At 75.0% G+C, this 57,496-nt stretch carries 47 protein-coding genes and 2 pseudogenes (1 of these 49 cut by a window edge); 27 read left to right on the forward strand and 22 right to left on the reverse strand.

Features of this window, described 5'->3' with window-relative positions; genetic code table 11:
• Window positions 1–224 precede the first annotated feature (224 nt).
• On the forward strand, window positions 225–440 hold the full coding sequence (locus IE225_RS28260) for a hypothetical protein (protein WP_190060471.1): 216 nt from the start codon (window positions 225–227) through the stop codon (window positions 438–440).
• 56 nt (window positions 441–496) lie between these two features.
• On the opposite strand, the gene tgmB is transcribed toward IE225_RS28260, so the two are convergent.
• The 3 genes from tgmB to IE225_RS28275 all read right to left on the reverse strand — a co-directional run bounded on the left by tgmB (window position 497) and on the right by IE225_RS28275 (window position 2,198).
• Window positions 497–1,480, reverse strand: a complete 984-nt coding sequence (gene tgmB, locus IE225_RS28265) for an ATP-grasp ribosomal peptide maturase (RefSeq protein WP_190060472.1) — start codon at window positions 1,478–1,480, stop codon at window positions 497–499.
• A 16-nt stretch (window positions 1,481–1,496) separates the two neighbouring features.
• Window positions 1,497–1,688 (reverse strand): putative ATP-grasp-modified RiPP, encoded by a 192-nt coding sequence (gene tgmA / locus IE225_RS28270; protein WP_190060473.1) that lies wholly within the window; start codon window positions 1,686–1,688, stop codon window positions 1,497–1,499.
• Between the two features lie 195 nt (window positions 1,689–1,883).
• Window positions 1,884–2,198 (reverse strand): YkvA family protein, encoded by a 315-nt coding sequence (locus IE225_RS28275; protein WP_190060474.1) that lies wholly within the window; start codon window positions 2,196–2,198, stop codon window positions 1,884–1,886.
• Between the two features lie 445 nt (window positions 2,199–2,643).
• On the opposite strand from IE225_RS28275, the gene IE225_RS28280 reads away from it, so the two are divergent.
• Window positions 2,644–3,330 (forward strand): maleylpyruvate isomerase N-terminal domain-containing protein, encoded by a 687-nt coding sequence (locus IE225_RS28280; RefSeq protein ID WP_190060475.1) that lies wholly within the window; start codon window positions 2,644–2,646, stop codon window positions 3,328–3,330.
• A gap of 38 nt (window positions 3,331–3,368) precedes the next feature.
• Here the strand turns inward: IE225_RS28280 and IE225_RS28285 are convergent, their stop codons facing one another.
• From IE225_RS28285 to IE225_RS28295, 3 genes are all read right to left on the reverse strand, one after another.
• Window positions 3,369–4,589 carry a hypothetical protein gene (locus tag IE225_RS28285; RefSeq protein ID WP_229880137.1) on the reverse strand — a complete coding sequence of 407 codons (1,221 nt, stop codon included), beginning with the start codon at window positions 4,587–4,589 and terminating at the stop codon, window positions 3,369–3,371.
• A gap of 130 nt (window positions 4,590–4,719) precedes the next feature.
• Complete coding sequence (locus IE225_RS28290) at window positions 4,720–5,073, reverse strand: hypothetical protein (RefSeq protein WP_190060476.1); 354 nt, start codon at window positions 5,071–5,073, stop codon at window positions 4,720–4,722.
• Window positions 5,074–5,153: 80 nt separating this feature from the next.
• Complete coding sequence (locus tag IE225_RS28295) at window positions 5,154–5,756, reverse strand: hypothetical protein (protein ID WP_373303285.1); 603 nt, start codon at window positions 5,754–5,756, stop codon at window positions 5,154–5,156.
• Between the two features lie 135 nt (window positions 5,757–5,891).
• Between IE225_RS28295 and IE225_RS28300 the strand changes: the two genes are divergently transcribed.
• The gene (locus IE225_RS28300; RefSeq protein WP_190060478.1) at window positions 5,892–6,671 is read left to right on the forward strand and encodes a DUF4097 family beta strand repeat-containing protein; all 780 of its coding nucleotides are present in this window, start codon (window positions 5,892–5,894) and stop codon (window positions 6,669–6,671) included.
• A 61-nt stretch (window positions 6,672–6,732) separates the two neighbouring features.
• Here IE225_RS28300 and IE225_RS28305 read toward each other — a convergent pair.
• A pseudogene (locus IE225_RS28305) lies at window positions 6,733–8,098 on the reverse strand (FAD-dependent oxidoreductase).
• A gap of 395 nt (window positions 8,099–8,493) precedes the next feature.
• Here IE225_RS28305 and IE225_RS28310 point away from each other — a divergent pair.
• Window positions 8,494–10,002, forward strand: a complete 1,509-nt coding sequence (locus IE225_RS28310; protein ID WP_190060479.1) for an MFS transporter — start codon at window positions 8,494–8,496, stop codon at window positions 10,000–10,002.
• A gap of 272 nt (window positions 10,003–10,274) precedes the next feature.
• On the opposite strand, the gene IE225_RS28315 is transcribed toward IE225_RS28310, so the two are convergent.
• Entirely contained in the window at window positions 10,275–10,421 is a 147-nt protein-coding gene (locus IE225_RS28315; RefSeq protein WP_190060480.1) for a hypothetical protein, read from the reverse strand.
• Window positions 10,422–10,651: 230 nt separating this feature from the next.
• On the opposite strand from IE225_RS28315, the gene IE225_RS28320 reads away from it, so the two are divergent.
• Both IE225_RS28320 and IE225_RS28325 read left to right on the forward strand, forming a co-directional pair.
• A complete protein-coding gene (locus IE225_RS28320) occupies window positions 10,652–12,310 on the forward strand; it encodes a catalase (protein ID WP_190060481.1) in 1,659 nt (552 codons plus the stop codon).
• Between the two features lie 210 nt (window positions 12,311–12,520).
• Window positions 12,521–12,694 (forward strand): CsbD family protein, encoded by a 174-nt coding sequence (locus IE225_RS28325; protein WP_190060482.1) that lies wholly within the window; start codon window positions 12,521–12,523, stop codon window positions 12,692–12,694.
• 138 nt (window positions 12,695–12,832) lie between these two features.
• Here IE225_RS28325 and IE225_RS28330 read toward each other — a convergent pair whose 3' ends face one another.
• From IE225_RS28330 to IE225_RS28345, 4 genes are all read right to left on the reverse strand, one after another.
• Window positions 12,833–13,366 (reverse strand): DoxX family membrane protein, encoded by a 534-nt coding sequence (locus IE225_RS28330; RefSeq protein WP_190060483.1) that lies wholly within the window; start codon window positions 13,364–13,366, stop codon window positions 12,833–12,835.
• A gap of 165 nt (window positions 13,367–13,531) precedes the next feature.
• Window positions 13,532–14,398, reverse strand: coding sequence for a fructosamine kinase family protein (locus IE225_RS28335; protein ID WP_190060484.1), 867 nt, complete (start codon window positions 14,396–14,398; stop codon window positions 13,532–13,534).
• Window positions 14,395–14,859 (reverse strand): low molecular weight protein-tyrosine-phosphatase, encoded by a 465-nt coding sequence (locus IE225_RS28340; RefSeq protein WP_190060485.1) that lies wholly within the window; start codon window positions 14,857–14,859, stop codon window positions 14,395–14,397. Before IE225_RS28340 ends, IE225_RS28335 begins: the two co-directional genes overlap by 4 nt.
• 335 nt (window positions 14,860–15,194) lie before the next feature.
• Window positions 15,195–16,337, reverse strand: coding sequence for a serine hydrolase domain-containing protein (locus tag IE225_RS28345; protein ID WP_190060486.1), 1,143 nt, complete (start codon window positions 16,335–16,337; stop codon window positions 15,195–15,197).
• 245 nt (window positions 16,338–16,582) lie between these two features.
• Here IE225_RS28345 and IE225_RS28350 point away from each other — a divergent pair, with 245 nt between their 5' ends.
• From IE225_RS28350 to IE225_RS28370, 5 genes are all read left to right on the forward strand, one after another.
• Entirely contained in the window at window positions 16,583–19,693 is a 3,111-nt protein-coding gene (locus tag IE225_RS28350; protein WP_190060487.1) for an FAD-binding and (Fe-S)-binding domain-containing protein, read from the forward strand.
• Window positions 19,694–19,812: 119 nt separating this feature from the next.
• Window positions 19,813–20,937 (forward strand): enolase C-terminal domain-like protein, encoded by a 1,125-nt coding sequence (locus IE225_RS28355; protein ID WP_190060528.1) that lies wholly within the window; start codon window positions 19,813–19,815, stop codon window positions 20,935–20,937.
• A gap of 17 nt (window positions 20,938–20,954) precedes the next feature.
• Entirely contained in the window at window positions 20,955–22,799 is a 1,845-nt protein-coding gene (locus IE225_RS28360) for a glycoside hydrolase family 15 protein (protein WP_190060488.1), read from the forward strand.
• Window positions 22,800–22,801: 2 nt separating this feature from the next.
• Window positions 22,802–23,803, forward strand: coding sequence for an SDR family oxidoreductase (locus IE225_RS28365; RefSeq protein WP_190060489.1), 1,002 nt, complete (start codon window positions 22,802–22,804; stop codon window positions 23,801–23,803).
• Window positions 23,804–23,876: 73 nt separating this feature from the next.
• A complete protein-coding gene (locus tag IE225_RS28370) occupies window positions 23,877–24,446 on the forward strand; it encodes a MarR family winged helix-turn-helix transcriptional regulator (protein ID WP_190060490.1) in 570 nt (189 codons plus the stop codon).
• A gap of 87 nt (window positions 24,447–24,533) precedes the next feature.
• Here the strand turns inward: IE225_RS28370 and IE225_RS28375 are convergent, their stop codons facing one another.
• Window positions 24,534–25,364: a M55 family metallopeptidase gene (locus tag IE225_RS28375; protein WP_190060491.1), complete on the reverse strand. Its 831-nt coding sequence runs from the start codon at window positions 25,362–25,364 to the stop codon at window positions 24,534–24,536.
• A gap of 411 nt (window positions 25,365–25,775) precedes the next feature.
• On the opposite strand from IE225_RS28375, the gene xynA reads away from it, so the two are divergent.
• The 4 genes and pseudogenes from xynA to IE225_RS33825 all read left to right on the forward strand — a co-directional run.
• Window positions 25,776–26,468 (forward strand): endo-1,4-beta-xylanase XynA, encoded by a 693-nt coding sequence (gene xynA / locus IE225_RS28380; RefSeq protein ID WP_190060492.1) that lies wholly within the window; start codon window positions 25,776–25,778, stop codon window positions 26,466–26,468.
• A gap of 329 nt (window positions 26,469–26,797) precedes the next feature.
• Window positions 26,798–27,811, forward strand: coding sequence for a 2-hydroxyacid dehydrogenase (locus IE225_RS28385; RefSeq protein WP_190060493.1), 1,014 nt, complete (start codon window positions 26,798–26,800; stop codon window positions 27,809–27,811).
• Window positions 27,812–28,147: 336 nt separating this feature from the next.
• Complete coding sequence (locus IE225_RS28390) at window positions 28,148–28,894, forward strand: NAD(P)/FAD-dependent oxidoreductase (protein ID WP_229880138.1); 747 nt, start codon at window positions 28,148–28,150, stop codon at window positions 28,892–28,894.
• Between the two features lie 116 nt (window positions 28,895–29,010).
• Window positions 29,011–29,397 (forward strand): annotated as a pseudogene (locus IE225_RS33825) (multicopper oxidase domain-containing protein); the annotation flags it as partial.
• 344 nt (window positions 29,398–29,741) lie between these two features.
• Here the strand turns inward: IE225_RS33825 and IE225_RS28400 are convergent.
• Complete coding sequence (locus IE225_RS28400; protein WP_190060495.1) at window positions 29,742–30,755, reverse strand: zinc-binding dehydrogenase; 1,014 nt, start codon at window positions 30,753–30,755, stop codon at window positions 29,742–29,744.
• Window positions 30,756–30,942: 187 nt separating this feature from the next.
• On the opposite strand from IE225_RS28400, the gene IE225_RS28405 reads away from it, so the two are divergent.
• From IE225_RS28405 to nrfD, 4 genes are all read left to right on the forward strand, one after another.
• Window positions 30,943–31,485, forward strand: a complete 543-nt coding sequence (locus IE225_RS28405; RefSeq protein ID WP_190060529.1) for a TetR-like C-terminal domain-containing protein — start codon at window positions 30,943–30,945, stop codon at window positions 31,483–31,485.
• A gap of 336 nt (window positions 31,486–31,821) precedes the next feature.
• A complete protein-coding gene (gene fdh / locus IE225_RS28415) occupies window positions 31,822–35,118 on the forward strand; it encodes a formate dehydrogenase (RefSeq protein ID WP_229880139.1) in 3,297 nt (1,098 codons plus the stop codon).
• Entirely contained in the window at window positions 35,115–36,236 is a 1,122-nt protein-coding gene (locus IE225_RS28420) for a 4Fe-4S dicluster domain-containing protein (protein WP_190060497.1), read from the forward strand. Before fdh ends, IE225_RS28420 begins: the two co-directional genes overlap by 4 nt.
• Window positions 36,233–37,330, forward strand: a complete 1,098-nt coding sequence (gene nrfD / locus IE225_RS28425; protein WP_190060498.1) for an NrfD/PsrC family molybdoenzyme membrane anchor subunit — start codon at window positions 36,233–36,235, stop codon at window positions 37,328–37,330. The genes IE225_RS28420 and nrfD overlap by 4 nt, the downstream gene beginning before the upstream one ends.
• A 126-nt stretch (window positions 37,331–37,456) precedes the next feature.
• Here the strand turns inward: nrfD and IE225_RS28430 are convergent, their stop codons facing one another.
• The 5 genes from IE225_RS28430 to IE225_RS28450 all read right to left on the reverse strand — a co-directional run bounded on the left by IE225_RS28430 (window position 37,457) and on the right by IE225_RS28450 (window position 45,838).
• On the reverse strand, window positions 37,457–38,236 hold the full coding sequence (locus tag IE225_RS28430) for a D-Ala-D-Ala carboxypeptidase family metallohydrolase (RefSeq protein ID WP_190060499.1): 780 nt from the start codon (window positions 38,234–38,236) through the stop codon (window positions 37,457–37,459).
• A 78-nt stretch (window positions 38,237–38,314) separates the two neighbouring features.
• Window positions 38,315–39,628: a GH25 family lysozyme gene (locus IE225_RS28435; protein ID WP_190060500.1), complete on the reverse strand. Its 1,314-nt coding sequence runs from the start codon at window positions 39,626–39,628 to the stop codon at window positions 38,315–38,317.
• Window positions 39,629–40,155: 527 nt separating this feature from the next.
• A complete protein-coding gene (locus IE225_RS28440) occupies window positions 40,156–41,517 on the reverse strand; it encodes a phosphoinositide-specific phospholipase C-related protein (RefSeq protein ID WP_373303286.1) in 1,362 nt (453 codons plus the stop codon).
• Window positions 41,518–41,864: 347 nt separating this feature from the next.
• Complete coding sequence (locus IE225_RS28445; protein WP_190060501.1) at window positions 41,865–44,147, reverse strand: catalase; 2,283 nt, start codon at window positions 44,145–44,147, stop codon at window positions 41,865–41,867.
• A 722-nt stretch (window positions 44,148–44,869) separates the two neighbouring features.
• Window positions 44,870–45,838 (reverse strand): alpha/beta hydrolase, encoded by a 969-nt coding sequence (locus tag IE225_RS28450; RefSeq protein WP_190060502.1) that lies wholly within the window; start codon window positions 45,836–45,838, stop codon window positions 44,870–44,872.
• A 222-nt stretch (window positions 45,839–46,060) separates the two neighbouring features.
• Here IE225_RS28450 and IE225_RS28455 point away from each other — a divergent pair, with 222 nt between their 5' ends.
• Complete coding sequence (locus IE225_RS28455; protein WP_190060532.1) at window positions 46,061–46,621, forward strand: DUF2180 family protein; 561 nt, start codon at window positions 46,061–46,063, stop codon at window positions 46,619–46,621.
• Window positions 46,618–47,757 carry a site-2 protease family protein gene (locus IE225_RS28460; RefSeq protein ID WP_190060503.1) on the forward strand — a complete coding sequence of 380 codons (1,140 nt, stop codon included), beginning with the start codon at window positions 46,618–46,620 and terminating at the stop codon, window positions 47,755–47,757. Before IE225_RS28455 ends, IE225_RS28460 begins: the two co-directional genes overlap by 4 nt.
• A gap of 64 nt (window positions 47,758–47,821) precedes the next feature.
• Here the strand turns inward: IE225_RS28460 and IE225_RS28465 are convergent, their stop codons facing one another.
• Together IE225_RS28465 and IE225_RS28470 are read right to left on the reverse strand one after the other, a co-directional pair.
• The gene (locus tag IE225_RS28465; RefSeq protein ID WP_190060504.1) at window positions 47,822–48,061 is read right to left on the reverse strand and encodes a hypothetical protein; all 240 of its coding nucleotides are present in this window, start codon (window positions 48,059–48,061) and stop codon (window positions 47,822–47,824) included.
• Window positions 48,062–48,460: 399 nt separating this feature from the next.
• Window positions 48,461–49,033 (reverse strand): hypothetical protein, encoded by a 573-nt coding sequence (locus IE225_RS28470; RefSeq protein WP_190060505.1) that lies wholly within the window; start codon window positions 49,031–49,033, stop codon window positions 48,461–48,463.
• Between the two features lie 250 nt (window positions 49,034–49,283).
• Between IE225_RS28470 and IE225_RS28475 the strand changes: the two genes are divergently transcribed.
• Both IE225_RS28475 and IE225_RS28480 read left to right on the forward strand, forming a co-directional pair.
• The gene (locus tag IE225_RS28475; protein ID WP_190060506.1) at window positions 49,284–49,739 is read left to right on the forward strand and encodes a hypothetical protein; all 456 of its coding nucleotides are present in this window, start codon (window positions 49,284–49,286) and stop codon (window positions 49,737–49,739) included.
• Window positions 49,718–50,218, forward strand: a complete 501-nt coding sequence (locus IE225_RS28480; protein WP_190060507.1) for a hypothetical protein — start codon at window positions 49,718–49,720, stop codon at window positions 50,216–50,218. Before IE225_RS28475 ends, IE225_RS28480 begins: the two co-directional genes overlap by 22 nt.
• Before the next feature lie 84 nt (window positions 50,219–50,302).
• On the opposite strand, the gene IE225_RS28485 is transcribed toward IE225_RS28480, so the two are convergent.
• Window positions 50,303–51,820, reverse strand: coding sequence for an MFS transporter (locus tag IE225_RS28485; protein ID WP_190060508.1), 1,518 nt, complete (start codon window positions 51,818–51,820; stop codon window positions 50,303–50,305).
• 1,034 nt (window positions 51,821–52,854) lie between these two features.
• Here IE225_RS28485 and IE225_RS28490 point away from each other — a divergent pair.
• The 4 genes from IE225_RS28490 to IE225_RS28505 form a co-directional block, all read left to right on the forward strand.
• A complete protein-coding gene (locus IE225_RS28490) occupies window positions 52,855–53,436 on the forward strand; it encodes a TMEM165/GDT1 family protein (protein ID WP_190060509.1) in 582 nt (193 codons plus the stop codon).
• A 516-nt stretch (window positions 53,437–53,952) separates the two neighbouring features.
• The gene (locus IE225_RS28495) at window positions 53,953–54,993 is read left to right on the forward strand and encodes a tetratricopeptide repeat protein (protein ID WP_190060510.1); all 1,041 of its coding nucleotides are present in this window, start codon (window positions 53,953–53,955) and stop codon (window positions 54,991–54,993) included.
• Window positions 54,990–56,045: a polyprenyl synthetase family protein gene (locus IE225_RS28500; protein WP_190060511.1), complete on the forward strand. Its 1,056-nt coding sequence runs from the start codon at window positions 54,990–54,992 to the stop codon at window positions 56,043–56,045. The genes IE225_RS28495 and IE225_RS28500 overlap by 4 nt, the downstream gene beginning before the upstream one ends.
• Before the next feature lie 627 nt (window positions 56,046–56,672).
• Window positions 56,673–57,496: the 5' portion of a PP2C family protein-serine/threonine phosphatase gene (locus IE225_RS28505; RefSeq protein WP_190060512.1), read on the forward strand. Its footprint extends 451 nt past the window's final position; the window shows 824 of its 1,275 coding nt (coding positions 1–824); it begins with the start codon at window positions 56,673–56,675; its stop codon lies beyond the right edge, outside the window.

The following is a 57,496-nucleotide window of genomic DNA, read 5'->3' on the forward strand; positions in this document are numbered from 1 at the left end:
CCGGGCCGCCCTGCCGCACCCGCCGCGCACCGCTCGGAGGGATCCGCCGCGCACCACCCGGAGATGTGCGCCGCGCGCCGCCCGGACCCGGAGGCGGTCACCGTGCGTCGCCCGGTCGTGCGCCCGGTACCGGGAATCCGCGTGGCGGCCCGTGCCCACCCCCTAGACTCGGCAGCCGTGCCGCCGTACGGGCACGCACGAGCTGACGAAAGGCGCGTTCACGGGTGTTCCAGGATTCCCCCATCTACGACCGACTGATCGCGGAGTGCGGTGACGTGCCCGCGCAGGTGCGCAGCGAGGCCGAGCGGCTCAGCAGGGAGCTGGAAGTCGTCCTGCGGCCCACCCGGCCGCTCGGATACCCGCACGTCCCCGAGCGGCCCCCGTCCCCGGGAGCGGGCTGGCAGCGCACGGGCGTGCTGCCCGGCCCCCGCCCGCACTGACGCGCCCGCGGCGTCCTGACGGGCCACCGGCCGGTCGGGAGCCGGCCGACGGCCCGTCAGGACGCCGCGCTGCGCGCTTCGCCGACGCCGGCCTCCTGCCCGGCGGCCGGCCGGGCCAGCCACTCCGCGATGGTGCGGGCGATCGGCTGCCCGGTGTCCACCTCGACGAACCCGAACTGGCCCGACTGGTTGCACTCCAGGAACCACCACGTGCCGTCCGCGTCCTCCACGAAGTCGAAGGCTCCGTAGGCCAGTTCCGCCTCCCGCAGGAAGCCGCGGACCCCTGCGGCCAGGCGCGGCGGGACCTCGCACGGGCGCCACGGAGTGCCGGAGGTGTCGAAGCGGACGTCGACCGGCCCGCCCGCCGCGTCCGGGGCGGCCGCCCGGCGGGCCGCCAGCAGCCGGTCGCCGACGGCGGTGAGACGGATGTCGGCCCGTTTGGCGATCCGCCGCTGCAGCAGCGTCGGCCCGGAGGCGACCGCGGCGAAGTCCGCGTCCGGCGCGACCCGGCTGGTCGGCACCGCGCGGGGCGGGTCCTGCGGATGCGTCCCGGAGACCGACTTGACCACCAGGTCCGGGTAGCGCTCCGCGAACGCCCGCGCCGCCTGCGGGAACGTCGTGATGAGAGTGGCCGGCACGGGCAGCCCGCAGCGCTGGGCCAGATGGAGCTGCCAGGGCTTGTGCCGGGCGCGCTGCGCGGCGTCGGGATGGTTCATCCAGCGCGCCCGCGAACCGCGGAGCATCCCGTAGAGGGCCTGCGAGGACTCCTCGGTCAGCCACGCGGACGGCTCGGCCGTCCGCGTGGCCGGCCTGCCCGGCCGACGCACCCACACCGAGCGCAGCCCGTCCACGCTCACCAGCCGGCCCGCCGAGGACAGGTGGCCGCGGAAGGAGCCGTGCACGTACTCCCCGGAGAGCGCCACGCCGCCGGGCAGGTCGGCGGGATCGAGCCGGACCACGGGGACGCCGGCGGTGTTCAGATGCACCACCACCATGTCCGCCGTGACGTCCTCCTCGCAGGTCAGGATGAGCACCGTCATCGCTGTCGGCTCGGTGTCAGTCGTCGAAGTGCGTCTTGGAGCCCGCGGTGGAGGTCGTCGTCCCCAGCTCGCGCAGCAGACCGTGGTCGCAGGCGGCGATCCGGCCGTCGAAGAGCACGTTCAGCTGCAGTCCGGAGTCGTACGCGTACGGAGTGGCGACGTCCGACTCCACCGCGGGGCGTGCGTAGTTGAGCGCGAACGGTTGCATGTCTCTCCCTCGTGATGCTGCCGTGAACGAGCGGTGCCGTGCCGCAGCGCCACCCGGCCCGCTGCCGTGCTTCGGCCCTCCAGACACTTATACGAATCGAACGGGTGAATGGTTTCCTTACTCTCCGTAATTCAGGAGGATTTAAGACGGCCATTCAGGAGGATTTAAGACGGACCGTCAGGTCGCGGGCGGGGGTCAGGAGGAGGCGGAGGGCGGCAGCACCGGGGCGTCGCCGTCCCGCCGCGCGGCGCCGAGCGCGCGGTGCAGCGTGCGCAGGGCGAGCAGGAGGACGCCGACGTCGTCGAGGTACACGGGGTCCGGCAGCAGGTCCGTGGGCAGCACGAAGTACAGCACCGCGCCCCAGAAGACCCACCGCGGCCCGGTCGGCAGGCCGGCGCGCCGCAGCCCGCGCCGGGTCCGCACCAGCCGCACCAGCAGCGCGACGGCCCCGGCGAGGGCCGCCGCCGCCACGGCCGCGGCTCCGACGATGAGTGCCGTGGTCGAATCCACGCGTCCTCCCTGTCGCGCAGTGCCGCCCGCGTCCTGCCGCGGCCGGCGTCCTACCCCCGGTTTCCCCGCTTCCGCGCCGATCGAGCATCCGGCGGGGCCGGGTGCGCGGGGCACGCGGCACCGGCCGCGCGCTCCCGCGCGCGGGGTGGATGCGGCGCGCGCCGGTGTCACGTCCACCCCGCGCGCGTCGTCCGTCCCCGCGGCGCACTCCCGCGACGCACCCCCGTGGTGCCCCGGGCGGCGAGGGGCCGCAGGGCTGCCCCGCGCACAGCCCGCCCGGCCCGGCGGGCGCCCCCGCGCACCGCCCGGCGACCGCCCGCAGGCAGGATGGGACACGGCCCGCGGACGGCCGCCGCAGCGGCCCCGGCCGGCCCTCGCGTCCCGTCGGCCCGTCAACGTGCCGTCCCACCGCCGAGTTGACGCGGCGCGCCTCTACGCTGACGCCATGAGCGGAGACCACACGGACCCCACGCGCCCGGCCCGGGCGGTGCGCGCGGCCTACGAGGCGCTCGCCGCGGTGGTGGAGCCCCTCGGGGACGAGGAGTCGTGGCTGCCCAGCGGCTGCACCGGCTGGGCGGTGCGCGACCTGATGTTCCACTGCCTGGCGGACGCGCAGCGCGCCCTGGTCGCCTTCCACACCCCGGCCGCGCGGGAGGCCGACCGGGACGCCGTCACCTACTGGCAGGACTGGCGGCCCGGGACCACCGGTGCCGCGAACGGCCGGCGCTGGTCGCGGGTGTGCGCGAGCATGTTCCTCGACTTCGGCCAGTTGCGCGGCCTGTTCCTGGAGACCCTGGCCGCCGCCGCGCACGCGGCCGGGGCCGCCGACCCCGGGCAGCGCCTGGCCACCCAGGGACACGTGCTGACCGCGGGCGACCTCATGCTCACCCTCGCCGTCGAGGCCACCGTCCACCATCTCGACATGACCGTGTCGCTGCCGGACGCGCCCGGGCCCTCACCGGCCGGCCTGGCCGCCGTGCGCTCCACCCTGGACGGCCTGCTCGGCCGCCCGGTGCCGCTGGACTGGAGCGACGCGCACTACGCGCGGGCCGCCACCGGCCGCGCCCCGCTCACCGAGGCCGAGCGGCGGGCGCTCGGCCCCGACGCCGACCGCCTGCCCCTGCTCGGCTGACGTGGCGCTCCTGCCCCTTGCTCGGCTGAGGCGGCGCCTCACACCTCCTGCCGCTCCGCCGCCACCACGCGGTCCGCGGCGGCCGGCCCGCCGCCGGACCCGGCGGTGAGCCCGTTCGTCCCGGACCCGGCGGTGAGCCCGTTCGTCCCGGCGCCGCCATCGGCCGCGGGCCGCGGCAGCCTGGCGGCGTCCTTCAGGCCCTTGAGGCGCTCCAGCGTCCGCGTGAGCTGCTGCAGCGGCGACCCGGCCCGCCCCGGCCGGGCGGCCGCGGGCCCGGCACCGGACGCGCGGAACTCCGCCAGCGCCTCGTACGCCCGCTCCGCGGCCTCCTTGTACAGGTCCCGGGAGCGCGTCATGGCCTCCAGGGCCTCGGCGTACATGGCGACGAGCCGGCGCTCGCGCTCCAGCTGCTCCTCCAGCGTCAGCAGCTGCCACTCCTCGCGCAGTGCGGTGAGCGGGGCGTCGGCCTCCTCCGGCAGCGGCCGCTGCAGCGCGGCGAAGCGCGTCACGGCGTCGATCAGCTCCACCGGTTCGGAGCCGTCCAGGAAGACGGCCCGGACGGAGAAGTCCCGGGGGTCGTAGCCGGGCGGGGCCGGGGTGCCGGGCAGCACGACGGCCCCGCCCCGGGGAACCTCCACGCCGAAGTCGCGCAGCGCCCAGTTGACCACCCGCAGCTGCTGCGGCGCGGCCCGGTGCTCGACCACGCGGTGGCGCAGGCCCGGCGGCAGCTGCGGGGCCAGCGGGCGCCTGCCGCGCTCGTCCGGGGTCATCGCCTCGTGCACGACGACGTTGATGCTCCACGAGCCGCGCCCCGCGTGGCGCAGCACCCGCCGCAGCTCCTTCTCGTCCGCGGGCAGCGGGTTGATGTCGGTCAGGCGCAGGCCCGCGCCCGCCTCGTGGTCCCATCCCGCGTCGGGGGAGTCGGGCCAGAACAGGGTCGCCGGGGACGGCCAGGCCAGGTTCCAGGGGCGCTCGGCCTCCGCGACCAGGACCCACTCCCGGCCGGTCCGCGCGGGCTCGGCGAGGGTGAGGCGGGCCCGCACGGTCACCTCTCCGGGCGCCTGCCAGCGGGCCTCGAAGATCCGCTCGCGGGCGCCGGCGGCCGGGGGCAACTCCCGGTAGTCCTGGACGGCCCCTTCGTTGCTGAGCCGCAGCAGATTGGCGCGGAGCAGATCCTCCGCGGCGGGCCCGGTCTGGCGGCCGCGGGCCAGCCACACCGTGGGAGGGATCGGGCGACGGACGGTGGAGGAGGTCGGCATGAGTCCATGTAGGGGCGGGGACAGCGTGCTTCCTTCCAGTATCGTCACCGCACGTCACCCGGGTGCGGGCGGGGTCCCGCCGATGCCGGTCCCGTGTCGTGGACGCCGTCGGTCACTGCGTGTCGCCCGGTCACTGCGTGTCGCCGTCCCGGCCGGGACGGGGCTGCCGGTCGGAGCGGGGTTCCCGCCCGGTGACGATCTCGGTCACGCCGGCCTCCTCGTCGGGCGTTTCCCGGCCCGGGAGAGGGGTGCCGCGGCCGCCGGGTTGGCCGCCGCCGGTCGTGCCGTAGCCGCCCGGCACGCCGGGGACGCTCTCGGCGTCGGCCTGCTCCCGGCTGATGTGGCGGGTGGCGCGGACGTCCGCATGCCGCTCCGGATACCGGTAGCTGAAGGGACGCGCGGCGGCCCGCTCCTCCTCCGATGCCTCCCGGCCCTGCGCACGGCGGTCCGGCTCGGGTGTTTCGGGTGTCCTGTGCTCAGTCATGCGGTCCGCGTACCCGTGGGGGGCGAGGGCATGTCGCCGCCCGGGCGCGGGCGGTCGCGCAGGTGCCGCCGTACGGCGGATCAGCCCCTCCCGGCGCCCTCCGCCCGGTACCGTACGCGCCGCCGCGCCCGCTCGCGCGGAGCCGCGGGTGCCGCCTCCGCCGCGGTGAGCGGTGCACTGAACCCGCCCGGGACGGCCCGGGGCGGCGCCGCCGCGCGGGACCGCGCGGACTCCGGCTCCACCGCCGGGGCGGGCGCCGCCGCGGCCACCGGACGGGCGGGCGCCGCCGCACGGGCGACCACGCGGGCGTGCGACATGAGCGGGGCGCAGGCCGAGCAGACCTCGGTGAGCGTCCACACCTGTCCCACCGCGGGATCGTGCCGCAGCACCAGCACGACCGGGCCCGCACAGGCGACGCGGGTGCCCTCGTGGGCGGCGCACTGCTGCCGCCGGCATGCGCAGGCGGCGTCGGCGCGCACGGTGACCGCCTTGGCGTGGGCGGCGGCATGGGCCTCGGCGAACCGGCGCAGCGCCGCCACGTCCCGCGAGCGGGGCGGCATGGCGCAGGCCGAGGAACAGCTGACCGAGGCGGTACGGTCGCGGTGGCCCGTCACCCGGATCGTCCAGGAGCGTCCGGGGCGGCGGGCCGACGGTGCGTCAGGGTACGCGAGAGCCAAGACCATTCGTCCTTCGTCTCAGGGAGGGCGCCACAGCGGCGCTGAAGGAGATCTACCCGGCGTGAGCCCGTTCACAGCATCGGGGACGCGCCGGGCCGCGGGTTCGTCATGGACACGCGGTGCGGGGGGAACAGACCGGGCATGAAGGCCACGCCGTCCCCACCGCCGCGGCGCCCCGCCGCCACCGCGCCCGTGCTCGCCGCCGCGGCCCTTCTCGCCGTGCTCACCGCGGGCTGCGGCTCGGGCCGCGGCGCAGGCGGCACCGGGACACCGTCGTCCGAGGCGTCCTCCCTCGTGCCGTCGCCGGCCCGCCTGGTCGTCACCACCGACGGCGGACTGCGCCTGCGCCCCGCCGCCGGTGACGAGGTCGAGGTGGACCGGCGCGTCGGCCGGCACTGGTCCCGGCACGCCGGCACCTGGGTGCTGGACCTGTCGTGCCCGCCTCCCTCCGGCGGCCCCTGCCCGCGGATGCCGGAGGTGGACGTCCCCGCCGACACGGCCGTCACCGTCTCGGCCCGCAACGCCGGCGTCGACGCGGCGGGCGTGCGGGGCACGCTGACTCTCGCCACCGTCAACGGCGACGTTACGGTGACCCGTTCCGGCGGCGACGCCGCCGCCGTGCGCCTGGAGACCCGCAACGGCTCCGTGCGGGCGACGGACGTCCGCGCGCGCGTCCTGCACGCCGAGACCGTCAACGGCGACGTCACCCTGGACTGCGCCGGCGCCCCCGTCGGCATCACCGCGACCACCACCAACGGCTCGGTCCGCGCCATCGTCCCGCACGACGCCCCCGCCTACCGGGTCACCGGGACCACGGTCAACGGCCGCGCCACGGCCGCCCCGCCGACCCGCGCGGGCGGCGACGGCCCCGCCATGACGCTCGGCAGCGTCAACGGCGACGTCACCGCCGGACGGGACTGAGCGCGGCCGGGCGGCCGCACGACGCCGGCCCGCGTCCGACCGCGGCCGGGTGGTCGGGCGGTCAGGCGCCGCTCGCCCGCAGCATGTCCTCGCGCTCGACGATCTTCACCCGCTTGCGCCCCTGCGGCTCGCCCAGCGCCCGCTCGGCGGCGTCGAGCCGGTACCAGCCCTCCCACGTGGTGAAGCGGACCCCGCGCTCGGCGAGGGAAGGCGTCCACCGCACCGGGAGCCGGGAAGGCGGGCGTGTGCAGGCGGCCGGCGGCGAAGTCGTCGAGGAGACCGGCCACCGTCTCGTTGGCGTCGCCCTTGGTGTGGCCGATCAGCCCCACCGGGCCGCGCCGGATCCAGCCGGTGACGTATGTGGATTGCAGGTGCCGGCCGGATTCCTCGAGCACGCGCCCGCCTGCGTTCGGGACCGTGCCGCTGTCCGGGTCCCAGGGCAGCTTCGGCAGGTGCTCCGACAGGTAGCCGACGGCCCGGTAGACGGCGGTGACGTCCCAGTCGCGCAGGACGCCCGTGCCCCTGACGTTGCCGGTGCCGTCCAGCGCCGTGCGCTCGGTGCGCAGGCCGGTCACCCTCCCGCCGGCGCCGAGGATCTCCACCGGCGACTCGAAGAAGTGCAGGAACAGCTTGTGCGGGCGGTCGCCGACGTCGCGGATCGCCCAGTTCTCCAGCGTCTTGGCGACCATGTCGGTCTGCTTGCCGGCCCGCCGGGCGGCGAGCGAACCCTTGTCGTAGTCGATGTCCCGCGGGTCGACGATCACCTCGATGCTGGGGGAGTGGTCCAGCTCCCGCAGCTCCATCGGGCTGAACCTGGCCTGCGCCGGGCCGCGGCGGCCGAAGACGTGGATCTCGCGGGCCCGGTTGGCCTTCAGTCCGTCGTACACGTTCGGCGGGATCTCGGTGGGCAGCAGCTCGTCGGCCGTCTTGGCCAGGATGCGGGCGACGTCCAGGGCGACGTTGCCGACGCCGAGCACCGCGACCTTCTCCGCCGTCAGCGGCCAGGTGCGCGGCACGTCCGGGTGGCCGTCGTACCAGGAGACGAAGTCGGCGGCGCCGTAGGAGCCGTCCAGGCCGATGCCGGGGACCGGCAGCTCGCGGTCGGCCGCGGCGCCGGTGGCGAAGACCACGGCGTCGTAGAAGGCGCGCAGGTCGTCCAGGGTGAGGTCGGCGGGGTAGTCCACGTTGCCGAACAGGCGGACCTGCGGCTTGTCCAGCACCTGGTGCAGCGCCGTGACGATGCCCTTGATGCGGGGGTGGTCGGGGGCGACGCCGTAGCGGATCAGGCCGAACGGCGCCGGCATGCGCTCGAAGAGGTCCACGGACACGCCCGGGTCGGCGGCGGCGTCGGACTTGAGCAGGGCGTCGGCGGCGTAGATGCCGGCGGGGCCGGCTCCGACGACGGCTACCCGCAGCGGGCGGGGCATGGGCGGCTTCCCTTCGGGCGGGGACGGTGATCTCGCCGGGGAGCCTGGGCCGGGGCGTGCCCGAGCCGGTACGCGGGCCGCATGTATGACCTCATAAGGAAGCTTTATGTCTGCGAGTGCGTCCGCGAGGGGGTGAGGGTCCCGGGGGAGTCGTGGAGCGGCCGCGGACGAGACGTGAGGAAAGTTCCACCGCCCCGCGAGTTTCGTTTGCGTCCGGCACGACTGAGCAGGTGCTCGTCCGGAGTGCGTGCCGTACGTGCTCCCCGCCGGGCACACCGAACGAGCCGGGCAGGCCGGACGGACCGGACCGGCCTGCCCGGCCCGACAAGCAGACAGGCCCGACAAGCAGACAGGCAGACACGCCGGACAGGCCGGAAGGAAAGGACCGCCCCTTCATGACGGACACCGAGCCCGCCCCCGTCCATCCCGCCGCCGACCCGCAGGCGGTGAAACGGCACCGCACCCTGTTCCGGGCCGTCAGACGGCGCCGGAACCCGCCGCTGCGGCGCACCGACATCACCGTGATCGACGAGACGGCCGTCAAACGGGCCGTGAAGGCGGCGTCGCTCGGCAACGCGATGGAGTGGTTCGACTTCGGCGTCTACAGCTACCTCGCCGTCACCCTCGGGCACGTCTTCTTCCCGTCCGGGAACGACACCGCGCAACTGCTGTCGTCGTTCGCGACGTTCGCGGTGTCCTTCCTGGTCCGCCCGCTCGGCGGCGCGGTCTTCGGGCCCATGGGCGACAGGATCGGCCGCAAACGGGTCCTCGCCCTCACCATGATCATGATGGCGGTGGGCACCTTCGCCATCGGCCTGATCCCCTCCTACGCCACCATCGGGTTCTGGGCCCCGGCCCTGCTCATCCTCTTCCGCCTCGTCCAGGGCTTCTCCACCGGCGGCGAGTACGGCGGTGCCTCCACCTTCATCGCCGAGTACGCGCCCGACCGGCGGCGCGGCTTCTTCGGCAGCTTCCTCGAACTGGGCACGCTCGCCGGATACGTCGGCGCGGCCGGCCTCGTCACCGCCCTGACCGCGGCCCTGGGCGACGCCGGCATGCGGGACTGGGGCTGGCGGGTGCCGTTCCTGGTCGCCGGGCCCATCGGCCTCATCGGCCTCTACCTGCGGCTCAGGCTGGACGAGACGCCGGCCTTCCGCAGGCTCGGGGACGACTCCGCGCACCGGGCGCCCCAGGCCGCGACGACGACGGAGGCCACGGCGACCGGCGAGATGGCGAGGATCTTCCGCGACCACTGGCCGGCCCTGGTGCTGTGCGTCTGCCTGGTGGCGGGCTACAACATCTGCGACTACATGGTGCTGTCGTACCTGCCGACGTACCTGTCGGACGAGATGGGCTACAGCCAGACGCACGGTCTGCTGCTCCTGATCGGCACCATGATCGTGCTGATGCTGCTCATCAACCGGGTCGGCCGGCTCTCCGACCGGCTGGGCCGCAAACCGCTGCTGATGGGCGGCATGCTCGGCTTCTGCTTTCTGTCCCTGCCGGCGTTCCTGCTGGTCGGGCAGGGCAACCTGCTCGCGGTCACGGCCGGCATGCTGATGCTGGGCCTGTCCCTGGTGTGCCTGCTGGGCACGATGTCCGCCGCGCTGCCGGCCCTGTTCCCCACCCAGGTCCGCTACGGCTCGCTGTCCATCGGCTACAACGTCTCGACGTCCCTGTTCGGCGGCACCACCCCCCTGGTGGTCACCGCCTTGATCTCCGCCGCCGGCACGGACCTGATGCCCGCCTACTACGCCATGGCGGCGGGCGCCGTCGGCGCGATCGCGGTGGCCTGCATGAAGGAGACGGCGCGCAGGCCGCTGGAGGGCTCCCCGCCGTCGGTGGAAACGCCCCAGGAGGCGGCCAGGCTGGTGGAGAGCCGGGCCCCGGTGCCGAGGTTCTGACCCCGTAGCGCCGCGTTCGGCGGGTCCCCGGCCCCGCCGCGTCCCGGCGAGCTCCCGGCTCCGCCGTGCCGGGCGGGCGTGTGCCGCGTCGGCGGCGCCATGGCTCCTGTCCGAACCACGGCGCCTGGCGAGCACCGATGCCGCGGCACCGGCCTCGCGTGCTGACTGGGTACCCCCTTCCACCCCCTTCCACCGCCGTCGATCCGCCGCCGGCCGTGTCCGCCGGCTTTCGGCGGAGCCGCCGCCGGCGGCGGATCGACGACGCCCGGCGGTCACCGGCGGGTGCGCAGTTTCCGCAGCAGACGCTGGGCCTGCTCGCGCCGCCGCGGATCGGCGGCCGCCCGCCGCACCTGCTCCGCCGTGCGCCGCCCCTCGGGACTCCGGGCGAACCGCTTGATGCGTTCCATCACACCTGCCACGGTCTTCCTCCAGTCGTGTCCAGTCGTTTCCGGTCGTCTCGGGTCGTCGCCGGTCGTTCTCCGGCGACGTGCCTCACCGCTCCGACTACCCGCGGGCGGTGCGTACAGCCGGGCGAACTTCCCGGCGGCGTCCGGGGGAATACCGCACACCTCCGGCGTCCCGGCACCGCCGTCCGGGGTACCCACACGGCTCGACCGCGACGGCAGGAAGAGGCGAAGGAACCCGCGACATGACGGACGTATCGAGCACCGGATCCATCCCGGGTGACGACCGCCCGGTCCTCACCAACCGGCAGGGCCACCCCGTCCACGACAACCAGAACCAGCGCACCGTGGGCGCCCGCGGGCCCGCGACGCTGGAGAACTACCAGTTCCTGGAGAAGATCAGCCACTTCGACCGCGAACGCATCCCCGAGCGCGTCGTGCACGCCCGCGGCGTGACCGCCTACGGCTTCTTCGAGGCGTACGGCGCCTGGGGCGAGGAGCCGATCAGCCGCTACACCCGCGCCAAGCTGTTCCAGGAGCGCGGCAGGCGCACCGACGTCGCCGTGCGCTTCTCCACCGTGATCGGCGGCCGCGACTCCTCCGAGGCGGCCCGCGACCCGCGCGGTTTCGCGGTGAAGTTCTACACCGAGGACGGCAACTGGGACCTGGTCGGCAACAACCTCGGCGTCTTCTTCATCCGCGACGCCATCAAGTTCCCGGACGTCATCCACGCCCTCAAGCCGGACCCCGTGGACTTCGAGCAGAAGCCCCACCGGATCTTCGACTTCATGTCGCAGACCCCGGAGTCCCTGCACATGCTGGTCAACCTGTTCAGCCCGCGCGGCATCCCCGCCGACTACCGGCACATGCAGGGCTTCGGCGTCAACACCTACAAGTGGGTCAACGCCGAGGGCGGGACGGTCCTGGTCAAGTACCACTGGATGCCCAGGCAGGGCGTGCGCAGCATGACCGAGGAGGACGCCGCCAACGTCCAGGCCAAGTCCCTCGGCCACGCCACCAGGGACCTGTACGACGCGATCGCGCGCGGCGAGTACCCCGAGTGGGAGCTCCTGGTGCAGATCATGGAGGACCACGAGCACCCCGAGCTGGACTTCGACCCGCTCGACGACACCAAGACCTGGCCCGAGCAGGATTTCCCGCCCAGGCCGGTCGGCCGCATGGTGCTGGACCGGATGCCGGAGAACTTCTTCGCCGAGAACGAGCAGATCTCCTTCGGCACCGGCGTCCTCGTCGACGGCCTGGACTTCTCCGACGACAAGATGCTCGTCGGCCGCACCTTCTCCTACAGCGACACCCAGCGCTACCGCGTCGGCCCCAACTACCTGCAGCTGCCGGTCAACCAGGCCAAGAACGCGCAGGTGCGCACCAACCAGCGCGACGGGTTCATGACCTACCACGTCGACGGCGCCGGCGAGAACCCCAGCGTCAACTACGAGCCGTCGATCCACGGCGGGCTGCGCGAGGCGCCGTACCCGACGCACGACGAGCAGGGCCCGGAGATCCGCGGGCGGCTCACCCGCCGACGCATCCCCCGCACCAACGACTACCAGCAGGCCGGGCAGCGCTACCTGCTCATGGAGGACTGGGAGCGCGACGACCTGGTGAAGAACCTCGTCACCCAGCTCTCCCGGTGCGACCGGCCCGTCCAGGAGCGCATGGTGTGGCACTTTTTGCTGGTGGAGAACGACCTCGGGCTCCGCGTCGGCGAGGGCCTGGGCATCTCGCCGCAGGACGTCGCCCACCTCCGGCCGCTCGCGGGCCAGGACCTGACCGAGGAGGACCGCAAGCGGCTGGACCACCTCGGTGAGAATCCGCCGCGCGACGTGGCGGGCCTCACCATGACCCACTGCGTGCCCAATGAGCGGCACGTCGTCACCCGCTGACCGGCCGCCGACCGGCAAGAAGGGGCGGGTGCGCCACCCACCTCCCCAGGACGACGGCGTCCGCCCCTTCTGCCGTGCAGGCATCGTCTTCCCGCCATGATCCCGTCCATGCCCGCTGCGGCACCCCGACTTCTCGCCTGTTTGACCGCCTCCCTCCTGGTGACCCGCCGGGGTGACAACCGACGTCGATGCGACTTGGGGTGAACAACCGTGGCCGGAGAGCAGAAGGCCAGGAGCAAGGCCGAGCAGGCCAAGGGCAAGGTCAAGGAAGCCGCTGGACGCGCGATGGACGACGAGAGCATGGTGGCCGAGGGCCGCGCCGAGCAGTCCAAGGGCGACGTGCGCCAGGCCAAGGAGAAGGCGAAGGACGCCTTCAAGCACTGACACCCCGGTGGCGGGTGAGGAGGGCGGGACGCCGACGGCGGCCCGCCCTCCTTCGTGCCCGCGCCCCGTCCTTGCGTGGCCTCTTCCGCGACCTCGACGCCTCTCGGACGCCTCCGTGACGCCTCTGCGCCCCGTCGCTCAGACCGGCAGCTTGGCGCGGACCCCGGCGACGGCCGCGGCCGGGCGGGAGGTGGCGCGCACCGAGCGGCGCACCAGCCGCGCCTCCCGCCGCAGGTCCCGGGCGGCGTGCCGGCCGCGCCACAGCAGCGACGGCGCCGCCCCGGTGTCGTCGGCCGTGATCAGCAGGCCGCCCAGCATGGAGAGGTTCTTCAGGAAGTGGATGCGCTGCTGGGCGCGCTGCGAGGGGTCGTCCTCCTCCCAGAAGCGGTGCCCGGCCAGGGTGGTGGGCACCAGCGTGGCGGCCAGCGCCAGCGCGGACAGCCGGGGCAGGCGGCCGGTGGCCAGCATCGCTCCCGCGGCCACTTGGACGGCGCCGCTCAGCCGCACGACCTGCTCCGTGCGCTCCGGCAGCGCCCCGACACGGTCGGAGACCGGGCGGACGACGGACTCGGCGATGGGTGCCAGCTCCTTCGGCCGGCGGACGGAGTGCAGACCGCCCGCGACGAACATCGACGCGAGCAGCGGGCGGCCGACCATGCGCAGCACACTCATGGGCCCTCTCCTGAACGGTGTGGGGGATGCGTTCCGTGCCCACCGGGTTCCCCGGCCGGCCACCGTCACCCCCGCACCGCGCGCCCGCGTGCCGCGCGACGGCGTGCCGCGGTCCGCCCGCCGTGGACGAACGGCCCCCGGGGCTGCGGCCGCGCGGGCCCGGGGTCAGCCCGCCAGGGCCGCGCGGGCCGCCGCGAGCGCCTGCTCGGCGTAGCCACGGCCGAACAGCACCGCGTGCACCAGCAGCGGGAAGAGCTGGTGCAGCCCCACCCGCTCCCGCCAGCCGTCGGCGAGCGGCGCCGCCTCGTCGTAGGCGGCCAGGATCCGCTCCAGGTGCGGGCAGCCGAACAGCCGCAGCATCGCCAGGTCGGTCTCCCGGTGGCCGCCGTGCGCCGCCGGGTCGATCAGCCAGGCCCGGCCGTCGGCGCCCCACAGCACGTTGCCGCTCCACAGGTCGCCGTGCAGCCGCGCCGGCGGCTCGGGCGGCCCGGCCAGCGCGGGCAGCCGCTCGCAGACCCGCTCCACCACCACCGCCTCCGCCGGGCGCACGGTGCCGTCGTCGACGGCGCGGCGCAGGTACGGCAGCACGCGGTGCTCGGCGTACCAGCGGGGCCAGTCGTCGCCGGGCTCGTTGCGCATCGGCGCCGGCCCGATCGTGGCGTCCCGCGGGCCGCCCGGCGGCGGCGCCCCGAAGGCGGGGGCGCCCGCGGTGTGCAGCGCGGCCAGCTCGCGCCCGAACCGCTCCGCGGCCGCGGCGTCCGCCCGGCCCGCGGGCACCCGCTCGGTGACCAGCCACCGTTCGTCCTCGCCGTGCACCCGCGGCACGGCCACTGTGCCCGCCCCGGCCAGCCAGCGCAGTCCGGCGGCCTCCGCCCGCACCGTGCCGGGGCCGTCGCCGCGCTTGACCATCACCACCCGCCCGTCGTCGAGGGCGACCTCGGCGAGCGTGCCGGACAGCGGGCGCTCGGCGGTCGCGGCCCGGCCGGTGAGGCGGGCGGCCGCGGTCCCGAAATCCCCGGCCCGCCCGCTCATGCCGCGACGCGCTCGCGCACCCACGCCAGCAGGCCGGGCATCGCGGCCTCGATCATGCCCAGCACCTCGTCGAAGCCCTCCGGGCCGCCGTAGTAGGGGTCCGGCACCTCCGCGTCCTCACCCGCGTCCGGGTCGAACGACCGCAGCAGCCGCACCCGGGAGGGGTCGTCGACCAGCCGGCGCAGCGCCTTCTCGTGCCCGCGGTCCATCGCCAGGAACAGGTCGGCGTCGAGGTGTTCCGCGCCGACCTGCGCCGCGACGTGCTCCACCGGGTAGCCGTGGCGGGCCAGGACGGCGGCGGAGCGCTCGTCCATGGGCTCGCCGACGTGCCAGGGCCCGATGCCGGCGCTGCTGACCCGCACCCGGTCGTCCAGTCCCGCCCGGCGCAGGTGCTCCGCGCAGACCAGCGCGGCGGACGGCGACCGGCAGATGTTCCCACTGCAGACGAAACAGATGTGCACGGCCACCAGGGTACGGCCGTCCGCAGGACCGTCCGTGGGACCGTCCGGGCGGGCGCCCGCCGGACGGGGCGGCCCGGCCGCGCCCGCCGCGCCCGCCCGGCGACACCGCCGGGCAACTGCGCCGGGCCCGGCAGGAGTTGGCGACACTGCCCGCGCCGACCCGCCGGGCGCCGGCCGGGCCTTCCCCGGGCAGGGACGCGGACGCCGCCCGCACGCGTGACCCACGGGAGGCGACCCGCGGGAGCGCCGCGCGGGGGCCCGCGCGGCTCCGGGAACCACCCGTGCGCCCGGCCCCCGTGGGCGCCGCGCACCCGGTCACGGCGCCCCGCAGGGCCTCACAGGGCGTCGTAAACGGCGCGCACCAGGGCCGCCTTGCGCGGGTCGTCGGCGATGCGCGGGCCCATGCGGTTCATCACGTACCCCATGCTCAGCCCCGCCTCCGGGTCGGCCAGTCCGCAGGAGCCGCCGGCGCCGTCGTGCCCGAAGGCGCGCGGATTGGGGCCGTACGACCCCCACGGGCCGCTCAGCCACAGGCCCAGCCCGAGTTCCGTGTCCCGGCCCAGACCGGCGCCGAGCACCAGGTCCCGGCAGGCGCCCTGCCCCTCCCGGATCCGTTCGGCGGCCGCGCGGCTCAGCAGCCGCCCGTCGAACATCAGCCCGTACAGCTCGGCGACCGCCCGTGCCGTGCCGTGGCCGTTGGCGGCGGGCAGTTCGGCCGCCCGCCAGGCGGCGCCGTTCGCGTCCCCGGCGGAGACCGCCGGGTTGGCCAGGGCGGCCACGGTGACCGGCGTCGCCCGCGCCGGCCAGGCGAGGGCGGCCGGCGGGGCGGGGGCGTGGGACAGCTCGGCCGCCCGGCCGGCGTCCTTCTCGGGCAGCCCGATGGCGAAGTCGATGCCGTACGGCCCGGTGATCTCCTCGCGCAGGAACGCCCCGGGCATCCGCCCGTCGACGCGCCGGACCACCTCGCCGACGAGGAAGCCGTACGTCAGGGCGTGGTAGCCGCAGGCGGTGCCGGGCTCCCACCACGGCTCGGTCGCCGCCAGGCGCCCCACGGTCAGCTCCCAGTCGTACAGCTCGGCCAGGCCGTGCGGTTGGCGCAGGCCGGGCAGGCCCGCGCGGTGGGCCAGCAGGTGGCGGACGAGGACGCCCTCCTTGCCGGCGGCGGCGAACTCCGGCCAGTAGCGGGCCACCGGCGCGTCCAGGTCCAGCAGGCCCCGGTCGGCGAGGAGGTGCGCGCACAGCGCGGCCGCGCCCTTGGTGGTGGACCAGACGTTGACCACCGTGTCCCGTTCCCAGGGCCGCGTGCGGGCCTCGTCCGCCCAGCCGCCCCACAGGTCCACGACCAGCCGCCCGTCGAGCCGCACGGCCACCGCGGCGCCGAGTTCGCCGCGCTCGCGCAGGTTGGCCGCGAAGACCTCCCGCACGCCCGCGAAGCGCGGATCGCAGTGCCCCTGGACGGCAGGCGTCGCTTGAGCCATGAGCATCCCTTCGTCGGAAAACCCCGGCGCACCCGGCGGTCCGCCGACGCCGACCATACCGACCGGTCGGATGGAAGGGGAGTCCTTGTCGAGCCACCCCGGTGGGCCCGCCCGGGCGCTTTCGCGAACCGGCACTGTTGCACCCTGCAATGCCGGGTACCCGGACGCCGCATCCCGCGGCCGGGCCGCCGCCGTGCGCCGCGGGGACGGCAGTGACGCCCACGGTGCTGGAAGGCGGTTCCCCGATGACCCGTGCATCCCTCACATCCCTCCTCGGCACGTCCGCACCGCGCGGCCGGACCCGGGCGGCGGGCGCACCGGTCGACACGGCGGCGCTGGAGAAGGTGCTGCGCCGGGCCGTGGACGGCGAGGTCCGCTTCGACGCCGGCAGCCGGGGCGCGTACGCCACCGACGGCTCCAACTACCGGCAGGTCCCCCTCGGCGTCGTCGTCCCGCGCACGGTCGACGCCGGCGCGCGGGCGGTGGAGGTGTGCGCCCGCTTCCACGCCCCCGTGCTCTCCCGCGGCGGCGGCACCAGCCTGGCCGGGCAGTCCACCAACACCGCCGTGGTGATCGACTGGAGCAAGTACTGCGACGCCCTGGTGGACGTCGACCCCGAAGCCCGCACCTGCGTCGTCGAACCCGGCATCGTCCTGGACGAACTCAACCGGCAACTGGCCGCCCACAAGCTGCAGTTCGGGCCGAAGCCGTCCACGCACAGCCACTGCGCCCTCGGCGGCATGATCGGCAACAACTCCTGCGGCGCCTCGGCGCAGGCGTACGGCAAGACCGTCGACAACGTGCGCCGCCTGGAGGTCCTCACCTACGACGGGCTGCGCATGTGGGTGGGCCCCACCTCCCGGCAGGAGCGCGAGCGCATCGCCGCCGAGGGCGGGCGGCGCGCCGAGATCTACGCCGGGCTGGAGCGGATCGCCACCCGGTACCTCGCCGACATCCGCCGCGGCTACCCGAAGATCCCCCGCCGCGTCTCCGGCTACAACCTCGACTCGCTGCTGCCGGAGAACGGCTTCGACGTCGCCAAGGCCCTCGTCGGCAGCGAGGGCACCCTGGTCACCGTCCTGCGCGCCGAACTCGACCTGGTGCCCGTGCCGCCGTACCAGTCGCTGCTCGTCCTCGGCTACGACGACATCTGCCGCGCCGCCGACGACGTGCCCCACCTGCTGCGGCACTGTACGCCCAGCCAACTGGAGGCCCTGGACGGGCGGATGGCGCAGCTGATGCGCGAAGAGGGCGCCTACCTGGACTCCCTGCGCGTGCTGCCCGAGGGCGACAGCTGGCTGATGGTGCAGTTCAGCGGCGACAGCCAGGAGGAGGTCGACGAGCAGGCGCACGCGCTGCTGCGGGCCGTCGGCCGCAGCGAGAAGGACCCCGCGGTCGCCTTCTCCGACGACCCGGCCCGCGAGGAGAAGATGCTCAAGGCCCGCGAGGCCGGGCTCGGCGTGACCGCGCGGCCCCCGGACGACCGCGAAACCTGGGAGGGCTGGGAGGACTCCGCCGTCCCGCCCGAGCGGCTCGGCGACTACCTGCGCGACCTGAAGCGGCTGTTCGCCGAGTTCGACTACGGCCACCCCTCCCTGTACGGGCACTTCGGGCAGGGCTGCGTGCACACCCGCATCCCCTTCGGGCTGAAGACCGCCGAGGGCGTCGCCGGCTTCCGCCGCTTCGTCGAGCGCGCCGCCGACCTCGTCGCCTCCTACGGCGGCTCCCTGTCCGGCGAGCACGGCGACGGCCAGTCCCGCGGCGAGCTGCTCACCCGCATGTTCGGCGAGCGGCTGGTGGCCGCCTTCGGTGAGATGAAGGCCCTGTTCGACCCCGGCGACCGCATGAACCCCGGCAAGGTCGTCCACCCCCACCCCGTCGACGGGCAGTTGCGCCTCGGCCCCGCCTGGCGGCCGTTCGCACCCGACACCCACTTCGGCTATCCGGAGGACGACCACTCCTTCACCCGCGCCGTGCTGCGCTGCGTCGGCATCGGCAACTGCCGCGGCCACCACGGCGGCGTGATGTGCCCGTCGTACCGCGCCACCAAGGAGGAGGAGCACTCCACGCGCGGCCGGGCCCGGCTGCTGTTCGAGATGCTCGGCGGGCACGCCGACTCCGCCGTGCGGGACGGCTGGCGCTCCACCGCGGTGCGCGACGCCCTCGATTTGTGCCTGGCCTGCAAGGGCTGCAAGTCGGACTGCCCGACCGGTGTCGACATGGCGACGTACAAGGCGGAGTTCCTCGCCCACCACTACGCCGGCCGCCTCCGCCCCGCCGCCCACTACACGCTGGGCTGGCTGCCGGTGTGGGCGCGGCTGTCGCGGCTGTCACCGTCCCTGGTCAACACCGTGCTGCGGGCCCCCGGCCTGGCCCGCGCGGGCAAGGCCCTGGCCGGCGTGGACGCCGCCCGCGAGGCACCGGTGTTCGCCCCGCGCTCCTTCCTGCAGTGGTGGCGCGAGCACGGCGACCCGCAGCGGCCGGACCCCGCCGACCCCCGCACGGTGCTGCTGTGGCCGGACACCTTCAGCACCTACTTCCACCCGTCGGTCGCGATCTCGGCGGTCCGCGTCCTGAAGGACGCCGGCTTCCGCGTCGCCGTGCCCGACGAGCCCGTGTGCTGCGGCCTGACCTGGATCTCCACCGGGCAGCTCAAGACGGCCAAGAAGGTCCTGCGCCGCACCCTGGACACCCTGCGCCCCTACCTGGAGGCGGGCACACCGGTGATCGGCCTGGAGCCGTCCTGCACCGCCGTCTTCCGCGCCGACGCGCCCGAACTGATGCCCGCCGACCAGGACGTGCGGCGCCTGGCCGGGCAGGTGCGCACCTTCGCCGAACAGCTCGTCCACCACGCGCCCGACGGCTGGCGGCCGCCGCAACTGGGCCGGCGGGCCACCGTGCAGACCCACTGCCACCAGCACGCGGTCATGAAGTCCGACGCCGACCGGGACCTCATGCGCCGCGCCCACCTGCACGCCGACGTGCTCGACGAGGGCTGCTGCGGCCTGGCCGGGAACTTCGGCTTCGAACGCGGCCACCACGACCTCTCCCTGCGGATCGGCGAACTGGGCGTGCTGCCCGCCGTGCGCGCCGCCGCCCCCGGCAACCTGGTGCTCGCCGACGGCTTCAGCTGCCGCACCCAGATCGAGCAGGGCGGCACCGGCCGCCGCGCCCTGCACCTGGCCGAGGCCCTCGCCCTCGGCCTCGACGGCACCCTGCCCAGCGACCGGCCCGAACGGCTGGCCGAACGGCCCGGCGAACCGTCCCGCACCGCCCGCCGGGCGGCCACCGCCGTCGGCGCCGCCGTCGCGGCGGGCGCCGCCGCGGCCGCCGTACGCCTGGCCCGCACCCGATGAACCGGCACCCCGCACCCGAGGAAACCACTCACCTCGAGGACACCGATCGCACCGAGGACACCGACCGCACCGAGGACACCGATCGCACCAAGGACACCGCCCAGCCGAGGACACCGCCCATGCCGAGCAAGCTCTCACCCACCGTCGAGCGCGTCGACACCGCCGTGTACACCGTGCCCACCGACGCCCCCGAGGCGGACGGCACTCTCGCCTGGGACAGCACCACCCTGGTCCTGGTCACCGTCCGCGGCGAGGGTGCCACCGGGCTCGGCTACACCTACGCCCCCGCCGCCACCGCGCGCGTCGTCGACGACCTGCTGGCCGGCGTCGTCACCGGCGCCCCGGCCCTGGACGTGCCGCGCCTGAACGAGGCCATGCACCGCGCCGTGCGCAACGCGGGCCTGCCCGGCGTCGCCGCGCAGGCGATCGCCGCCACCGACATCGCCCTGTGGGACCTCAAGGCCCGCCTGCTCGGCCTGCCGCTGGTCCACCTGCTCGGCGCCGCGCGCGACGACGTGCCGGTCTACGGCAGCGGCGGCTTCACCACCTACGACGACCGGCAGCAGGAGCGGCAGCTGCGCACCTGGGTGGAGGAGCAGGGCATCCCCCGCGTCAAGATCAAGATCGCCGAGTCGTGGGGCGGCCGCGAGGCCCGCGACCTGCGCCGCGTCGCCCGGGCCCGCGCCGTCGTCGGCGACGCGGCCGAGCTGTACGTCGACGCCAACGGCGGTTACGGCGCCAAGCAGGCCGTCCGCGTCGCCCGCGCGCTGGCCGGCGAGGGCGTCACCTGGTTCGAGGAACCCGTCTCCTCCGACCACCTCACCACCCTGAAGGCGATCCGCGAACGGACCGAGGCGGACGTCGCGGCGGGGGAGTACGGCTACACGCTGCCGTACTTCGAGCACATGCTGGCCGCCGGCGCCGTCGACTGCCTGCAGGCCGACGCCACCCGCTGCGGCGGCATCACGATCTGGCTGCGCGCCGCCGCCCTCGCCCAGGCCCGCGGCCTGGACCTGTCCGGGCACTGCGCCCCGCACGCCCACGCCCACGCCGCCGCCGCGATCCCCAACCTGCGGCACCTGGAGTGGTTCCACGACCACGTCCGCATCGAGCGCCTGCTCTTCGCGGGCTCCGCCGGCCTCCTGGACCCCGCGGGCGGCAGCCTCACCCCCGGCCACGACGGCACGCCCGGCCTCGGCCTCACCCTCGACGCCGAACGCGCGGCACCCTACCGGACCGGCTGAGCGGAAAGGAGCACGGCATGAGCGGCACCTTCCCGCCCCACGCCCTGCACGACTACGCGCTGCTGGCCGACGGCGAGCGCGGGGCGCTCCTCGGCCCCGACGGCGCCGTCGGCTGGCTGTGCGCGCCCTGCTGGCACGACGACGCCGTCTTCGCCTCCCTCATCGGCGGCCGGGGCGTCTACGCCGTCACCCCGCGCGCCCGGCACGTCCCCGGCGGCTACTACGAGGAGGGCAGCCTCATCTGGCGCAGCCGCTGGGTCACCACCGAGGGCGTCGTCGAGTGCCGCGAGGCCCTCGCCTTCCCCGGCGAACCCGGCCGCCTGGTCCTGCTGCGGCAACTGCACGCCGTCGACGGCCCCGCCCACGTCCGCGTCGTCCTCGACCCGCACGGCGACTACGGCCGCGCCCCGGTGACGCACCGGCACCGCGACGAGGCCGGCGTGTGGCACCTGCGCACCGCGGGACACCGGCTGCGCTGGCAGGGCGCCCCCCACGCCCGCACCGACGGGTGCGGCCTCGTCGCCGACCTCGTGCTGCGGCCCGGGCAGCGCCACGACCTGGTCCTGGAGTGCGCCGACTCCCCGCTGCCGGGCACCCCGCCGCGCGCCCGGCAGACGTGGGCCGCCACCGAGGAGGCGTGGCGCACGGCCGTACCGCCGCTGGAACACACCATCGCCACCCGCGACGCCCGCCGCGCCCACGCCGTGCTGCGCGGCCTGACCACGCACGGCGGCGGCATGGTCGCCGCGGCCACCACCAGCCTGCCCGAACGGGCCGAGACGGGCCGCAACTACGACTACCGGTACGTGTGGATCCGCGACCAGAGCATGGCCGGGCAGGCCGCGGCCGCCGCCGGGGCGACGGAACTCCTCGACCACGCCGTGCGGTTCGTCGGCGAGCGGCTGCTGGCCGACGGGCCCGGCCTCGCCCCCGCCTACACCGTGCACGGCACACCCGTGCCCGACCGGCGCGAACTGGACCTGCCCGGCTACCCGGACGGCTTCAGCCGCGTCGGCAACCGGGTGGGGGAGCAGTTCCAACTGGACTGCTTCGGCGAGGCGCTGCTGCTGTTCGCCGCCGCCGAACGGCACGGCCGCCTGGACGCCGACGGCTGGAAGGCCGCCGATCTCGCGGTGCGCGCCGTCGCCGAGCGGTGGCGCGAACCAGACTGCGGAATCTGGGAGTTGACGCCCCGCAAGTGGACCCACAGCCGGCTCACCTGCGTCGCCGGGCTGCGCGCCCTGGCCGCCGCCGCCCGCACCCACCCCCTGGCCGAACCCTGCCTGCGCCTCGCCGACACCGTGCTGGACGCCGTCACCGCCACCAGCGTCCACCCCGACGGGCACTGGCAGCGCACCCCCGGCGACCCCGCCGTCGACGCCGCCCTGCTGCTGCCCGCCGTCCGCGGCGCCCTGCCCGCCGACGACCCCCGCACCCGCGCCACCCTCGCCGCCTGCCGCCGGGCTCTGACCCAGGACCACTTCGTCTACCGCTTCCGCCACGACGACCGCCCCCTGGAGGAGGCCGAGGGCGCCTTCGTACTGTGCGGGTTCGCCATGGCGCTCGCCGAGCACCAGCAGGGCGACGCGGTCGAGGCGCACCGCTGGTTCGAACGCAACCGCGGCGCGTGCGGCGCCTCCGGCCTGTACGCCGAGGAGTTCGACATCGCCCAGCGACAGCTGCGCGGCAACCTCCCGCAGGCCTTCGTGCACGCCGTGCTGCTGGAGACCGCAGTCCGCCTCGCCGGGGAACCCGCTGCCCGCCTCGCCGGGAAGCCCGGCACCCGCCGCCCCCGGGGCGGCACCGACCCCGACCCGGACCCCCACGGCCCGCGCGGCCCGCGCGGCCGGGAGAGGAGCTGACCATGTCCCAGACCGTCGTCATCACCGGAGCCACCGGCGGCATCGGCCGCGCCACCGCCCGCCTGTACGCGCGGCGCGGCGCCGACGTGGTCCTGATCGCCCGCGGCCGGGACGGACTCGACACCACCGCCAAGGAGGTCGAGTCGCTCGGCGGCCGCGCCCTGGCACGGCAGGCCGACGTGGCCGACCCGGACCAGGTGGAGGCCGCCGCGGCCGCCGCGGAGGAGGAGTTCGGCCCCATCGACGTGTGGATCAACTGCGCGTTCAGCACCGTCTTCGCGCCGTTCGACGAGATCCGCCACGAGGAGTACGTACGGGCCACCGAGGTGACCTACCTCGGCTTCGTCAACGGCACCCGGGCCGCGCTGAAACGGATGCTGCCCCGCGACCGCGGCACGATCGTGCAGGTCGGCTCGGCGCTCGGGGAACGCTCGGTACCGCTGCAGTCCGTGTACTGCGGCGCCAAGCACGCCATCAACGGCTTCACCTCCTCGCTGCGCACCGAGCTGCTGCACCGCGGCAGCAACGTGCACGTCACCGTCGTCCAGATGCCCGCGGTGAACACCCCGCAGTTCTCCTGGGTGCTCTCCCGCCTGCCCAGGCACCCCCGGCCCGTCCCGCCGATCTACCAGCCGGAGGCCGCCGCCCGGGGCGTCGTGCACGCCGCCGATCACCCGCGGCGCAAGCAGTACTACGTCGGCGCCAGCACCCTCGCCACCCTCTGGGCCAACCGGCTCGCCCCGGCCCTGCTCGACCGCTACCTGGCCCGCACCGGCTTCGACTCCCAGCAGGACGCCACCAGGCCGCCCACCGGCCGAGCCAACCTCTTCCACCCCGTCGACCAGGACCCCGGCACCGACCACGGCGCCCACGGCGTCTTCGACGACGCCTCGCACGCCCGTTCCTGGCAGGCCCTCCTGGCCCACCACCCCGTCCTCACGGCCCTCGGCGCGAGCCTGGCCGGCGGCGCCGCGGCCACCGCGCTGCGCCACCGCGCCCGGTGAACGCCCCCGACCGGTGAACGCCCCCGACCGGTGAACGCCCCCGACCGCCCCGCGCACAGGCAGGAGAACCACCATGGCGCACCACGAACGACGGGAGGCGGACCCCGCGCACCCGCCCCGGCAGGCGCCGAAGGACCCGGACCGGGAGGCCGAGGAGGTCACGATCGCCGTCATGGCCGCCTCCCGGCTGCTGGTCGCGGTCTCCGCCCGCGCCCTCGCCTCGGTGGCCGACTCCCTCACCCTGCCCCAGCTGCGCGCCCTGGCCGTGCTCGACGCCTGCGGCCCGGTCAAACTCACGGCCCTCGCCGCGAACCTCGCCGTCAACCCCTCCACCGCCCTGCGCATGGTGGAGCGCCTGGAGGCCCTCGACCTCATCGACCGCAGGGCCAACCCCCGCAACCGGCGCGAGGTCGTCCTGCGCCTGACCCCGGCCGGCCACGACCTGGTCGAGGAGGTCATGGACCGCCGCCGCCGGGAGATCCGCGCCCTCGTCGCCCGCCTGCCCCACCACGCCCGCACCGCCCTCGTCCCGGCCCTGCACGCCCTGGTCGCCGCCGGGGACGAACCCGGCGTGGCCCGGCTCGACCAGGTGCGCCGCGACGGCGGCCTGGCCGGCGACCCGCTGGACCCGGCCGACCGCTGACGGCGGCCGACGGGGCGGGGCACTCGCCGGGCCGGCCGCGCCCCGCCGGACGGCCGGCGACGCAACCGCCGTCCGGGGCACGGGTGTTCAGCAGTAGGGCGGCTGGTTGGTGAGGGACGCCGCCACCCGTGTCCACACCCCGAACTGCCGGTACAGCGCGGGCAGCGGGCCCCGGGCCCGCACGGTGCGGGCGTCGGTGCGGGTGACGCCGGGGATGCCGGGCAGCGTGGCGGCCACCGACGCCGACTGCCACCGCACCGTCAGCATGGCCGGTTCCGTTCCGGCCGGCGGCCGCCCGAGCGGGCCGGACAGCCGCTCGGCGACGGCCTCCTCGATGGCGGCCCGCGCCTCCTCCACCGGCCGCAGTTCGGCGGCGAAGCGGTCGCGGGCGTACTTGACGGCGACGGTGGTGACGGAGCCGTCCCACTCGGCCGTCTCCGCGCACGCGGCGTCGTCCCCGGTGAGGACCGCGACCGGCACCCCGAGCGCGGCCGCGGTGGCGTGGGCCAGCCCGATCTCCCCGACGGGCCGGCCGTCCAGCCACATGTCCTCGATCTCGTGCCCCATGAAACTGTGGCTGAGCACACCGAGCGCCCCGGCCCGCGCGTGGTACCCCACGCACACCACCGCGTCGAACTCCGCGGTGAGCCCCTCCAGCATCCCCATCTGCTTCGGCCTGCCGCGCACCAGCCGCACCGCCGGGTGCACGTCCTCCGGCCGCAGGTTGCGCATCGGGCCGTGCGCGTCGTTGACGACGACCTCACGGGCCCCGGCCGCCAGCGCGCCGCGCACCGCGGCGTTGACGTCCTGAGCCATCATCGTCCGCCCCCGCTCGTAGTCCCGCCCGCCCGGCTGGACGTCCTCGGCGTCGACGAGTCCGCTGATGCCCTCCATGTCCGCACTGATGTACACCCGCATCCGCGTCCTCCCCCTTCTCCCGGGCCTTCTCGGCCTCCTCGGTTGCGATCATCCGGGGGACGCGGGGCGGCACGGCATGATCCGGCCAGATGCTCCATTGCTTCGAAACATTCGAAGACCGGTCCCCTGAATTCTGTTCATCGGCCCGGTCCTACTTCGGGTTTGTATCTGACGGCGTTTCAAGTCATGTGTTTGAACAGGGATGATCGAAGGATCGATGCCCGCGCTGCCGGAAGAATTTTTCGCAACACATGTCGAAACTGTTGACAGTCCCGGGCGTCGCTCGAACACTGGCGGGCACCGACACACCCCACTGGCCGTCGGCCCGGTGCAGCGCGACACCACCCGGCACCGCAGGCCCGCCGGGTCGCCTCACGCTGCCCGGCCTCCGCCGTTTCGCGAGGAGGAAGCATGCACGAGCACGACACCCCCACCCGCCGCGTCACCCGCAGAGGGTTCCTCGGCGGCGCCGGCGCCCTGGCGCTGGCCACCACGTCCGGGCTGCTCCTGCCCACCACCGCCCGCGCGGACACGACCATCACCACCAACCAGACCGGCACCAACAACGGCTTCTACTACTCGTTCTGGACCGACGGCGGCGGGTCGGTCTCCATGACGCTGGGGTCCGGCGGCAACTACCGCACCTCCTGGACCAACTGCGGCAACTTCGTGTGCGGCAAGGGCTGGAGCAACGGCGGCCGAAGGACCGTCAGCTACTCGGGCAGCTTCAACCCGTCCGGCAACGGCTACCTGGCGCTTTACGGCTGGACGTCGAACCCGCTGGTCGAGTACTACATCGTCGACAACTGGGGCACCTACCGGCCCACGGGCACCTACAAGGGCACGGTCACCAGCGACGGCGGCACCTACGACATCTACCAGACGACGCGCTACAACGCCCCCTCCGTCGAAGGCACGCGCACCTTCAACCAGTACTGGAGCGTGCGGCAGTCGAAGCGGACCGGCGGCACCATCACCACCGGCAACCACTTCGACGCCTGGGCGCGCGCCGGCATGCCGCTGGGCAGCTTCAGCTACTACATGATCCTCGCGACGGAGGGCTACCAGAGCAGCGGAAGCTCCAACATCACCGTGAACGGCTGAACACCCGCCGGACCAGGCAGCCGGACCAGGCAGCCGGACAGGGCAGCCGGACAGGGCAGCCGGAGAAGACAGCAGGGACAGAACAGCCAGGAAAGCCAGGAGGCCGCCGCTTCGCCGGCGGCCTCCTGTGTGCCCGTATCGCCCGCGCCGGCCGTGTGCGTCCCCCCGGGCGCCACGGGGTACCGGCCCCGCCGAGCGGTACGCGGCGCCTGGCGGGCGGCGGCGCCGTGGGCGTCCCGGTCCGTTGCCCGGGCCCTTCGGCCCCTGTCGTCCTCCCGCCGTGCGCATACGGTGGAGTGGTGATCAACGCCCGGAGAGGAGAAGGACGCGTGGAGATCGTCGCCTACGGTGTCCTGGCGGACGAGGAGCCGCTGCTGCGGGACGCCTTCGAGCGGGCCTTCGCGGACCGGCACCGGCTGCGCTGCCTGGGACTGTTCCTCAACCGGGACACCGCCCCGACGGCCGCCGGACACGAGATCGTGCTCAGCAGCGTCAACGACACCCTCGACGCCGAGGTGCTGCGGCAACTGGCCCAGGAGGGCACCCGGATGATCGCCCAGCGGGCCACCGGCTACAACAACATCGACCTCTCCGCGGCCAGGGAACTCGGGCTGACCGTGGCGCGGGTGTCCTTCTACTCGCCGTACTCGGTGGCCGAGTTCGCCTGGGCCCTCGCCCTGGCCGTCAACCGGCGCCTGGTGCGCGCGGTGCACCGCACCCGGGACTTCGACTTCCGTCTGGACGGGCTGATGGGCCGCGACCTGCACGGCCGTACGGCCGGAGTGGTGGGCACCGGGAAGATCGGCGCGGCGTTCGCCCGGATCGCCCACGGGTTCGGGATGCGGCTGCTGGGCTGGGACATCGCCGAGAACCCCGACTGCCTCGCGCTCGGCATGGAGTACGTCGAGCGCGAGCGGCTGTTCGCCGAGGCGGACCTGATCAGCCTGCACGTGCCGCTGCTGCCGGACACCCACCACCTGGTCGACGCCAAGACGCTGGCCCGCATGAGGAACGACGCGATCCTGATCAACTCCAGCCGCGGCGGCCTCGTCGACACCGACGCCCTCCTGGAGGCCCTGCGCGCCGGCCGGCTGGGCGGCGTCGGCCTGGACGTCTACGAGGAGGAGGCCGGGGTGTTCTTCCTCGACAAGTCCCTGGAGGTCATGACCGACGAGCGCCTCGCCCGGCTCATGACGTTCAACAACGTGCTCGTCACCTCGCACCAGGCGTACTTCACCCGGGACGCCGTCGGCCAGATCGCCGCCACCAGCGTGCGCAACGTCGAGGACCACCTCGCGGGCCGCACCGGCGACAATGTGCTGGTGGCGCCGCCCGCGCCCTGACCGAGCATCCGGGCGGGGCGACGCACGGGTGCCGGTGGGCCGTCCGGCCCTGGCGCGAACGCCCGGCCGGGGGACTGTCGGCCCACCGGCGATGGACCGGTCGGCCGCAGCACCGGCCCGGCCCGGCGCCGCATGCTGATCACCGACCGATCCGGAGGTGTCCCGTGCGTCGCTGCGACCGGCGTCCGTGCGGCCGTATTCCCCGCCGCCACCGCCACGGACGCCGCGCACGGTCCGGGCCGGTCGCCGTCCGGCCGCCCGCCTCGTCTGCCCTGACCCCCGGGCGGCCGGACGAACGACGCGTACCAGCCGGGCACGGAGGTTTCGGTGAGCGGTGTGAGCGGTGCCCGTGCGATCCGGCGGCAGCACCAGGACATCGCCGAGAGGCCCTTCCAGGACGCCGTCTCGGTGACCGCCGGCGGACTGCGCGCACGGTGGCTCATCGCGGCAGACGGCCTGCACTCGCCCCTGCGCCGCCATCTCGGCGTCCACGCCCACCACGGCGGACTGCGCCGCTTCGGCATCCGCCACCACTGGTACGTCCGGCCGTGGACATCGGCCGTGGAAGTGACCTGGGGCCCGCACGCGGAGGCGTACGTCACCCCCGTCGCCGCCGACCAGATCGGTGTCGCGGTGCTGTACCGCCCCGAACAGTCACCCGCGGCGGCGGCACAGCACGCCTACGACGCCCTGCTCTCCGGATTCCCCGCCCTTCGCCGTCGTCTGGCCGACGCGACAGCGGCCTCGCCGGTACGGGGAGCCGGGCCGATGCCGCAGCGGCCCGAGCGCCGGGTCGTGGGCCGGGTCCTGCTCGTGGGCGACTCCGCCGGATACGAGGACGCCCTGACCGGAGAAGGCATCAGCCTGGCCCTCGCCCAGGCCCAGGCCGCCGTCGACGCACTACTGGCCGACGCCCCGCACCGCTACGAACGGCAGTGGCACCGCACCACCCGCCGCTACCGCCTGCTCACCCGTGGCCTCGTCCGCGCCACCACCCGCCCGGCCCCAAGAGCCCTCCTGGTACCGGCGTGCCGGGCGGCGCCCACCCTCTTCACCGGTGTCGTCAACCAGCTGGCCCGCTGACAGCCGGTCCTCATCCGAAGGGGAGCAGCCTGCCCGACGTGCCCCGTGCGCTTCCCGCATTCCGGGCACTTCACCTCACCGGTACCGCCCTGAGCGGCTGCCGGCTTCTTCCCCGGGTGGCGGCCCCGCACCGCGGACCTCGCTCCCGCACCCGGCGGCCGGGTCCACATCCCCGAACTGCGCGCCGCCGCACCGAGGTCGAGGCCGCCCCGGGAATGAGGCAGCAGACATGGACCTTCGGCGGCACCGCCCCCGGCCCCGCCCTGCGCGGCCGGATCGGCGACGTCTTCGAGACCACCCTGGTCGACGACGACCCCGGCATGGGCCACGGCATCGACTTCCATGCCGACTCCCTCGCCCCGGACACCGCGATGCGCACCATCGGGCCCGGCGAGCGCCTGGTGTACCGGTTCCGTGCCGAGAAGGCCGGCGCGTTGCTGTACCACTGCGGCACCGCGCCCATGCGCCGGCACATCGGCAACGGCATGTACGGCGCCGCCGTCGTCGACCCGCCCGGTCTGCGGAAGGCCGACCACGAGTACCTGCTGGTCTCCTCCGAGCTCCACCTCGGCACGCCGGGCAGTGCGGCCCAGGTGGCGAAGAGGCGTCAGGGCACGCCGGACGCCTGGGTGTTCAACGGGGTCGCCGCGCAGTACGCCCAACGGCCGCTCGTGGCCTCGGCCAGGAGCGGCGACACCACCCAGGACGAGGCGGCAAAGCAACCGCGGTCTCCGCGGTCGGTGCCGGTCCCGGCCGCTCCGGCCCGTCTGCTCCCGTGCGCGCCGCTCCGGCCCGCCTGCTCCCGTGCGCGCCGCCTCCCTGGGCCCCCGGCGTCCCGTGCGCGGAGTCAGGGGCGCAGGACGAGGCGGATCGGGTCGCCCTCCTTCTTCCGCAGCCGCTCGACCGCCTCGGCGGCCCGGGCCAGCGGCAGTACGGCGCTGACGGAGCCGGAGAAGTCCAGCCGTCCGCCCTCGATCAGCCGCAGCAGTTGCGGCAGCGCCACCGGCATGTCCGAGCCGTAGTGGCCGCGGATCTGCTGCTGGAGGTAGCTGAAGTGGGTGCCGTGGGTGAGGGTGAGCGGCTTGTCGGTCAGCCCGACCAGCACCAGGCGCCCCCTGGGGGCGAGGACGGAGACCGCCTGCTCCCGGACGATCGGCACACCCGCGAAGTCGAAGGCGACGGCCAGGCCGGACCCGCCGGTCGCGGCGCGCACGGCCGCGCGCAGATCAGGGTTGGCCGGGTCCAGGGCGAGGTCCGCCCCGGCGGCCAGGGCCCGTTGCCGGGCCGTGGGGTTGGGGTCCACGGCGACGATCGGGCAGGCGCCGATCACCCGCAGCAGCTGCACCGCGTGCACTCCCAGGCCGCCGACGCCCCACACGCCCACGGCCTCGGCGGGCCGGACGGCGCCGGTCTGTGTGATCGCGCCCCAGGGCGTGGACACGGCGTCGGGGATGATCGCGCCCTGCTCGAAGGGGATGGCGTCGGGCAGCGCGGTCATCGCGTCGGCCGCGGACAGCGCGTACTCGGCCCAGCCGCCGTCGTAGTCGACGCCGCGCGTGTAGGTCACGCCGTCGCGGATCTGCCCGGCGTGCAGCACCACGCGCTGCCCGGGAGTCCACGCGGTGACCCCCTCCCCGGTCCCGGCGACCGTGCCGGACACCTCGTGGCCGAGGGTGACGGTGTCGCCGCGCAGGAAGAGGGGAGTGAGCGTGCCGTCGACGAGGTGCACGTCGGACAGGCACACCCCGGCGGCCTCGACCTTCACCAGCACCTCGCCGGGGCCCGGCTGGGGGCGGGGCACCTCCTCGACGCGCAGGGTGCGGCTCGGCACGTGCAGGCGGGCGGCGAGCATCCGGTCCATGGCGTGACCTCCTCGGTGCGGGGGCGCGCCCTGCCCCACTGGCGCGGGTCGCCTCGCGTTCACCGTACACCTATCGCAAGTCGAGTTGCTTTATGGTGGGGTGATGGCCGCCACCCCGTCCGGACATCCTCCCGCCTCCCCTTCTTCCCAGGCCGCCGCCGCGCCGTTGCGCCGCCGCGGCGAGCGCATGCGGCAGGCCGTGCTCGCCGCCACCACCCGGCTGCTGTCCACCCAGGGCCTGGCGGGGACGACCGTGGCGGCCGTGGCCCGTGCCGCCGGGGTCCACGAGACGTCGGTCTACCGCCGCTGGACGACCCGGGAGAACCTGATCCTGGACGCGCTGACCACCGAGCTGGACACCGCGCTGCCGCTGCCCGACACCGGTGAGGTGCGCGAGGACCTGGTGCGCTTCTTCACGGCGCTGGCCCGGCTGCTCGACACCGCGCAGGGCCGCGCCCTGCTGCGCCTGAGCGTCGAACACGACGACACCCTCGCCGACCGCCGGCTGCCCTACTGGACCGAGCGGCTTCAGCGCGCGGCCGTCCTGGTGCGGCGCGGCGTCGAGCGGGGCCAGCTGCCCGCCGGCACCGATCCCGGCCTGGTCGTGGAGGCCGTCGGCGGCGCGCTCTTCGCACGGACGCTGCTCAGCGGGGCCCCGCTGGGGGAGCCCCTGGTGCGGGACCTGGTCGCGTTGGTCCTCGACGGCGCGCGGGGCGGGCGGAGCCGCTGAGCGGTCCCGGACTCCCGCCGGGGCCACCGGTTATGGTCCGGCCCTTCCGGCACGGCGCGGCACGGCGCGGCGCAGCACGGCGCGGCACGCCCGCCCGCTCCCGCCGCCCCGTGCGGCGAGCCGTACCCGGGCCGGGGCGGTGGCCCGGACCGGGTCGGCGCCGCGGTCCGCGCCGGGACGGTGGTCCGTCCCGGGTACGGCGCCGCGGTCCGCCGGGCGCCTCCCCGGCCGTCGGCCCCGCCCGGTGAGCACGCGGGCGGGCACGGCCGGCTTGCGGGCGGCCTGCGCGGGCGTAGTGTCGGAGCAGGGTGTGCCGCCGGGTGAGGGAGCGGGCGTATGGGTGTGAAGCGGTGGGTCGGCGCCTGGCCGGTGTACCGGCAGCTCACCGGAGCCGACCGGCTCGGCCGCGGCAGGGCGGTCCAGTCCCGGCGCTCCGCCGGTCTCGGCCCCCGCACGGCCGACGCGGACCGGGTGGCGGACTCGGTCTGCCCCTACTGCGCGGTGGGCTGCGCGCAGCGCGTCTACGTCAAGGACGAGCGCGTCGTCCAGATCGAGGGCAACCCGGACAGCCCGGTCTCGCGCGGCCGCCTGTGCCCGAAGGGCTCCGCCAGCAAGCAGCTCGTCACCGGCCCGCAGCGCGAGCGGAAGGTGCGCTACCGGCCGCCGTACGCCACCGAGTGGCAGGACCTGGACCTCGACGTGGCCATGGAGATGGTGGCCGACCGGGTGCTGGACGCCCGGCGCCGGGGCTGGCAGGACACCGACGCCTCCGGGCGCCCGCTGCGCCGCACCCTGGGCTTCGCCGGCCTGGGCGGCGCGACGCTGGACAACGAGGAGAACTACCTCATCAAGAAGCTGTTCACCGCGCTCGGCGCGATCCAGATCGAGAACCAGGCGCGTATTTGACACTCCGCCACCGTTCCCGGTCTGGGAACCTCGTTCGGACGCGGCGGCGCCACCGACTACCAGCAGGACCTGGTCAACGCCGACTGCATCGTCATCATGGGCTCGAACATGGCCGAGGCCCATCCGGTCGGGTTCCAGTGGGTGATGGAGGCCAAGGCACGCGGCGCGAAGGTCATCCACGTCGACCCGCGCTTCACCCGCACCAGCGCGCTCGCCGACCGGCACGTCGCGCTGCGGGCCGGCACCGACATCGCCTTCCTGGGCGGGGTGATTCACCACATCCTCTCCCACGGCCTGGACTTCCGGGAGTACGTGCGGGCGTACACCAACGCGCCGTTCCTGCTGAACGAGCGCTACCAGGACACCGAGGACCTGGACGGGCTGTTCAGCGGCTACGACCCGCACACCGCCTCCTACGACCCCTCCAGCTGGGCGTACGAGAGCACCGCGGCGCGGGAACGACCGGGCCACCGCGCCAAGGAGCAGGCCGCGCCCTACCGGCACGGCGCCGGCGGCCCGGCCGTCGAGGACAGTGCCGACGGCATCGCCGCCGACCCGACACTGCAGCACCCGCGGTGCGTGTACCAGGTGCTCAAGCGGCACTTCGCCCGCTACACCCCGCAGATGGTCGAACGGATCTGCGGAGTCCCCCGGGAGGTGTTCCTGGAGGTGTGCCGGGCCTGGACGGAGAACTCCGGCCGCGAGCGCACCGCGGCCCTGGTGTACAGCGTCGGCTGGACGCAGCACTCCACCGGCGCCCAGTACATCCGCGCCGGCTCGATCATCCAGCTGCTGCTGGGCAACATCGGCCGTCCCGGCGGCGGCGTCTACGCGCTGCGCGGGCACGCCTCCATCCAGGGCTCGACGGACATCCCGACCCTGTTCAACCTGCTGCCCGGCTACCTGCCGATGCCGGACGCCACCCACGAGGACCTGGCCGCCTACCTGGACGGTGTCCGCCGCCCCGGCCAGAAGGGCTTCTGGGGCAACGCCGACGCCTACGCGGTCTCGCTGCTGAAGGAGTACTGGGGACAGGCGGCCACCGCGGAGAACGACTACTGCTTCGGCCACCTGCCCCGCATCGACGGCGACCACGGCACCTACCGCACCGCGATGGACATGGTCGACGGGAAGGTCTTCGGCTACTTCCTGCTCGGCCAGAACCCCGCCGTCGGCTCCGCGCACGGGCGCCTGCAGCGCCTGGGCATGGCCAACCTGGACTGGCTCGTCGTCCGCGACCTGAACATGATCGAGAGCGCCACCTTCTGGAAGGACGCCCCCGAGATCGAGACCGGGGAGATCGTCACCGAGCGCTGCCGCACGGAGGTGTTCTTCTTCCCCGCCGCCTCGCACGTGGAGAAGTCCGGCACGTTCACCCAGACCCAGCGCATGCTGCAGTGGCGGGACCAGGCCGTCGAACCGAGCGGTGACCAGCGCTCCGAGCTGTGGTTCTTCTATCACCTGGGCCGGCTCGTGAAGGAGCGGCTGGCCGGTTCCACCGACGAGCGCGACCGGCCCGTGCTCGACCTCGCCTGGGACTACGCGACCGAGGGGGACGAGCCGTCCGCGGCGGACGTGCTGCGCCGCATCAACGGCATCGACCTGGCCACCGGGCGCGCGGTCGGCGGATACACCGAGCTGAAGGCCGACGGCAGCACCGCCTGCGGCTGCTGGATCTACAGCGGCGTGTACGCCGACGAGGTCAACCAGGCCCGGCGCCGCACGTCCCGCTTCGAGCAGGGGCCGTACGAAGCCGAATGGGGCTGGACCTGGCCGCTGAACCGGCGCGTGCTGTACAACCGCGCCTCGGCCGACCCGCAGGGGCGGCCCTGGAGCGAGCGCAAGGCCCTCGTCTGGTGGGACGCGGAGCGCGGCGAGTGGACCGGCCACGACACCCCCGACTTCGAAAAGCACAAGCCGCCCGATTACCGTCCCCCCGAGGGCGCGTCGGGCCCCGAGGCGCTCGGCGGCGACGACGCGTTCATCATGATGGCCGACGGCAAGGCGTGGCTGTTCGCCCCGACCGGACTGACGGACGGCCCGCTGCCCACCCACTACGAGCCGCACGAGTCGCCCGTGCGCAACCTCCTGTACGGTCAGCAGGCCAACCCCACGCGCAAGGTCTACGGCCGCCGCGACAACCCCTCCAACCCGGCCCCGCCCGAGGCGCACGGCGAGGTGTTCCCCTTCGTCTTCACGGCGTCGCGGCTCACCGAGCACCACACCGCGGGCGGCATGAGCCGGCAGCTTCCGTACCTGTCGGAGCTGCAGCCGGAGCTGTTCGTGGAGGTGTCGCCGGAACTGGCGGCCGAACGCGGGCTGCGCCACCTGGACTGGGCCCACGTCGTCACCAGCCGGGCCGCGGTGGAGGCCCGCGTCGTCGTCACCGACCGGCTGGCGCCGCTGCGCGTCGAGGGCCGCACCGTCCACCAGGTGTGGATGCCGTACCACTGGGGCCCCACCGGGCTCGCCGCCGGCGACGTCGTCAACGACCTCATCGGGGTGGTGGTCGAGCCCAATGTGCTGATCCAGGAGAGCAAGGTGCTGACCTGCGACATCCGCCCAGGGCGGCGGCCGCGGGGACCGGCCCTGCTGGAGTACGTCCAGGGCTACCGCCGCCGGGCCGGGATCACCCCGCTCACCGGCACCCGCGTCATGACGGCGGGCGACGGTGACGGGCACGGACCGGCGCACACCGAACCCGACCGGCCGGAGGACTCCCCATGACCGACGAGCACGGCCCGGGCGGATGCGGCCCGGGCGAGTACGGCCCGGACGAGCGCAGCCCGGACAAGCACGGCCGCCCGGACGGGCGCGGCCCGCGCGGGCACAGCCTGTACGGGCCCCTGGAGGACCCCGCCGCCGACGCCGGGCATCGCGAACACCCGCCACGCGTCGGCTTCTTCACCGACACCTCCGTGTGCATCGGCTGCAAGGCGTGCGAGGTGGCCTGCAAGGAGTGGAACGACGTCCCCGAGGACGGCCTCGACCTGCTGGGCATGTCCTTCGACAACACCGGCATGCTCGGCGCCAGTTCGTGGCGGCACGTCGCCTTCGTCGAGCAGGAGCGCCCCCTGGGACGGCAGGACGCGGGCCTGGCCGGCCTGCCCACCGGCCCCTCCGGCACCGGGCAGACGGCCGAGGTGGTCGCGGACGCCCTGCGCGAGACGCCCCGCGGCGGCGGCGAACTCGGCACCGGACCGGTGGACTTGGGCTTTCCCTCCTTCGACCTGCCCGGTGCCGCCACCGGCGCCGAGGCCCGCACCGACTTCCGCTGGCTGATGGCGTCCGATGTGTGCAAGCACTGCACCCACGCCGGCTGCCTCGACGTCTGCCCCACCGGCGCGCTGTTCCGCACCGAGTTCGGCAGCGTCGTGGTGCAGCCCGACATCTGCAACGGCTGCGGCTACTGCGTCTCCGGCTGCCCCTACGGCGTCATCGACCGGCGGCCCGGCGACGGCCGCGCCTGGAAGTGCACCCTGTGCTACGACCGCCTGCGCGGCGGCCTGGAACCGGCCTGCGCCCAGGCCTGCCCCACCGACTCCATCCAGTTCGGGCCGCTCGACGAACTGCGGGAGCGGGCCGACCGGCGCCTGGAGCACCTGCACGAGGCGGGTGTGGAGGAGGCACGCCTGTACGGCCGCGACCCCGGCGACGGTGTGGGCGGCGACGGCGCGTTCTTCCTGCTGCTCGACGAACCCGAGGTCTACGGGCTGCCCCCGGACCCCGTGGTCCCCACCCGTGACCTGCCGTCCATGTGGAAGTACGCCGGTGCGGCCGCCTCGGCCCTGCTGGCGGCCACCGCCGCCGTCTTCGTCAAGTCGGGTGGGGGAGGCCGCCGATGAGCGACGACGGACTGCCGCGCGAGCCGCGCGGCGACGCGGACGCCGCCGACGTCCGCGCGGACACCTCCACCTCGGGCCGCAGCCACGAGGGCCGTGACGGCCGCGATGGTCACGACGGCCACGAGAGCCGTGACGGCCACCGCGGGGAAACGGCCGCCCCGGCGGCCGGGTTCCGCTCCTACTACGGTCGGCCCGTACTGAAGCCGCCCGTGTGGAAGTGGCAGGTCCCCGCCTACCTGTTCACCGGCGGCCTGTCGGCCGGCGCGGCCCTGCTGTCGGCCGGCGCCGACCTGACCGGCCGCCCGGCCCTGTGCCGCACCGGCCGCCTGGCCGGCTTCGGCGCCCTGCTCGCCAGCACCTGCCTGCTGATCGCCGACCTGGGCCGCCCCGAACGCTTCCACCACATGCTGCGGGTGGCGAAGCCGACGTCACCCATGTCCGTCGGCACCTGGATCCTCGTCGCCTACGGCCCCGGCAGCGGCCTGGCCGCCGCGGCCGAGCTGCTGCCCGCCTCCTGGCGCGCCGGCCGGCCCGGCCGCCTGCTGCACCGGGCGGGCCGGGCGGGCGGGCTGTGGGCCGCCGCCTTCGCCCCCGGGCTCGCGTCCTACACGGCGGTGCTGCTCTCCCAGACGGCCGTGCCGGCCTGGCACGAGGCCCGCCGTGAACTGCCCTTCCTCTTCACCGGCTCCGCCGCCGCGAGCGGTGCGGGCCTGGGCATGCTGCTCGCCCCGGTGGCCGAGGCGGCACCCGCCCGGCGCCTCGCGGCCGTGGGCGCGGCGGCGGAGCTCGCCGCCGCCCGGCTCGTCGAACGCCGGCCCGGCCTGGAGGCCAGGGCCTACACCAGGGGCCGGGCCCACCGCCTGCGCCGGGCCGCGGACTTCCTCACCCTCGGCGGGGCGCTCGCCGCGGTCACCGTCGCCCGCCGCGGCCGCCCGGCCGCCGCCGCGGCCGGACTCGCCCTGCTCGCCGGCAGCGCCCTGCAGCGGTTCGGCACCTTCGAGGCCGGCGTCGCGTCGACGAAGGACCCGGCCTACGTCGTGGTCCCGCAACGGGCCCGCCTCGACAGGCTTTCCGAACGCGGCCCGGACCGCTGAGGAGGTGATCGCTCCCCGGCCCGCACCGCCCGGTGGCCGGTCCACGCCCCGCCGGCATCCGCCGCCTGCGGAACGCCGGCCCCGGCGGCGTGGTGCCGCCCGGGCCGGCTCGGCGGTCGTGGCGGGTCACACCACGCCGCTCTCCCACCACCACGAGCCGGAGCCGTACGAGGGGTACTGGACGCGGCTGTCGACGTGCTGCCACGAGTGCGTGTACGCCTCCAGCCCGGAGAAACCGCAGGTCTCGGCGATCCGGTAGGTCTGCAGGGTGGTGTGGCCGGAGACCACGATGTCCGCGGCGACGCCGTAGAGGTGCATGCTGTTGGAGGCGCCGCCCACCGAGGAGTTGTGGGCGATGCTGCGGAAGCCGGAGTTGATCGTGATCGGGCTGTTCCCGGCCTTCTTGCGCACCGCCTCCAGCTTGTACATCAGCCGGCGCACGTTCTCCTTGACCTGCGTGGCACCGACCTTGCCGCCGCTGAAGCCGGAGCCGTCACCGGAGTGGAACTCGCTCCAGTCGAAGTGCGCGGTCGATCCGTCGCCGCTCTCCAGGCTGTTGAGCACGCTCTGGGTCTGCGAGCCGACGACGCCGTCCGCGCTCAGGCCGTAGGCGGACTGGAAGCGCCGCACGGCGGCGGCCGTGGCCGGGCCGAAGTCGCCGTCCCAGGCGACGTACGTCTGCTGGGCGCCGGCCGCGGCCCAGCCGCCGACGCGGATCTGCAGCTCCACCACGTCGGAGCCGGAGGCGCCTTGCTGGAGGGTGCGGGTCCAGCCGTAGGCCGAGGCCCTGCCCGCCGACCCGACGTCGACCGCCGTCGCGACGCCGAGCGCGGCCGCCACGCCCGCGGCGCCCCGGAGCAGTGTGCGGCGGCCGACGCGCCGGCCGGAGTGTCCTGCCGAACTCATGGTTGTCTCCTTCGCTGGTGTCTTCGGTACCGGTGTGCCGGAGGGAGCCGCTGCTTGCTGTGTTCGTCCGGTTCGCGGTCAGGCGACCAGCGCCTGCCAGGTGTGGGAGCCGACGACGCCGTCCACGGTGAGGCCGCGCGCGGACTGGAACGAGCGCACCGCGCTGTCGGTGGCGGCTCCGAAGGCGCCGTCCACACTCAAGGAGGCACCGTGCGCGTTGAGTTGGCTCTGCACCGCCTTGACCGCGGGCCCGGAGGACCCCTGCCGCACGGTGATGATCATGGCCTGCCAGGTGGCGGGTCCCACGATGCCGTCCGCGGTGAGGCCGTGCGCGGACTGGAAGGAGCGCACCGCGCTGTCGGTGGCGGGTCCGAAGGCGCCGTCCACGGTGAGTGCGGCACCGTGCGCGTCGAGCAGGTATTGGACGGTCCTGACGCGTTCCCCGGTGGCACCCTGCCGCACCGTCGGCCACCTGATCGTCGGCGGCGGGGTGTAGCCGCCCTGGGCGAAGGCCTGGAGGTCGGAGAGGGTCCCGTTGAAGGTGTCCTGGTCGCCGGGGAAGGTGCCGGAGTCGGCGTACTGCCACAGCGTCTGGGCGGACCAGCCCGCGGGCAGGGTGCCCGGGCTGCTGGAGTAGCGGGCGATCCACAGCGGATTGGTGGCGCCGAAGCCGCTGGCGTTGCCGGTGCAGGTGGTCCACCAGTCGGTGGTGGTGTAGATCGTGGGGTAGCGCCCGGTCCGGGTGCGCACCTCGTTGCTGAAGTCCCGGATCCAGGAGACCATCGCGCTCTGGCTCAGCCCGTAGCAGGTGGCCCCGTAGGGGTTGTACTCGATGTCCAGGGCGGGCGGCAGCGTCCTGCCGTCCGCGCTCCAGCCGCCGCCGTGGCCGACGAACCAGTCGGCCTGCGCGGTGCCGCTGGAGTGGTCGGGCAGGGCGAAGTGGTAGGCGCCCCGGATCAGCCCGGCGTCGTAGGCGCCGTTGTACTGCTGCGAGAAGGAGGGGCTGGTGTAGGTGGTGCCCTCGGTGGCCTTGACGTACGCGAAGGCGGCGCCGTTGTTCTTGACGGCCGTCCAGTCGACGTTGCCCTGGTGACCGCTGACGTCCAGACCGGCCGGGCCGGTGCCGACGGCGGCCGGTGCCGTGGCGGACGGTGCCGTCGCGCCGAGGCGCTGCAGTCCGGATCCGGCGTGGTCGTCGTCCGGGTGCGTCATGCGCGCGGGGGGTGCCGCGGGGGGTGCTCCGTCCCCGGCGGCCGTCGCCGAGGCGGCGCCGGGCAGGGAGAGGAGCAGGGCCAGGGTGGCGGCCGGCAGTCCGGCCGCGCGGGCGAGCGTGCGGAAGCGGTGCGCAGCGGTGGTGCCGGGTCTGAACCGTGGGGATCTGGTTGCGGGCATGGTGCTGCTCCCGGAGTGGGGTCGGGCGCGCGGCCGGCGGGCGGCGGCGTGGGGTGTTGTGGTGTGACGGAGACGGACCTCTCTCGATTCTTGAGGTGCCTATGACAAGCAGAGTGCTGATACGAGGGCTTTCGCGGACGTTCTTTCGGTGCCGGTGCCGGTGCCGGTGCCGTTGCCGTTGCCGGAGGGGAGGACGAGGGTCAGGAGCGGGGACGTACGGAACTGCCGTCCTTCACCAGGGGGTTCGGACGGGACGAGCGCTGGGGACGTGGCCCGCCCCGCGGCCACGGGCGAGGGCGCTTCGGAGAGACGGCACGTCGTATCAACTCCCGGGGAGAGGAATGGGGTTGACGCGCGTAAACCGTAGGGCACCCGGTGCGTGTCCGCAATGGTGCCCGGCCCCCCCGCCCTCCGGGCACACGGGCTCCGGGGGCTCGGCGAGGTGCGGCCGATCACCACCGGTCCGGGGAGTGCTCGTGGGGATGGCCGGCGTACTCGGTCGGGCCCGCGCGGGAACGGCGAACCGGTTACTGCCCGGGCGTGAGCACGTAGGTGTTGAGGGTGCCGACCGTGCTGAGCGGTGTCGGGGAGCCCAGGTCGTAGCGGTCCACGGCGAGGTAGTTGGGCTTCTTGCGGGCCGCGGGGGTGCAGAAGTTCTGCGCCCGGTTGAGGAGTTTGCCGTTGTCCGTCTGGATCGTCGAGCCGATCGGGTAGTCCCGGAAGTGGTTCATCACGAACAGCGGGTGGAAGGCGGCCGAGTCCGCGGTCAGCGGCCGGTCGGTGCCCCAGCGGCTGTAGCAGGACCAGTCGGAGTCGCCGATCCCGCCGCCCATGGACCAGTAGTTCTCCACGGTCCACTCCCGCTGGTACAGGACGCCGAACGTGTCGCGGGCGGCCCAGCCGTTCGCGGTGTCGCTCGCGCGGGTCCGGTCGCTGAAGATCAGTAGCTGTCTGCCGCGGGCGGCGAGGTCCGCCATGGTCGGCCAGCCCTTCGTCGCCACGCCCTCCCGGTCGGGCCGGTACAGCACGTCGTAGAGCCCGTTCACCGAGGCCAGGGAGGACTTCAGCACGTCGGAGGAGGTGTAGTCCTCCAGGAAGACGGTGGCGAACTGGCCCGGGTTCGCCTTGAGGAAGTCGACAATGCGCTGCAGGTCGGTGGCGAGCGGGACGGGGTTGCCCACGCCGTCGCAGCTGTTGTGGCAGAGCACGGCCCGCCCCGAGACGGTGTAGGCGTCCAGCATGAAGCCGCGTACGCCGTCGCTCAGTTGGCGGCTGATGCCGCGGGCCTGGTTGGGGAAGAGGCTGACCGGGAACGAGGCGAAGTCGCCGTCGGCGCCGTTGGCGAAGGCGTTGTGCGCGGTGAGGAACGTGACCTGGTCCAGGGTTCGGGTGTCCCCGGACGCCGCCGTCGTGGCGTAGGCGACCGGGGTCAGGTACCAGCGGGCGAGGTCGCCGGCGGAGCCGATCCCCACGGCGCCGGAGTCGGCGGACGAGCCGGTGAGGTACTGCGAGGTGCCGGGGACGGCGACGGTGTACGTGCCGTCCGCGCCGACGGTGATCGTCCAGGTGGTGCCGTCCGCGCCGCAGGCGGCCGTCACCGCCGAGGTGCCGCTGCGGCCGAGGCAGGTGCCGGGCTCGTCGGCGTTCTGCAACTGGTGGCCGCCGGTGACCGCGACCGGGAGCCACTGCTGGTGGTCCTCGTTGCCCTTGGGGTTGTGCGCGGCGACCGTGCCGCCGCTGTCGGCCGCGTTGCGGCCGGTGACGTAGTTCTGCAGGTAGACCGCGTGGGCGGGGACGGCCGCCGCGGCCCGGCCCGGGGCCGACACGGGCAGGGTCAGGGCGAGCGCGGCGGTGCCGCACAGGGTGCGCAGGGGGTACGAGGGGCGCAGGCGCACGGGGGGTTCCTTTCACTCCGGCACTGCGGGTGGAGGGGTGCCGTCACGACAGAGTTGTGACAGAGGCATGACATACCGGAAGTGACGGGTGACGTGCCAGACCCGATGCGCGAACTGTTTTAGTCGATAAGGAGTTTGACGCTACGTCAAGCAATTGCTGCTGACGCGGTCGACCGCGGCGCGGAGCGCCGGCCCGCCCGGGACGGGACACCGGCACCGGAACGCGAGGGCCGTACGGACGGGCCGGGCCGGCCGGCCCCGCGCGGCGGCCGGCCCCGCGGGACGATCGGCCCCGCGCGGCGGTCGGTCGGGGCCGGCCGGCTCACTGGGCCGAAGCCCGGTCAGCCCGCCGTGCCGAAGCGCTCCCACACGCGGTGCGCGGACACCAGGTCGATCACCTGCCGCAGGGCGGCGGTGGCGTTGTCGGAGAGGACCACGCCGGGGGCGTCGGCGGGCACACCGGCGGCCCGCAGGGCCGTCTCGCCGCCCGCCCAGGCGCCGATGGCCTTGCCGTGCCGGTACGCCTCCGACAGCAGCAGGACCACCCGCGGATCGGTGACCGTCCCCGGCACGGCGGCGGGAGTGCCCTTGGCGTCGCGGGCGCCGTGCGCGTCACCGCCGGCGGCGGGGGCGCCGGCCAGCAGGACGGCGTCGAACTCCACGGAGCGCGCGGTGGCGTAGGTGCGCTGCACGGTCAGCGCGTCCTCGCCCGAGCCGAGGACACCACCGGTCGGGGCGACCACCAGGGGCACCATCCCGGCGTCCAGCACGGTCTCCCGCACGGCGCGCACCCCGTCGAGGTCGCCGTCCGCCCCGGTGACGATGCCGACGACCCGCCCGTCCACCGGCCAGGTCCGGCCCACCTGGGACAGCGCCGGGCTGGGCGCCACGTCGGCCAGGGGCACGGTCGGCTCGGGAGCCGGCAGGCCCAGCCCCTCGGCGACGCCCCGGCACAGCTCCGGGTCGATGTTGGCCAGCACCTGCAACGCCCGCTCCTTGACGGCCTGTTCGTAGCACTTGCCGAGCTCGAAGGTGTAGGCGCCGATGATGTGCTCCCGCTCCACCGGGCTCATGCTGAGCCAGAACCGGCGGGGCTGGCCGAAGTGGTCGTCGAACGACTCCGGCGCCGCGCGCACCTTGGTCGCCTCCGGCACCCGCACGGGCGTCTCGACGTACGCCCCCGCGTCCGCGCCCGCGGTGAACGGGCAGCCCCCGTCGAGGGAGTTGGGCCGGTAGGGGGCCACCCCGCGGTGCACGGCCGTCTGATGCATGCCGTCACGCAGCATGTCGTTGACCGGCGCGTGCGGACGGTTGATCGGAAGCTGCGGGAAGTTGGGGCCGCCCAGCCGGGTGATCTGGGTGTCGAGGTAGGAGAACAGGCGCCCGGCGAGCAGCGGGTCGTCGGTGATGTCGATGCCGGGGACGAGGTGGCCGACGTGGAAGGCGACCTGCTCGGTCTCGGCGAAGTAGTTCGACGGGTTGCGGTTGAGGGTGAGCAGCCCCACCGGCTGCACCGGCGCGAGCTCCTCGGGGACGAGGTTCGTCGGATCAAGCAGGTCGATGCCCTCGAAGGTCTGCTCCGGGGTGTCCGGGAACGTCTGGATGCCCAGCTCCCACTGCGGGTACGCGCCCGCCTCGATGGCGTCGGCCAGGTCCCGGCGGTGGAAGTCGGGGTCGACGCCGCTCGCGAGCTGCGCCTCCTCCCACACCAGGGAGTGCACGCCCAGTTTCGGCTTCCAGTGGAACTTCGCCAGCGTGGTGCTGCCGTCGGCGTCGACCAGGCGGAAGGTGTGGACGCCGAAGCCCTCCATCATCCGGTACGAGCGCGGAATGCCCCGGTCGGACATGTTCCACAGGGTGTGGTGGGTGGCCTCGGTGTGCAGGGTGACGAAGTCCCAGAACGTGTCGTGCGCGCTCTGCGCCTGCGGGATCTCCCGGTCCGGGTGCGGCTTGCCGGCGTGGATGACGTCGGGGAACTTGATGGCGTCCTGGATGAAGAAGACGGGGATGTTGTTGCCGACCAGGTCGAAGACGCCCTCGCTGGTGTAGAACTTCGTCGCGAAACCCCGGGTGTCGCGCACGGTGTCCGCGGAGCCGCGGGAGCCCAGCACCGTGGAGAACCGCACGAACACGGGCGTCTCCACGTCCTTGGCGAGGAACGCGGCCCTGGTCACCGAGGCCGCGGTGCCGTAGCCGCGGAACACGCCGTGCGCCGCCGCGCCGCGGGCGTGCACCACGCGCTCGGGGATGCGCTCGTGGTCGAAGTGCATGATCTTCTCGCGCAGGTGGTGGTCCTGCAGCAGCACCGGTCCGCGCGGCCCCGCCTTGAGCGAGTGGTCGGTGTCGTACAGCCGCGTCCCCTGCGCGGTCGTGAGGCGGCCGCCGGCCTGCGCCGTCCGGGCCCGGTCCGCGCCCGTCGCCTGACCGGTCGGCGACACGGTGGCCGGGCCGCTCTGGTCCGGCTTCGGCGGCAGCGGCTCCCTGGGCCCGGTCGGTTCGGCGACGGACGGCGGCTCGGGCGCCGGGCGTCCGGGAATCCCCTCCGGCGGCCCCGCCCCGTCGCCCTGCAGCGCGTCGGCGACCTTCCCGGCCGCCCGCTTCAGAGGGTTGCCCTCACTCGTCACTGCCTTCCCTCCTTCCCGCCGGGCCACTGCGGGCCGGCCGTGCGTGCGCCGGGGGACCCGCCGGACAGGTCCCCCGGCTCCGGTGTCCGTCTCGCGAACGTCTCACGCGGGAAGGCGGCGCGCGCGGGACGCGCACCGGGCGGGTGAACCACCGCCCCCGCCTGCCCCGCGGCCCGCGCCCTCGTCGCTCCCTCCCGCCCGGTCCGCCGCGTCGTTCCGCCGCCGGGTACCGCCGGCGGCGCCGGCCATGCCCCGCCCCGGCGGCCGCGCGGGATCGGCGGTCACGAGCGGGCGGTCACGGACAACGAAACGCTTCGGGCCGGGACGCCGTGTCCGGCGGCCGGCCCCGGGCGGCGCGGACGCCGTCCTCGACACCGCCGACGCCGTCCTCGGCACCGCCGACGGCGGCCCGTTCGCCGCCACGGCGAACGCCGCCCGCTCCGGCGCGCACGCACGGCCCCTGCCGCCGAGACCGGCGTCCCCGGAGCCGTCCCCGTCCTCCGCCGCCCGGTCCGCCCCGTCCTCCGCCGCCCGGACCCGCTTCGGCCCGGCGGCCCGCGCCGGCCCAGAACCTGCTCCGCGCGACCCGATGTCCGCGGGCGGTGGCGGGACCGCCGGGAACGGTCCGGTCCCCGATGCGGGGATCCGGGCTCGTTCGGCGGCTGCCGTGGGGGAGGGGGAGAGCCGTGCGGTGCCGCCGTCGCACTGGGCCCCGCGCCGCGTCAGCCGCCGGAGTTCAGGGCCGAGCGGAGCATCGCGGCGGCTTGCGCGACGGCCGCCCGGGTGGCGTGGGTTTCGCTGAGCGGGTTGAGCATCATGAAGTCGTGGGTGATGCCGTCGTAGCGGACCGTGGTCACGGGAACGCCCGCGGCGCGGAGCGCGGCGGCGTACGCCTCACCCTCGTCGCGCAGCACGTCGGCCTCGTCCACGATCACGAAGGCGGGCGGCAGGCCCTCCAGCTGCTCCCGGGTCGCCCGCAGGGGCGAGACGGTGATGGCCGAGCGGCGTGAGGCATCGGGCAGGTAGGCGTTCCAGAACCACTCCATGGCCTTCGACGTCAGGAAGTAGCCGGTGGCGAACCGGGAGTAGGAGCCGGTGTCCATGCCCGCGTCGGTGACCGGGTAGTACAGGGACTGGTGGACGAACCGGACGTCGCCGCGCTCCTTGGCCAGCAGCGCCAGTGCCGCGGCCATGTTCCCGCCGACCGAGTCGCCGGCCACCGCCAGGCGGGCGGGATCGAGCCCGTGCTCACTGCCGTGGCGGACGATCCAGCGGGCGGTGGCGTAGCCCTGCTCGAGGGCGACCGGGTAGTGCGCCTCGGGCGAGCGCGTGTACTCGACGAACACGACGGCGGCCCCTGCCCCCACCGCGAGTTCACGCACGAGCCGGTCGTGGGTGTCCGCGTTGCCGAGGATCCACCCGCCGCCGTGCATGTACAGCACGGCCGGCAGCGGCCGTGCGGCGTCGGGCGGACGCACGATGCGCACCCTGACGTCGCCCACGTCGGCGGGAACGGTGATCCACTCCGAGTCGACGGGGAGTTTCTCGACCGGTTGCGCCTGGATGTCGTCGAGCACCTTGCGGGCCTTCTCCACGCCCAGTTCGTACAGGAAGGGCGGCCGCGAGGTGGCGTCGGCGAGCTGCTGGGAGGCGGGCTCCAGGACGACGGTTCCGGGGGACTGGACAGTCATGGCGGTTCTCCTCACTCGTACGGAACTCGTATGGGATTCGTACGGAACTCGCGCGGAGTCCGTACGGAGTTGAATCAGGAGTTGGATCAGGGGTTCGATCGGGAGCTCGTTCAGAAGAACTGGTGGCGCATCCGGCACGGTCACGGTCTGGAAGTGGCGGCCCCGCGGGCCGGGGCGCCGGCGGCGGACCGCGCGCGGGGAGGTCCCGCCGTGCGCACCGGCATGCACCAGCCTGTTTCCAGTGTCGCGCCATACGCATCCGTGGATCCCGGCAAACGTCCCCGGTGCCCGGAGCCCTGTGGGCGCACGGGACGCCGACACCCGCGGCGGGGCCCGGTCCGTGCGGCGGCGGGCCACGGCCGGTCGGCCCCCGGAAAAGTCCGAGCGGCCCGCCCCGAACCCCCGCCCGGGGCGGGACGATGGAAGGGCGGAACGCGGTGCGGGAGGTGTGTCGTGAACTGCTACGACTGCGCACTCGAGGACACGACGGCACCCGCGGTCGCGGTGTGCGACCGCTGCGGGCGCGGGGTGTGCGCACGGCACGCCCACGCCCCCGGACGGCTTCCCGGGCGGCCGGTGCCGCGCACGGCCGGCGCGGGGCCGGACTCCGGGCGAAGGCCCGCACGCCGTGTGACGTGCAGGGCGTGCCGCGAGGCCGAGTCGTTCGACCCCGTGCGGAGCCGCCCGGGTCCGGGGCGGGACCGTACCGAGGAGAGCGCGCGGACCGGGCCGTCGAGGCGGGCCCCGGTCCGGGCCGGTCGCGGAAGGCGGGGCCCCCGGTGAAGGAGACACTGCCCCTGGGCCGGATCGCCGGCGTCCGCGTCGGCCTGCACTGGAGCGTGCTGGTCATCGTCGGCCTGGTGACCGTCGGGCTGGCGGCCGGCCGTCTCCCCGAGGCCCATCCGGGCCGCCCGGGCTGGGCCTACGGGGGGCTTGCCCTGCTGGCGGCGGTGGTGTTCCTGGCCTCGCTGCTGGCGCACGAACTGGCGCACGCGGTCGTCGCCCGCCGCAACGGCGTCGAGGTCGACGGCATCACGCTGTGGATGCTCGGCGGCGTCGCCCGGCTGCGCAGCGAAGCCCCCACGCCGGGCGCGGAACTGCGCATCGCCGCGGCGGGGCCGCTCACCAGCGTCGCGGTCGGCGCGCTGTTCACGGGACTGGCCCTGTGGCTGGACGCGCTGCACGCCTCGGGGCTCGTGGTCGAGGCGGTCGCCTGGCTGGCCGCGATCAACATCCTGCTCGCCGTCTTCAACGCCCTGCCCGCGGCCCCGCTGGACGGCGGCCGGCTGCTGCGCGCGTTCATCTGGCACCGCACCAGCGACCGGCTCCGGGCCACCCGGGGCGCCTCGACCGCGGGCCGTGTCCTGGGCTGGTTCATGATCGCCACCGGTTTCGCGGCGGTGATTCTCGCCGGTGACCTCTCCGGGCTGTGGGCCGCGCTGATCGGCTGGTTCCTGGTCGCCACCGCGACCGCCGAGGAACGGCAGGCCCAGACGCGCGGCGCCCTGGACGACACGCCCGTCAGCCGCGTGATGACCCGTGACCCGGTCACCGTCCCCACCACGGCGACCGTCGCCCGGTTCCTGGCCGAGGGCCCCTTCGGCCGCTACCGCCACTCCGCCTTCCCCGTCCTCGCCCCTGATGGCGCGGTGGCCGGACTGGTCACGATCGCACTCGTCGACCGGGTTCCGCTCCAGGTCCACGGCACCGCCACGCTCGGTGACGTGATGCGCCCGCTCACCGACATCGTGACGGTCGCCCCGGACGACCTGGTCGTGGACCTGCTGCCCCGCCTGGAGACGAGCAAGGACAGGCGCGCCCTGGTCCTCGACGGCGGGCGGCTGGTCGGCATCGTCACCCTCGCCGACATCAGCCGCGCCCTGGCCTGGCTGACCACGACCACCCGGACCCGCTCCTGAGACACGCGCTCCCGGTCCGCGTTCCCGGTCCGCGCCCCCGGTCCGCGCGACGACGGCCCCGCCGTCAGTCCCGGGCCGACGCGTCGGCGATCCCGGACGCCCAGTCGTCGATCGCCTCCAGGGCACGCGCCTCGGCCTTCAGCCCGGCCCCGCCGAGCCTGGCGCGGCCGGCCGCTCGGCGATCTCGCGGGTGGAGCCGTGGGCGGTCGCGTAACCCACCAGGAGGTTCATGGCGTTCCCCTTCGCTGTCGCTGTCGCTGTCGCTGTCGCTGTCGCTGTCGCTGTCGGTGATGCGTGCGGTCACGGCCATCTCACCGGATGGCCTCTGCTTCCACCGTGACCCGGGCTGGGCGCAGGGACATGGGTCGAGTAGCCCCGGGCGGGTGCCGGACGGGCCGTCCCCGCGGCGGTCGCGGTGGGGACGTGCGGTCCGCCGCCCGGCCTGCCCGGACGCCTCCGTCCCCGGTGCCGGTCGGCCCTCGGGGACCGCTTCCTGTTGCACGAGGCGGGAGCCGGTAGGACGTTGAAGGTTGAAGGGAGGAGACATGCTTCGCTCTCCGGCGGGGCCGTCTCGGCCCAGGCCTTCGAACACCGACACACTGCCGCTGCTCCCGGCGGCGCAGCCGGCCGCGGGGGAGGACGGCTCCAGTCCTGTCTTCGTCGACCCCACCGGGCGCCGAGGCCGGCGCATCCGGCGTGTCGCCTACGCGGCCGGCGCGCTGTGCGCCGCGTACACCGGCGTGCTGGCGCTCAGCTTCCTGGGCGCGACGCCGTTCGCCCCGCGGACCGTACTGCCCGTGCCCGGCCTGCCCTCCGAGAAGCCGGGCACCGTGGGCAAGACCCCGCGCGAGGAATCGCCGAGCGGGTTCTTGGTTCCCCTGCCCGACGGCCCGTCCGCCTCACCGTCGGGCGTGCCGGGACTGCCCGTCTCGCCGTCGGACGTGCCGGGACCGTCCGCCTCCGCCGCGGGTCCGTCCCCGGCCGGCGGACGCTCCTCCGCCCGGGCCACGAGCCCCGGTGCGTCGACCGCGCCCACCGCACCCACCGGCGGCTCCTCGGCGGTCGGCTCTTCATCCGGAACCGGCCCGACGGCCTCCGGCAGCCCGACCGGCACAACCCCGCCGACCGGCACCGGTTCCCCGACCGGCACCAGCCCGGCGTCCGTTACCAGTCCGGCGCCCGCCACCGGTCCGGCGACGTCGGCCGGCCCCTCCGGCGGCGCTTCGCGCACGGGTCCGGAAAGCGCCGGCAGCGCGCCGAGCGGATCGTCGGGCATCGGTGGGACGGCGCCGGGCGACGGGACGCCGTCCGCCGCGTCCCGCGGTGCCCCGTCGGGGACCTGACCATGCCCGCGCGGCCGCCGAGGCACCCCGCCGAAGCGCGGGGGAACCGCCGCGGCACCGCGTCCCGCCCCACCTCGCGTCCCTGCTCCTGGTCCTGACCATGACGGCGGGGATCGTGCTGCTGCACGGTTGCACGCACGGGGAGTTCGCCGCCGACCACCGCATGCACCCGCCGACCAGCGCGTGCACCCGCCGGTCGCGACCGACCGCGTGCCCGGGGCGGCCCTGCGCGGCGGCCCCCTGATCGACCCCACTGGCACCCCGGTGCGCAGCCATGCGCTCCCGGACCGCACCGTCGCCCTGACCTTCGACGACGGCCCGGACCCGACGTGTGGACACCGAGGACTGGCGGCGGCCGGGCGCGGCCGTCGTCGCCGCGTGCGTCACCGGGAGGCTGACCGGTCGAGGCGCCGTGGTGCTGTTGCACGACGCCGGGGCGACCGCTTCCGGACCGTCCGCGCGCTGGAGCTCCTCATCCCCGAACTCCGCGTCCGCGGCTACCGGTTCACCACGATCACCGAAGCGCTCGGGGCCGGCCGCGCCCACCACCCGGCCACCGGGACGGAGCTGTGGGGCGGCCGGGCCTTCGTGGCGGCGGTGGCGGTGACGGCCGGATCGTGCCGGCCCTGGCGGTGCTGACGACCGCGGCGGGTGGCTGGTTCGCCCTGACCCACCGGACCGAGGAGGGCTACGACCTCGGCTCCATCCCCCTCGGGCAGGCCCTGTGGTCCTTCGGCTCCGTGTTCCTGCTGCTGCGGTTCGGTCCGGGCACGGACGCCTGGGTGGCCCGCGTGCGGCCGGTGCACGCCGCCGTCGTCCTGCTCAACGCCCGTGCGGTGACGGTCTACCTGTGGCACGAGGTCGCGCTGGTGCTCGGTGTGCTCCTCATCGACCGGATGCAGCGGGTGCCCGCGCTGGAGAACTCCTTGCCGCTCGGTGCCACGCGATTCCTGTACGTCCTCGCCTGGCCGCTCATCGCCTCGGCCGTGCTGCCGGCCGGCTGGACGGAGGACAGGGGGCGAAACGCCCGGTACGGCTGTGGCCGGCGCCCGGCCCGGCACGGCGAAGGCGCGTGGGAGGCCCGCGAGGTACAGGGAAAGTGCACGGAAGGTACTTGAAAAAAGAGAGGCGCAAGGAAAGAGAGGCGCAAGGAAAGAACCGAGCGGGGTGGGGCGGGAGGGCCGGTCAGGTGGGAGGGCCGGTCAGGTCTGCCGGGCGTGCACCGGGCTGTTGGCGACCTCGTCCGGGCACTTCCGGTGCGGTCCGCGCGCCCGCCGGTCGCGCCGCCAGTCGAACGCCGCCAGGACCAGGGACGCGGCCATGCCGACGAGGGCGGCGCCCAGCGCGGTGACGAGGGCGCCGCGGTAGTCGTCGCTCCCGCCGAGCACCAGGTAGAACAGGCCGGGCAGGGCGGCGGTGCCCACCGCGGCGCCGAGCCGCTGCCCGGTCTGCAGGGCGCCGCCCGCCGCGCCCGCCATGCGCACGGGCACGTCCCGCAGGGTCATGGTGATGTTGGGGGAGACCACGAAGCCGCTGCCGACGCCGCCGAGGAACAGCACCGGCGCGGCCGCCCAGGGGGCGATGTCGAGGGGCGCGAAGCGCAGCAGCAGCGCGGTGCCGCCCAGGCCGACGACCACGCCCGTGAGACCGCACACGGTGAGCAGGCGGCCGAACCGGTCCACCAGCCGGCCGGCGACCACGGCCGCGCTCGCCGAGCCGAGGGCGAAGGGGGTCACGGCGAGACCGGACCGCAGCGGGGAGAAGCCCAGGCCGTGCTGGTAGAAGAGGGCGAAGACCAGCCAGACGCCGCTGAAGCCGATGAAGTACAGCGTGCCGACGCCGGCGCCGACGGCGTAGCCGCGCACGGTGGTGAACAGGCGCGGGTCGAGCAGCGGCTGGGCGCCCCGGGCGACGAGGCGGCGCTGCCACCGGGTGAAGACGGCGAGGATCACGGCGCCGACGGGGAACAGCCACCACAGGCGCCCGATGCCGCCGGAGTCCGCCTGCACCAGCGGGTACATGAGCGCCAGGACGCCGAGGCCGAGGAGCAGGACGCCGGGCAGGTCCACGTGTCCCCGGCCGGACCGGCGGGTGCGGGGCAGCAGGCGGCGGCCGAGCAGGACGGCGAGGATGCCGATGGGGACGTTGACGTAGAAGACCCAACGCCAGCCCTGGTCGCCGGAGGCCAGGGCGAGGATGGCGCCGCCGGTGACGGGGCCGACGGCGGAGGAGATGCCGACGGTCGCGCCGAAGAAGCCGAAGGCGCGGCCGCGTTCGGCGCCGCGGAACATCTGCTGGATGAGCGCGGAGTTCTGAGGGGCCATGACGCCGGCCGCCAGGCCCTGGGCGAGGCGGGCCACCACCAGCAGCGTGATGTCGGGGGCCGCTCCGCAGGCCGCGCTGAAGGCCACGAAGCCGCTGAGGGCCAGCAGGAAGATGCGGCGCCGGTCCAGGGCGTCGCCCAGGCGCCCGGCGGTGACGAGGGCGAGGGCGAAGGCGAGGGCGTATCCGGACACCACCCACTGCACCTGTGCGGGGGAGGCGTGCAGGGCGCGCTGGACGGTGGGCAGGGCGACCGCCACGATCGTCACGTCCAGCAGGCTCATGAAGCCGGCCACCAGGGTGACCCACAGGGCCCGCCACCGGTGTGGATCCGGCTCGTACCCGGCCTCCCGGGCGCCCGGGTCCCGACCGCCTGCCGCCGACGTCGACGCTGTCACTGGGGCTCCTCTCACCAGGACCGCACCCGAGCGGGTCAAGTTCCCCCGCCGGGGCGCGGGCACACGCCGCGGCCCGGGACCGGCGGCCTCCCGGAGAAAACCTCGCCCGGGCGCTCCACGCCTCGCCCGCGGGGGCCCGGACCCCGTGCCTCCGGCCCGGTCGGCAGTGGCACCGAACGTCCTGCCGCCCCGCACGGCGGCCACGGCCGCCGCACGGCGGGAGCACGGGAAGAGCTGGAAAGGACTGGCGGGAAGAGCTGGAAAGGACTGGCGGGAAGAGCTGGAAAGGACTGGAAAGCGCTGGAAGGCGCCGGACGGCCCCGTGTGCTTCCCGCTCGGTCCCATGGCCGGGCGCTCCGCCCGGGGTGAGGCTGGTGGCGCGGGATGCCGGGCGAGTGGAGTGGGGGAGAGGCGAAGAAAGGCGAGGAGAGGCGAGGAGAGGCGAGGCGAGGAGAGGAGAGGCGAGGAGCCGGTTGGTCGTGGCGGGTGCGGACGGCTCGGCGTCGAGCCTTGCCGCGGTGGGGGCGGCGGTCCGGGAGGCCCGGCTGCGGGATGCGGGGCCGCGGGTGGTGCACGCGTTCGTCTGACCCGCGATGCACGGGCCGCTGGGACCGTCGCCGCGTGGAGCTCGCCTTCGCCGAGGCCGCCCTGAGCAAGGTGCCGCTGGTGGCGCTGCACGCCTGGACCACGTGGAACGCGCCCCTGCTGCCGCAGGACGCGGCGGCGCCGTACGCGCATCCGCCGGGCACGCCGGCCCAGGGGAGCAGCGGCCCACCGCGGGTACACTGGTCGGCAGCGAAGGGGAGTAGTCCCGCAACACCGGCCGGTCGACACACTGGACGTCCGCGGACGTCCCGGCCCCCGGGCCTCCGCGTCAGGCGCGCGGAGGCGGACGAGACCTTCGGCCAAGGCAAGACCCGGCCCGCGCCGTCGTGCGGGCCGCTCCGTCGTGCCGGGCCGAGTGGTTCCTCCCGTCGCCCGCCTGGGTGCCGTACGAGCCCGCGGCCCGGCCCCAGCAGAAGAAAGCACCGCACATGACCTTCGACCCCGTGGCGCTCGTCACCGCCTTCGGGCTGATCTTCCTCGCCGAACTCCCCGACAAGACGATGTTCGCCTCGCTGGCCATGGGCACCCGGATGCGGCCGCTGTACGTGTGGTTCGGGACCTCCACCGCGTTCCTGGTCCACGTCACCCTCGCGGTCGGCGCCGGCAGCCTGCTCGGCCTGCTGCCCGCCCTGGCCGTCAAGCTCGTCTCCGCCGCCCTGTTCGCCTTCGGCGCCGTCGTCCTGCTGCGCGGCTCGGGCGGCGACGAGGACGAGGCCGCCGGCCGGACCGTCACCGGTTTCTGGCCCGTCTGCACCACCGCCTTCATGGCCGTCTTCATCAGCGAATGGGGCGACCTCACCCAGATCACCACCGCCAACCTCGCCGCCACCCACGGCTGGCTGCCCACCGCGATCGGATCCGCCGCCGCCCTGATGTCGGTCTCCGCCCTGGCCCTGCTGGCCGGCCGGTTCATCGCCAAGAAGGTCCCGCTGAAGACCGTGCAGCGCATCGGCGGCCTGTGCATGGCGGGGCTCGCCGCCTGGACCCTCGCCGAGGCGTTCACCGGCTGAGGCGGCGCGGGCCCGCTTCCGGCGGAAAGCCGCAGCAGGCGGGAAGCGGGCCGGCGCGCGGCGCACCTTCTCGGAACCGGCAGGAGCAGCGGCCGTCCACGCACGCGGACCCGGCCGGTCACCCGAACGACGCGTCGGCACCGCTCTCCCGTCGCCGCCGGCGTCCCCGAGCCGCTGATGACCGTCGTCGTCACCGTCACCCCGGCGCACCCCGATGCCCCTGCCCACAAGCCTGCCGGGCAGGCCGGCCGCGGCTCGCGGGGAACGCCCCCGGCCCGGGCGCCCCGCCGACGGTGAGGAAGGCCGGCCCGGGCCGCGCCTGCGCGGCCGCGGTGCCGTCGCCGTCGCGGCGGCACCGAACCTTCACAGGGTGATCCGCGTCGCACAGGCAACCCGCCCCACCACGGCGACGTCTTGATCGGTGACAGAGCGAGCCCTGGCCTCCCCCGGGGGCCGGGGCGTTCTTCCGAGACGCTATACACACTATGTATACACTCTGTGTATAGAAGGGCATGCATGTACGGCAAGGCTTTCGCCCCGGAGTACCAGGGCGCCCTGACCACCCTGTCCGTGAACTCCTCGCTGGCCGACGTGCTGGCCGAGGGCACCAAGCGGCTGCGCGAGGCCGAACGCTCCGGCCGGCTCGACGAGGCGGCGCGCTGCGGGCTCGCCGTCGCCGAGGCGCACCGCAGACTGGGCCAGGTGCGGGACGCCGACCGCGTCTGGAAGGCGAGTTACCGCGCCGCCCGCCAGGCCGGGGACACGGCGGCGATGGCGTGGGCGCTGTGGAGCGGCGGCACCCTCGCCCGGCAGCGCGGGGCGTTCCCGCTGGCCTGGCGGCTGCTGGGGCTCGCGGCCGAACTCGGCGAGCGCGGCGGCGACGTCGTCGTCCGCGGCTACTCGCTCGCGGGCCTCGCGGAGACCGGCCGGATCCAGGGCGACTACGAGGCGGTCGGCCGGCTGCACGAGCAGCTGCTGGTCGAGGCCCGCAGGCGCGGGGAGGCCCGGCACACGGTGTGGGCACTGGAGGGCATCGCGCAGATGCACCGCAACACCGGCGACTACGACAAGGCGTACGCGCTGTTCGAGGAGGCCGCGGAGATAGCCGAGCGGGCGGAGGACCGGCGCGGGTACGCCTGGGCGCTGCGCGGACTCGCCGACATCGTCTCGGTGCGCGACCAGGACACCGGCCGGGCACTGGAGCTGCTGTCCCGGGCGGAGGAGATCTGCCGGGCGATGAACCTCTCCAGCGCGCTCGCCTACAACCACAAGATGCGCGGCAACGTCCTGTACCGCGCCGGGCGTTACACCGAGGCCCGCGACCTGTACCAGATGGCGCTGGAGGAGTTCCGCGCGATGAGCGAACCGCGCGGCGAGGCGCTGGCCCGCCTGGGCCTGGCCAAGTCGCTGGCCCGGCTCGGCCGCGACCGTGCCGAGACGGCGGCCGAACTCGCCGACCTGGCACGGACACTGGAACGCAGCGGCCTGCGGCACGCCCGGGAGATGGTGGCCCGGGCCCAGGAGGAATTCGGTCTCACCATGGAGGCCGTACGGTGACGGCGCTCCCCACCACGGCGACGGCGCCTTCCGCTTTCCCGGCCCAGGCGCCGGCCGCCGCCCCCGACGTCCTCCTGCGCTGCCGGGAGCTGGTGCGGCCCGCGCTGGGCGAGGCGGTGGGCCGACTGCATCCGTGGGTGGCCGAGATGGCCGCGTACTCCTTCGGCTGGTGCGAGGTCGGCGGGGCACCCGCGGCCGCGCCGGGCGGCAAGGGCGTACGGCAGGCCCTCGCGGTGCTCGGCGCCGAGGCCGCCGGCGCCGACGGCCGGGCCGGGATCCCGGCGGCGGTCGCGGTGGAACTGGTGCACGCCTTCTCCCTGCTCCACGACGACATCATGGACGGCGACGCGACCCGGCGCCGCCGCCCGGCCGTGTGGAAGGCCTACGGCACGGGCCCGGCCGTCCTCGCCGGGGACGCCCTCTTCGCGCTGGCCGTCGAGACACTGGCCGCGGCGCCGGGCGGCCCCGAAGCCCTGCGCCTGCTCTCCGCGGCCCTGGCCGACCTGGTGCGCGGGCAGGCGGACGACCTGCTGTTCACCACCCGGCCCTGGGGCGGGCCGCAGCGGGTGACGCCCGAGGAGTACCGGAGGATGGCGGAGGGCAAGACGGGCGCGCTGCTGGGCTGCGCCGTCGCGCTCGGGGCCGCGCTCGGCGGTGCTCCCGAGCCGGTGGTCACCGCGCTGGACCGGGCCGGGCGGCGGCTGGGCATCGCCTTCCAGCTGATCGACGACGTGCTGGGCATCTGGGGCGATCCGGCCGTCACCGGCAAGCCGGTCCACGGCGATCTGCGGGAACGGAAGAAGACCTTCCCCGTCCTGGCCGCGCTCGGCTCTCCCGCGGCCCGCCGGCTGCCCGCCCTCCTGGACTCCCCCGGACGCGCCGCGCAGGCGGCCGCGCTGATCGAGGAGGCGGGCGGCCGCACGGCGACGCTGGCCGAGGCCCGCGCCCATATGGACGCCGCGCGGGCCCTGCTCGCCAAGACCCCTCTGGCGGCCGGGCCGGCCGATGAACTGCACGGCCTGCTGGACCACTTGACGAGCCGGAACCTGTGAACCCCCGGCGGCACCGGGCGGGGCGGCACCGGGCGGGGGAGAGGGCGCCCGCCGGGCCGCCCGCCCCGCCGCCCGGCGCACCCGCCGGATCGCCGGCTTCGCCGCCGCCCGCGGGAGCCGGCCCCCGCGCCGCGCCCCGCTCGGCACGGACCGGCCCGCGGCGGACAAGCCGATGGGCCGGATCGCGGTGAACAAGCCGGTGTACTGGCTCGCGGTGAACAAGCCGGCCAGGAGGACCGCCCGCCGGTGACCGGTCCAGGGGTCCGCCACCACGACGGACGGCTGCTCCGCCCCGGGCGCGGGCAGCCGTTCCAGTCCCCGGCACCGCTCCGCGCGCGGCGCGGACCCGGCCGATGCCCCCGCGGCGGGCACCCCGCGCCGCTCCGGCCCCCACCACGCCGATCAGCCGACAGGGACACCCCCTCACCCCGCCGGTTCCTCGGCCCGCCGGCAAGGAAGGCGCCGTGAACGCCGACGCGCACGCCGGCGAAGGACGGCACGGACCGGCGTCGCCCGGTCGTACACGACGGGCCGGCGGGATTCCGCGGCCGTGCCCAGGCCCGCCGGCGCCCCGCCCCGTACATTGGAGAGTGGTGTCCCCGGCGTCCGGGATGGCGGGCAGTACCCATGCAGACATCGAGAATCCCACCGCGGATCGACTACGCGGCAGTGTTCGCCGCCACTCCGAGCCCGTATCTCGTTCTGGGCCCGGACCTGGTGATCGCCGATGTCAACGACGCCTACCTCCAGGTGACCCGGCGCACCCGGGAGGACCTGATCGGGACCTACCTCTTCGACGCCTTCCCCGACAACCCGGCGGATCCCGACGCCGACGGGGTGAGCAACCTCAAAGCCTCTCTGCACCGGGTCCTGACCACCCGGCGACGCGACACGATGGCGCTGCAGAAGTACGACATACCCGTCATGGGCCGGCCGGGCGCGTTCGAGGAGCGCTGGTGGTCCCCGGTCAACACCCCGGTCGCCGCCCCCGACGGGACCGTCGCCTGGATCATCCACCGGGTGGGGGACGTGACGGAGTTCGTCCACTCCCGCCGCTCGCACCGGGCACGGACGCCCGGCCTGCCACCGGCCTCCGAGGACAAGATCGAACTGAATGCCCTCGAAGCGGAGCTGTACTCACGGGCCCAGGAGCTGCAGAGCGTCAACGAGGAGCTGCGCCAGGCCCACGCCCAGGAGCGCCAGATCGCCCTCACCCTGCAGGAGGCGATGCTCGCCTCCCCGGACCTGGTCCAGCACCCCGACATCGCGGTGCGCTACCTGCCCGCCGTGGGCTCGCTCAACGTGTGCGGCGACTGGTACGACGTGATCGACCTGCCCGACGGCCGCTTCGCGGTGTCGGTCGGCGACGTGGTCGGTCACGGCCTGGAGGCCGCCGCCGTGATGGGCATGCTCCGCAGCGCGCTGAGCGCCGCGCTCCGTACCGCCGAAAA

It is taken from the genome of Streptomyces echinoruber (assembly GCF_014651135.1).
In the GTDB taxonomy this organism is placed as follows: domain Bacteria; phylum Actinomycetota; class Actinomycetes; order Streptomycetales; family Streptomycetaceae; genus Streptomyces; species Streptomyces echinoruber.

Excerpts from the sequence above, each read along its gene's own strand:
- IE225_RS28285 (WP_229880137.1), bottom strand. The coding sequence starts at position 4,589 with ATGCCGACCTCCTCCACCGTCCGTCGCCCGATCCCTCCCACGGTGTGG.
- IE225_RS28300 (WP_190060478.1), top strand. The coding sequence starts at position 5,892 with ATGAAGGCCACGCCGTCCCCACCGCCGCGGCGCCCCGCCGCCACCGCG.
- IE225_RS28405 (WP_190060529.1), top strand. The coding sequence starts at position 30,943 with ATGCGGCAGGCCGTGCTCGCCGCCACCACCCGGCTGCTGTCCACCCAG.
- IE225_RS28345 (WP_190060486.1), bottom strand. The coding sequence starts at position 16,337 with ATGGCTCAAGCGACGCCTGCCGTCCAGGGGCACTGCGATCCGCGCTTC.
- IE225_RS28490 (WP_190060509.1), top strand. The coding sequence starts at position 52,855 with ATGACCTTCGACCCCGTGGCGCTCGTCACCGCCTTCGGGCTGATCTTC.
- IE225_RS28355 (WP_190060528.1), top strand. The coding sequence starts at position 19,813 with ATGCCGAGCAAGCTCTCACCCACCGTCGAGCGCGTCGACACCGCCGTG.
- IE225_RS28290 (WP_190060476.1), bottom strand. The coding sequence starts at position 5,073 with ATGACTGAGCACAGGACACCCGAAACACCCGAGCCGGACCGCCGTGCG.
- IE225_RS28375 (WP_190060491.1), bottom strand. The coding sequence starts at position 25,364 with ATGCGGGTGTACATCAGTGCGGACATGGAGGGCATCAGCGGACTCGTC.
- IE225_RS28420 (WP_190060497.1), top strand. The coding sequence starts at position 35,115 with ATGACCGACGAGCACGGCCCGGGCGGATGCGGCCCGGGCGAGTACGGC.
- IE225_RS28335 (WP_190060484.1), bottom strand. The coding sequence starts at position 14,398 with ATGAGCGGGCGGGCCGGGGATTTCGGGACCGCGGCCGCCCGCCTCACC.
- IE225_RS28370 (WP_190060490.1), top strand. The coding sequence starts at position 23,877 with ATGGCGCACCACGAACGACGGGAGGCGGACCCCGCGCACCCGCCCCGG.
- IE225_RS28430 (WP_190060499.1), bottom strand. The coding sequence starts at position 38,236 with ATGAGTTCGGCAGGACACTCCGGCCGGCGCGTCGGCCGCCGCACACTG.
- IE225_RS28280 (WP_190060475.1), top strand. The coding sequence starts at position 2,644 with ATGAGCGGAGACCACACGGACCCCACGCGCCCGGCCCGGGCGGTGCGC.
- IE225_RS28435 (WP_190060500.1), bottom strand. The coding sequence starts at position 39,628 with ATGCCCGCAACCAGATCCCCACGGTTCAGACCCGGCACCACCGCTGCG.
- IE225_RS28295 (WP_373303285.1), bottom strand. The coding sequence starts at position 5,756 with ATGGTCTTGGCTCTCGCGTACCCTGACGCACCGTCGGCCCGCCGCCCC.
- IE225_RS28470 (WP_190060505.1), bottom strand. The coding sequence starts at position 49,033 with ATGCCCGACGATCCGCTCGGCGCGCTGCCGGCGCTTTCCGGACCCGTG.
- tgmA (WP_190060473.1), bottom strand. The coding sequence starts at position 1,688 with ATGCAACCGTTCGCGCTCAACTACGCACGCCCCGCGGTGGAGTCGGAC.
- IE225_RS28350 (WP_190060487.1), top strand. The coding sequence starts at position 16,583 with ATGACCCGTGCATCCCTCACATCCCTCCTCGGCACGTCCGCACCGCGC.
- IE225_RS28320 (WP_190060481.1), top strand. The coding sequence starts at position 10,652 with ATGACGGACGTATCGAGCACCGGATCCATCCCGGGTGACGACCGCCCG.
- nrfD (WP_190060498.1), top strand. The coding sequence starts at position 36,233 with ATGAGCGACGACGGACTGCCGCGCGAGCCGCGCGGCGACGCGGACGCC.
- xynA (WP_190060492.1), top strand. The coding sequence starts at position 25,776 with ATGCACGAGCACGACACCCCCACCCGCCGCGTCACCCGCAGAGGGTTC.
- tgmB (WP_190060472.1), bottom strand. The coding sequence starts at position 1,480 with ATGACGGTGCTCATCCTGACCTGCGAGGAGGACGTCACGGCGGACATG.
- IE225_RS28330 (WP_190060483.1), bottom strand. The coding sequence starts at position 13,366 with ATGAGTGTGCTGCGCATGGTCGGCCGCCCGCTGCTCGCGTCGATGTTC.
- IE225_RS28455 (WP_190060532.1), top strand. The coding sequence starts at position 46,061 with ATGCACCAGCCTGTTTCCAGTGTCGCGCCATACGCATCCGTGGATCCC.
- IE225_RS28450 (WP_190060502.1), bottom strand. The coding sequence starts at position 45,838 with ATGACTGTCCAGTCCCCCGGAACCGTCGTCCTGGAGCCCGCCTCCCAG.
- IE225_RS28400 (WP_190060495.1), bottom strand. The coding sequence starts at position 30,755 with ATGGACCGGATGCTCGCCGCCCGCCTGCACGTGCCGAGCCGCACCCTG.
- IE225_RS28310 (WP_190060479.1), top strand. The coding sequence starts at position 8,494 with ATGACGGACACCGAGCCCGCCCCCGTCCATCCCGCCGCCGACCCGCAG.
- IE225_RS28365 (WP_190060489.1), top strand. The coding sequence starts at position 22,802 with ATGTCCCAGACCGTCGTCATCACCGGAGCCACCGGCGGCATCGGCCGC.
- IE225_RS28495 (WP_190060510.1), top strand. The coding sequence starts at position 53,953 with ATGTACGGCAAGGCTTTCGCCCCGGAGTACCAGGGCGCCCTGACCACC.
- IE225_RS28360 (WP_190060488.1), top strand. The coding sequence starts at position 20,955 with ATGAGCGGCACCTTCCCGCCCCACGCCCTGCACGACTACGCGCTGCTG.